The organism is Candidatus Ulvibacter alkanivorans, assembly GCF_003333325.1.
GTDB lineage: Bacteria > Bacteroidota > Bacteroidia > Flavobacteriales > Flavobacteriaceae > Ulvibacter_A > Ulvibacter_A alkanivorans.
In genome coordinates, this window is record NZ_QOLC01000039.1 from 1 (window position 1) to 47,750 (window position 47,750).

At 42.1% G+C, this 47,750-nt stretch carries 43 protein-coding genes; 26 read left to right on the forward strand and 17 right to left on the reverse strand.

What is annotated here, in order from left to right; translation table 11 throughout:
- Window positions 1–2 precede the first annotated feature (2 nt).
- The 5 genes from DWA30_RS02360 (at window position 3) to pyk (ending at window position 4,253) form a co-directional block, all read left to right on the forward strand.
- Entirely contained in the window at window positions 3–203 is a 201-nt protein-coding gene (locus DWA30_RS02360) for an acyl carrier protein (RefSeq protein WP_245933843.1), read from the forward strand.
- A 12-nt stretch (window positions 204–215) separates the two neighbouring features.
- The gene (fabF, locus tag DWA30_RS02365) at window positions 216–1,469 is read left to right on the forward strand and encodes a beta-ketoacyl-ACP synthase II (RefSeq protein WP_114490926.1); all 1,254 of its coding nucleotides are present in this window, start codon (window positions 216–218) and stop codon (window positions 1,467–1,469) included.
- 9 nt (window positions 1,470–1,478) lie between these two features.
- On the forward strand, window positions 1,479–2,222 hold the full coding sequence (gene rnc / locus DWA30_RS02370) for a ribonuclease III (RefSeq protein ID WP_114490927.1): 744 nt from the start codon (window positions 1,479–1,481) through the stop codon (window positions 2,220–2,222).
- 109 nt (window positions 2,223–2,331) lie between these two features.
- Complete coding sequence (locus DWA30_RS02375) at window positions 2,332–2,823, forward strand: IPExxxVDY family protein (protein WP_114490928.1); 492 nt, start codon at window positions 2,332–2,334, stop codon at window positions 2,821–2,823.
- Window positions 2,823–4,253, forward strand: coding sequence for a pyruvate kinase (gene pyk / locus DWA30_RS02380; RefSeq protein ID WP_114490929.1), 1,431 nt, complete (start codon window positions 2,823–2,825; stop codon window positions 4,251–4,253). Before DWA30_RS02375 ends, pyk begins: the two co-directional genes overlap by 1 nt.
- A gap of 6 nt (window positions 4,254–4,259) precedes the next feature.
- Here pyk and DWA30_RS02385 read toward each other — a convergent pair whose 3' ends face one another.
- Together DWA30_RS02385 and dinB are read right to left on the reverse strand one after the other, a co-directional pair.
- Window positions 4,260–5,027 (reverse strand): SH3 domain-containing protein, encoded by a 768-nt coding sequence (locus DWA30_RS02385; RefSeq protein ID WP_114490930.1) that lies wholly within the window; start codon window positions 5,025–5,027, stop codon window positions 4,260–4,262.
- Between the two features lie 54 nt (window positions 5,028–5,081).
- Entirely contained in the window at window positions 5,082–6,188 is a 1,107-nt protein-coding gene (dinB, locus tag DWA30_RS02390; RefSeq protein ID WP_114490931.1) for a DNA polymerase IV, read from the reverse strand.
- A gap of 78 nt (window positions 6,189–6,266) precedes the next feature.
- Here dinB and DWA30_RS02395 point away from each other — a divergent pair, with 78 nt between their 5' ends.
- The 3 genes from DWA30_RS02395 to DWA30_RS02405 are packed head-to-tail and all read left to right on the forward strand — an operon-like array spanning window position 6,267 to window position 7,912.
- On the forward strand, window positions 6,267–6,923 hold the full coding sequence (locus DWA30_RS02395) for an NAD(P)H-binding protein (protein WP_114490932.1): 657 nt from the start codon (window positions 6,267–6,269) through the stop codon (window positions 6,921–6,923).
- The gene (locus DWA30_RS02400; RefSeq protein WP_114490933.1) at window positions 6,910–7,389 is read left to right on the forward strand and encodes a CYTH domain-containing protein; all 480 of its coding nucleotides are present in this window, start codon (window positions 6,910–6,912) and stop codon (window positions 7,387–7,389) included. Before DWA30_RS02395 ends, DWA30_RS02400 begins: the two co-directional genes overlap by 14 nt.
- Window positions 7,379–7,912, forward strand: a complete 534-nt coding sequence (locus DWA30_RS02405) for a YciI family protein (RefSeq protein ID WP_114490934.1) — start codon at window positions 7,379–7,381, stop codon at window positions 7,910–7,912. The genes DWA30_RS02400 and DWA30_RS02405 overlap by 11 nt, the downstream gene beginning before the upstream one ends.
- Before the next feature lie 3 nt (window positions 7,913–7,915).
- On the opposite strand, the gene DWA30_RS02410 is transcribed toward DWA30_RS02405, so the two are convergent.
- The 7 genes from DWA30_RS02410 to DWA30_RS02440 form a co-directional block, all read right to left on the reverse strand.
- Complete coding sequence (locus DWA30_RS02410) at window positions 7,916–8,641, reverse strand: copper homeostasis protein CutC (RefSeq protein ID WP_114490935.1); 726 nt, start codon at window positions 8,639–8,641, stop codon at window positions 7,916–7,918.
- Window positions 8,638–10,944, reverse strand: a complete 2,307-nt coding sequence (locus DWA30_RS02415; protein WP_114490936.1) for a beta-N-acetylhexosaminidase — start codon at window positions 10,942–10,944, stop codon at window positions 8,638–8,640. Before DWA30_RS02415 ends, DWA30_RS02410 begins: the two co-directional genes overlap by 4 nt.
- Entirely contained in the window at window positions 10,925–13,420 is a 2,496-nt protein-coding gene (locus DWA30_RS02420) for a beta-mannosidase (RefSeq protein WP_114490937.1), read from the reverse strand. The genes DWA30_RS02415 and DWA30_RS02420 overlap by 20 nt, the downstream gene beginning before the upstream one ends.
- Window positions 13,421–13,441: 21 nt before the next feature.
- Window positions 13,442–15,811: a penicillin-binding protein 1C gene (pbpC, locus tag DWA30_RS02425; protein WP_114490938.1), complete on the reverse strand. Its 2,370-nt coding sequence runs from the start codon at window positions 15,809–15,811 to the stop codon at window positions 13,442–13,444.
- A complete protein-coding gene (locus tag DWA30_RS02430) occupies window positions 15,811–21,402 on the reverse strand; it encodes an alpha-2-macroglobulin family protein (protein ID WP_114490939.1) in 5,592 nt (1,863 codons plus the stop codon). The genes pbpC and DWA30_RS02430 overlap by 1 nt, the downstream gene beginning before the upstream one ends.
- 235 nt (window positions 21,403–21,637) lie before the next feature.
- Window positions 21,638–21,937 carry an antibiotic biosynthesis monooxygenase family protein gene (locus tag DWA30_RS02435; RefSeq protein WP_114490940.1) on the reverse strand — a complete coding sequence of 100 codons (300 nt, stop codon included), beginning with the start codon at window positions 21,935–21,937 and terminating at the stop codon, window positions 21,638–21,640.
- Entirely contained in the window at window positions 21,934–23,052 is a 1,119-nt protein-coding gene (locus tag DWA30_RS02440; RefSeq protein ID WP_245933844.1) for an isoaspartyl peptidase/L-asparaginase family protein, read from the reverse strand. The genes DWA30_RS02435 and DWA30_RS02440 overlap by 4 nt, the downstream gene beginning before the upstream one ends.
- A gap of 152 nt (window positions 23,053–23,204) precedes the next feature.
- Between DWA30_RS02440 and DWA30_RS02445 the strand changes: the two genes are divergently transcribed.
- From DWA30_RS02445 to amaB, 3 genes are all read left to right on the forward strand, one after another.
- Window positions 23,205–23,708, forward strand: a complete 504-nt coding sequence (locus DWA30_RS02445; RefSeq protein ID WP_114490941.1) for a CAP domain-containing protein — start codon at window positions 23,205–23,207, stop codon at window positions 23,706–23,708.
- Window positions 23,709–23,777: 69 nt separating this feature from the next.
- Window positions 23,778–24,317, forward strand: coding sequence for a 3-hydroxyanthranilate 3,4-dioxygenase (locus DWA30_RS02450; protein WP_114490942.1), 540 nt, complete (start codon window positions 23,778–23,780; stop codon window positions 24,315–24,317).
- 206 nt (window positions 24,318–24,523) lie between these two features.
- Window positions 24,524–26,077, forward strand: a complete 1,554-nt coding sequence (amaB, locus tag DWA30_RS02455) for an L-piperidine-6-carboxylate dehydrogenase (protein ID WP_114490943.1) — start codon at window positions 24,524–24,526, stop codon at window positions 26,075–26,077.
- Between the two features lie 48 nt (window positions 26,078–26,125).
- On the opposite strand, the gene DWA30_RS02460 is transcribed toward amaB, so the two are convergent.
- The 6 genes from DWA30_RS02460 to DWA30_RS02485 form a co-directional block, all read right to left on the reverse strand.
- On the reverse strand, window positions 26,126–26,854 hold the full coding sequence (locus DWA30_RS02460) for a metallophosphoesterase (RefSeq protein WP_114490944.1): 729 nt from the start codon (window positions 26,852–26,854) through the stop codon (window positions 26,126–26,128).
- The gene (locus DWA30_RS02465) at window positions 26,851–27,960 is read right to left on the reverse strand and encodes a TFIIB-type zinc ribbon-containing protein (protein ID WP_114490945.1); all 1,110 of its coding nucleotides are present in this window, start codon (window positions 27,958–27,960) and stop codon (window positions 26,851–26,853) included. The genes DWA30_RS02460 and DWA30_RS02465 overlap by 4 nt, the downstream gene beginning before the upstream one ends.
- Before the next feature lie 118 nt (window positions 27,961–28,078).
- Window positions 28,079–29,215, reverse strand: a complete 1,137-nt coding sequence (locus tag DWA30_RS02470) for an SPFH domain-containing protein (protein WP_114490946.1) — start codon at window positions 29,213–29,215, stop codon at window positions 28,079–28,081.
- A gap of 74 nt (window positions 29,216–29,289) precedes the next feature.
- Window positions 29,290–30,426 (reverse strand): ATP-binding protein, encoded by a 1,137-nt coding sequence (locus tag DWA30_RS02475; RefSeq protein WP_114490947.1) that lies wholly within the window; start codon window positions 30,424–30,426, stop codon window positions 29,290–29,292.
- Between the two features lie 51 nt (window positions 30,427–30,477).
- Window positions 30,478–30,867, reverse strand: a complete 390-nt coding sequence (locus DWA30_RS02480) for a four helix bundle protein (protein ID WP_114490948.1) — start codon at window positions 30,865–30,867, stop codon at window positions 30,478–30,480.
- 139 nt (window positions 30,868–31,006) lie between these two features.
- Window positions 31,007–31,762, reverse strand: coding sequence for an SDR family NAD(P)-dependent oxidoreductase (locus tag DWA30_RS02485; protein WP_114490965.1), 756 nt, complete (start codon window positions 31,760–31,762; stop codon window positions 31,007–31,009).
- 138 nt (window positions 31,763–31,900) lie between these two features.
- Between DWA30_RS02485 and DWA30_RS02490 the strand changes: the two genes are divergently transcribed.
- From DWA30_RS02490 to DWA30_RS02545, 12 genes are all read left to right on the forward strand, one after another.
- A complete protein-coding gene (locus DWA30_RS02490; protein ID WP_114490949.1) occupies window positions 31,901–32,335 on the forward strand; it encodes a hypothetical protein in 435 nt (144 codons plus the stop codon).
- A gap of 147 nt (window positions 32,336–32,482) precedes the next feature.
- The gene (locus DWA30_RS02495) at window positions 32,483–33,487 is read left to right on the forward strand and encodes an AAA family ATPase (protein ID WP_114490950.1); all 1,005 of its coding nucleotides are present in this window, start codon (window positions 32,483–32,485) and stop codon (window positions 33,485–33,487) included.
- A 97-nt stretch (window positions 33,488–33,584) separates the two neighbouring features.
- Entirely contained in the window at window positions 33,585–34,451 is an 867-nt protein-coding gene (locus tag DWA30_RS02500; RefSeq protein ID WP_114490951.1) for a DUF58 domain-containing protein, read from the forward strand.
- Window positions 34,452–34,516: 65 nt separating this feature from the next.
- Complete coding sequence (locus DWA30_RS02505) at window positions 34,517–36,106, forward strand: DUF4381 family protein (RefSeq protein WP_168421722.1); 1,590 nt, start codon at window positions 34,517–34,519, stop codon at window positions 36,104–36,106.
- Window positions 36,106–37,110, forward strand: coding sequence for a vWA domain-containing protein (locus DWA30_RS02510; RefSeq protein ID WP_114490953.1), 1,005 nt, complete (start codon window positions 36,106–36,108; stop codon window positions 37,108–37,110). The genes DWA30_RS02505 and DWA30_RS02510 overlap by 1 nt, the downstream gene beginning before the upstream one ends.
- 1 nt (window position 37,111) lies before the next feature.
- Window positions 37,112–38,152 (forward strand): vWA domain-containing protein, encoded by a 1,041-nt coding sequence (locus DWA30_RS02515; RefSeq protein ID WP_114490954.1) that lies wholly within the window; start codon window positions 37,112–37,114, stop codon window positions 38,150–38,152.
- Complete coding sequence (locus tag DWA30_RS02520; protein WP_245933845.1) at window positions 38,136–39,029, forward strand: tetratricopeptide repeat protein; 894 nt, start codon at window positions 38,136–38,138, stop codon at window positions 39,027–39,029. Before DWA30_RS02515 ends, DWA30_RS02520 begins: the two co-directional genes overlap by 17 nt.
- Before the next feature lie 4 nt (window positions 39,030–39,033).
- Complete coding sequence (locus DWA30_RS02525; RefSeq protein WP_114490955.1) at window positions 39,034–40,812, forward strand: BatD family protein; 1,779 nt, start codon at window positions 39,034–39,036, stop codon at window positions 40,810–40,812.
- A 15-nt stretch (window positions 40,813–40,827) separates the two neighbouring features.
- Window positions 40,828–41,577: a tetratricopeptide repeat protein gene (locus DWA30_RS02530; RefSeq protein WP_114490956.1), complete on the forward strand. Its 750-nt coding sequence runs from the start codon at window positions 40,828–40,830 to the stop codon at window positions 41,575–41,577.
- A gap of 107 nt (window positions 41,578–41,684) precedes the next feature.
- On the forward strand, window positions 41,685–41,954 hold the full coding sequence (locus tag DWA30_RS02535) for a hypothetical protein (protein WP_136073137.1): 270 nt from the start codon (window positions 41,685–41,687) through the stop codon (window positions 41,952–41,954).
- A 46-nt stretch (window positions 41,955–42,000) separates the two neighbouring features.
- Window positions 42,001–42,675, forward strand: coding sequence for a carbonic anhydrase family protein (locus DWA30_RS02540; protein WP_114490958.1), 675 nt, complete (start codon window positions 42,001–42,003; stop codon window positions 42,673–42,675).
- A gap of 11 nt (window positions 42,676–42,686) precedes the next feature.
- Window positions 42,687–44,537, forward strand: coding sequence for a SulP family inorganic anion transporter (locus DWA30_RS02545; RefSeq protein WP_114490959.1), 1,851 nt, complete (start codon window positions 42,687–42,689; stop codon window positions 44,535–44,537).
- 35 nt (window positions 44,538–44,572) lie between these two features.
- Here DWA30_RS02545 and DWA30_RS02550 read toward each other — a convergent pair whose 3' ends face one another.
- On the reverse strand, window positions 44,573–45,139 hold the full coding sequence (locus DWA30_RS02550; RefSeq protein ID WP_114490960.1) for a CvpA family protein: 567 nt from the start codon (window positions 45,137–45,139) through the stop codon (window positions 44,573–44,575).
- A gap of 95 nt (window positions 45,140–45,234) precedes the next feature.
- Between DWA30_RS02550 and DWA30_RS02555 the strand changes: the two genes are divergently transcribed.
- From DWA30_RS02555 to DWA30_RS02565, 3 genes are read left to right on the forward strand one after another with little or no spacing between them, the layout of a single operon-like run.
- A complete protein-coding gene (locus DWA30_RS02555; RefSeq protein WP_114490961.1) occupies window positions 45,235–45,591 on the forward strand; it encodes a hypothetical protein in 357 nt (118 codons plus the stop codon).
- A 43-nt stretch (window positions 45,592–45,634) separates the two neighbouring features.
- Window positions 45,635–46,654, forward strand: coding sequence for a phenylalanine--tRNA ligase subunit alpha (pheS, locus tag DWA30_RS02560; protein ID WP_114490962.1), 1,020 nt, complete (start codon window positions 45,635–45,637; stop codon window positions 46,652–46,654).
- Between the two features lie 13 nt (window positions 46,655–46,667).
- On the forward strand, window positions 46,668–47,063 hold the full coding sequence (locus DWA30_RS02565) for a hypothetical protein (protein ID WP_114490963.1): 396 nt from the start codon (window positions 46,668–46,670) through the stop codon (window positions 47,061–47,063).
- Between the two features lie 79 nt (window positions 47,064–47,142).
- Here DWA30_RS02565 and DWA30_RS02570 read toward each other — a convergent pair.
- Window positions 47,143–47,750: T9SS type A sorting domain-containing protein (locus DWA30_RS02570; protein ID WP_114490967.1), on the reverse strand; the 608-nt coding region annotated here is incomplete at its 5' end.

Below are 47,750 nucleotides of genomic sequence, written 5' to 3' on the forward strand. Positions count from 1 at the left end.
TTATCGTAGACAAATTAGGTGTAGACGAGAACGAAGTTGTAACCGAAGCGAGCTTCACAAACGACTTAGGAGCAGACTCCTTGGATACGGTTGAGCTAATTATGGAATTTGAAAAAGAATTTGATATCCAAATTCCAGACGATCAAGCTGAAAATATTGCTACAGTTGGTCAAGCAATCTCATATATAGAAGAAGCTAAATAAGAGTACTTCTTTATGGAATTAAAGCGAGTTGTAGTAACAGGTCTTGGCGCACTAACACCCATCGGTAACAATATTCAAGAATATTGGGACGGTCTAAAAGATGGAAAAAGTGGATGTGCCCCTATCACCTATTTCGATACTGAAAAGTTTAAAACAAAATTCGCTTGTGAAATTAAAGATTACGCTCCTGAAGATCATTTCGATAGAAAAGAAGCCCGAAAATTAGACCGATTCGCCCAATACGCCTTAGTGTCTTCAGACGAAGCCATTAAAGACGCCGCTATCAACCTCGATGAGATCGATAAGTTTCGTGTAGGTGTTATATGGGGAGCGGGAATTGGCGGACTTAAGACCTTTCAGGATGAAGTAATAAACTTTGCAGAAGGGGATGGAACACCGCGTTTCAACCCCTTCTTCATTCCTAAGATGATAGCCGATATTGCCCCAGGTAATATCTCTATCAAACACGGATTCATGGGGCCGAACTACACTACCGTTTCAGCCTGTGCATCGTCTGCCAATGCAATGATCGATGCGCTTAATTACATTCGTTTAGGGCATTGTGATATTATCGTAACCGGTGGTAGTGAAGCTGCCGTGACCCCTGCAGGAATGGGAGGGTTTAATGCAATGCACGCCCTGTCTACCCGCAACGATAGCCCCGAAACAGCCTCAAGACCTTTTGACGCAACTCGAGACGGATTTGTACTGGGAGAAGGAGCCGGCGCCTTGATACTCGAAGAGTATGAACATGCCAAAAAACGCGGAGCTAAAATTTATGCCGAAGTATTAGGCGGTGGAATGTCTAGTGATGCCTATCACATGACCGCTCCACATCCCGATGGAATCGGAGTAGAACGTGTAATGCAGAACTGTTTGCGCGATGCAGGCATGAGCCCGAATCAAGTAGATACGATCAATACACACGGTACCTCAACACCACTTGGAGACGTAGCCGAACTTAAGGCCATCTCAAATGTGTTTGGAGAACATGCTAAGAATATTAATATTAATTCTACCAAGTCTATGACCGGTCACTTATTGGGTGCGGCAGGCGCTATAGAAGCTATTGCATCCATTTTGGCCATGGAACACAGTTTGGTGCCTCCAACTATTAACCACACTACCGTGGATGAAAATATTGATGCTTCGTTAAATCTTACCTTGAACAAAGCACAAGAACGCGAGATAAAAGTAGCCATGAGCAATACCTTCGGATTTGGAGGACATAACGCTTGTGTGCTGTTTAAGAAATGGGACGCGTAAATTATGTAGATGGCATCTATTAAAAACATATTCAATTCCCGTGCTGCAAGTGACGGGGATTTTTTTTTAGCGATAAAAAAGATCCTTGGTTTTAAACCCAAGGATATCACTATTTATTTGGAAGCCTTTACCCACCGTTCTATGAATACCACCAACGATAAAGGTCATTCTCAAAATTACGAACGCTTAGAGTTTTTGGGCGACGCTATGCTAAGTGCGGTCATCGCTTCACACCTATTCAAAAAAGTTCCCGGAGGCAATGAAGGCTACCTCACCAAGATGCGGTCTAAAGTGGTAAGTAGAGAGCATTTAAATGAATTGGGTAGAGACCTAAATCTTATTCGATTGGTACGAACTACCATTCCAACCGAACAGTTTGGAGGCAATATTCATGGTAATGTGTTCGAGGCTCTGGTTGGAGCAATTTATCTGGACCGCGGCTATAAGTATTGTGAAAAATTCATCTATAAAAGAGTGATCAAGCCTTATGTAGATATTGAAAAGCTGGAAGGAAAGATCATAAGCTATAAAAGCTTGTTTATCGAATGGTGCCAAAAGAACAAGAAGAAATTTAAATTCTCGGTCTACGAAGACACCGGAAAGGATGCCTTAAAACATTTTGCCGTAAAATTATCGCTGGAAGATGAGACGGTAGGGAAAGGTCGTGCAACCTCTAAAAAAAAGGCCGAAGAACGCGCTGCCAAAAGAGCTTTTTATAAACTACAGCCAGCCATTGAACGGGATCTCGACTAAAAAATCTATTAGCACCCTGTAGAAGTTCGCTATTTTTTACACAGATTTAAAGATTCATTCTGTCACTTTCGTAAAACAATGAGTATTTTTAAGCATTGAAACTAGGGGCATGGCAAACTATAAGCTATTAATGGATGACGATCTTAATGAAGATTTTTCATTACTGGCTATTCATTGTAGTGAAGAATCCTTTAAAATGGCGTATCTTCTCAATAAATATGCTGGGTTACGCCTCAAGCGAAGACGAGTAGATCTCGATTTTTCAGCCAATGGATTGGATGTGACATTTCCTTGCTTCGAGTTTGAGGATTTGTTACAGTATACCAATTATACCCTAGTGGGCAATAAATGCAAATCGGTTACAGCTCATACCCACAGTAGCGGCGGACTTTTTGGTGCCGATGCTTCTGAATCGACTGTTATCACCTATCTGTTACCGGAGTATAAGAATGTAGATTTTTTTCTGAAGATAGATTCAGATTTTGCATCTGTTCCACTTCGGAAGCTTTCCGCTTCCATAAACGAAATAAAACAAGTGATCTCAGCTTATACCTTAGAAGCGAGTGATATAAAATCTAAGAACAATTTAATTTTTGATTAATGCCGAATAGAAAAAGAACTAAAATAGTAGCAACCCTAGGGCCTGCTTCTTCAAATAAAGCCATCCTTAAAAAAATGATCCTGGCGGGGGTCGACGTGTTCCGAGTTAATTTTTCACACGCCGACTATTCCGAAGTAAAAAAAACAATAGCGACCATTCGAAAACTAGGAGACGAAATGGATACAAGTACGGCCATACTTGCCGACCTGCAAGGACCTAAACTGCGTGTAGGTCTCATGAAAGAAGAAGTTGTGGTTAAACCGGGAGACACGCTTCATTTTTGCACCGGTGAAGAGTTTGAAGGCACTAGGAAACGCGTATATATGAACTACGATAATTTCCCGCAAGATGTAAATTCTGGCGAACGAGTGCTGCTAGACGATGGTAAATTGATCTTCGAAGTACTGGAAACCAATAATAAAGACGCCGTGAAGGTAAAGGTGATCCAAGGAGGCCCGTTGCGCTCTAAAAAAGGAGTAAACCTTCCTAATACGTCTATCTCATTACCGGCACTTACCGCAAAAGATAAAGAAGATGCCATCTTTGCTATTAGTCAGCAAGTAGACTGGATCGCACTTTCTTTTGTTCGATATGCCGAAGACCTGAAAGAACTGCAAGCACTTATAGAAGCACATAGCGAATATAAGATCCCGATCATTGCTAAGATCGAAAAACCGGAGGCTGTAGAAAATATTGATAAGATCGTGGCGTATTGCGACGGACTTATGGTAGCTCGTGGCGATCTGGGTGTCGAAGTACCCGCCGCTGAGGTGCCATTGATCCAAAAAGAACTCGTGCTTACTGCGAAACGTGCGCGAATACCGGTAATAATCGCGACACAAATGATGGAAACCATGATCACCTCACTAACACCTACACGAGCCGAAGTGAACGATGTAGCAAATTCGGTCATGGATGGTGCCGATGCTGTGATGTTAAGCGGGGAGACCTCGATAGGGAAGTACCCGGTAGAAGTGATTAACACCATGGCGAATATTTGTTTGAATGTTGAAAATTCATCGCTAATTAACGTACCTCATGAACCACCACATGTACGTACCAATCGATATATCACAAAATCGATTTGCTATCACGCCGCACAAATGGCGAACGAAATTGAAGCACGGGCCATATGTACTTTAACCAATAGTGGTTATACGGCTTTTCAGATCTCTGCATGGCGACCCGATGCCAACATTTTAGTGTACACTTCGAACAAAAGAATTCTATCTCGACTCAACCTGTTGTGGGGTGTCAAATCCTTTTATTACGACAAATTCGTGAGTACCGATGAAACCGTAGACGATGTAAACAATATCGCCTCCAAAAGCGGCTATGTTTCTAAAGGCGATTATATTGTTAATTTGGCGGCAATGCCAATTGTCGATAAAGGCATGGTAAATACGTTGCGAGTATCTCAGGCTAAATAGGCGGCTTTAATCGGCTACCGATTTGTTCTCTATCTTCATCTTATCACCTTCTTCAATTATGGTTACCTCGTAACCATAGCCTTCGGTACGGTACAAATAGGTGATCTTTTCGAGGGTGTCATTATTGCGTGCAACGCTTAATTCGCTGGTCCATGTGCCGCTCTTAGGCTTTGTTTCTTTAACGATTTCTTCGTTGCTGCCTTTTGGGTTTGGAAAGGCAAATTCGGTAGGAATGTTGAAAAGTTGCTTGGCAATATAAAAGGCTTCATGCCATTCATTAGTGGGTAAGAGCAACGTTTCCGTATTCGTTGGATTGCTTGCAGAGCCCCCTGAGGTAGCCGTAAATGAAACCTCCGGAAATGCAGCTTTTAGTTCTTCTGCATACACAACAGCTTTCATATCTTCTTCGGGAGGAAAGAATTTGGAAAGATAACCGTTAAAGGCATATCCGGTCTTATGGTTAAATTCTACTTCGTGCATCCCGCCTTTGATTCCTCCAACATTCATGGTGGCATTGGATTCGGGAGTGACCACTTTTACTTTAGTGCCATACGGCATCACCGCCACTTTCTCACTTTGTAAATTGGCAAACTCACGTAAGGTCAATCCGCTGGAAGCAGTAACATACAAATAATCGGGAGTGGTTTCCGAAGTGGTATCGGCAACAGCGAGGTCATCCGTTTCTTGAGGGGTTTCAGATTTGGTTTCGTCTTTACAAGCAACAAAGAATGTTGCAAAAATGAACGCTAAAAGGATAGGTGCTACTTTTTTCATAACAATATGGGTTTTAGTTAATAATATAGAAAAAAGTAGTGGTCTTACATATAATCAAAAGTCGAGTTTAAGTTGTACGTCTATAGATTTCTCTTCGGAAGCGTTTGTATCCTTCGAATCTTCGGTATTCAAATTTGATAAAGAAATTCCCAACAAACGTACCGAATCTTTCATTTTTTCTTGAAATAACAAATCTTTAACAGTGTTCATGATCAACGACTTACTTGAAACAAATAAGGGCAAGGTCTTGCTCCTGGTTTGTAACGTAAAATCACTGTATTTGATCTTTAAGGTTATGGTCTTACCGGCTACCTTACTTTTTTGAAGTCGACGCTCTACCTCCTGCGCAATTTCCTCCAGACGATCGATCATAAATAATTCCGAAGAGATATTTTCACTAAACGTCCGCTCTGCTGCCAACGATTTTCGCGTACGTGAAGGTTTTACTTTGCTGTGCTGTATGCCGCGCACAATATCGTAGTAATAGGCACCACTCTTTCCAAAGTTAGTTTCCAAATACGCCAGCGATTTCAGTTTTAAATCCCGACCTGTATAGATCCCATGCCGATACATTTTCTCTTTCATCACCTTGCCAACACCATAGAATTTTTTAATATCAAGCTGTTCCAAGAAGGCCAGTACTTCTTCCGGTGGTACGGTTTTTTGCCCATTTGGCTTATTGATGTCACTGGCTACCTTGGCGATGAACTTATTTATCGAAATACCTGCCGAAGCATTTAAACCTGTCTTTTCCTTGATCCTTGCTCTTATTTCTTGGGCGATCAAAGTGGCACTCGGATTACCAACCTTGTTTTGGGTTACGTCTAAATAGGCTTCATCTAGGGACAAAGGCTCAACCATGTCTGTAAACGATAGAAAAATCGACCGAATTCGATTCGAAATTTCTTTATAGCGCTCAAAATCGGTTTTTACAAAAATAAGATCCGGGCACAGTTTTCTGGCCAGCATCCCGCTCATGGCACTTCGCACACCGTACTTTCGCGCTTCATAGCTTGCTGCACTTACTACGCCTCTTTTGGAACTTCCACCCACGGCAATCGGTTTCCCCACCAAACTTGGATCATCCAATTGTGCCACCGATGCATAAAACGCATCCATGTCTACATGAATAATCTTTCGAATGGGAAAAGGGGCCTCCATGATGTAAATTTAATATCTTTATTGGCAATTAGTAGTTGGGGAAAGGCGAAATTCTTCTCAAGATACTTCATAAAAAACATGGCAAAAACCGCGATAATTTTAGGGGCGACAGGTCTTACCGGAGGCATTCTGTTAGAGCTACTTTTAAAGGATGCTCGGTATACCACCATCAAGTTATTTTCGCGAAACTCGGTAGAACGTACCCACGCCAAGATCGAAGAACATCTAATCGACTTGTTAGCGCTTGAGAAACACCAAGAATCGTTTACCGGCGATGTGGTTTTTTGTTGCATTGGTACCACCAAGTCGAAAACACCGAACAAAGAAAAATACCGTCAGATCGATTATGGTATACCGCTAACTGCAGCAAAACTCGCTAAGCAAAACGGAATAACCACCTTTTGTGTCATCTCGGCCATGGGCGCAGATGCTTCCAGCTCGATCTTCTATAATAAGATAAAAGGTGAGATGGAAGATGCGGTACTCGAACAGCAAATTGAAAACATTTATCTGCTTCAGCCGTCCCTAATTGGAGGCGCACGTGAAGAAAAACGCTTGGGTGAACGTATGGCACAATTAGTTATGAAGACCTTCAGTTTTCTTATTCCGAAGAAATACAAGATCATATCACCAACCACTATTGCGGAAGCTATGATCATTCTTGCTTCGGAAAAATTTTCAGAAAAAAGGATCCCATCTCATCGAATAAAAGAAATTGCAAATGATCGAAATTGAGCGAAAGTTTTTAGTAACCTCTGAAGCCTACAAATCGGATGCTTTTAAGACGACCCATATAAAACAGGCTTTTTTAAATCGAGCCCCGGAACGAACAGTGCGTGTTCGCATTAGGGGGAACGAAGGTTTTATTACTGTTAAAGGAAAAGGGAACGAAAGTGGTACCAGCAGATTCGAGTGGGAAAAAATGATCACGGTAAAAGAAGCTGAAGCACTTTTTGAGATATGTGAACCCGGAATCATCGAAAAGATGCGCTACGAGGTCAAGGCCGAAAACCATATTTTTGAAGTAGATGAATTTTTGGGTGAGAACGAGGGATTGACCATCGCAGAAGTAGAGCTCTCGAATGAGGATGAGCTGTACGCTAAACCTTCATGGCTCGGTGATGAGGTCACCGGTCAAAAGAAATATTACAATTCACAAATAAGCAAACAACCATATAATACTTGGAAGCATGAAAAATAGATCAATACTGCCGCTGCTACTGATGCTAGGACTCTTGATAAGCTGTAACGAAAAAAAGAATTCAGATGCCCACGATCATGATGAAATGGGGACGTCTCACCTCGAAGCCCATAGCGAAGCATTAGAGGAAAGAACATCGGTGGCAGAATTAAAGAAGGAGCTCACCGACGACGGATTTGAAATTTTCGATTATGTCGATGCAAAAACAGGAGACACCATCCTGATGCAAAAATACTTTATGGCTTTTTTAAAATCTGGGCCTAATCGTTCGCAAAACCAAAAAGAAACCGATAGCTTGCAGCAGTTACATTTGGCCCATCTGGGTCGGATGTATGAGCAAGGCTATGCCGATATTTCAGGTCCGTTTGAAGATGCCGGAGAGTTGCGCGGCGTGACTATTTACAATGTCCCAACCGAGCAAATGGCCGATAGTCTTGCGAATTTGGACCCCATGGTGAAAGCAGGCAGACTCGTTATAGAGATCCATCCCTGGTGGGCAGGAAAAGGATTTCCCTTGCGTTAAACATTAACGCAGCAGTGCAATTACCTTTGCGATCTCGGCTTGTTGTGTGGTTGCGATAACGCCTTCTTTAAACAGGTCTGGGCTGTGCATCGATACCTTTGGTGGTGTACCTAATACTTGCTCTTTTACAGTGGCAGAAAAATGTACCATCTCGAATCCGGCTCGCTTAAAATCTAGAATGTTTGAATGAGAAACCCCACTTCCGGGCATGATCTGTATCTTCCCTTCGGAAAGGCTTAGAAGTTGCTTTAATAATTCAATACCATCGATCGCTTTGGGATGTTGTCCCGAGCTCAGTATACGATCTACCCCTAATTCCTTCAGTGACTGCAAGGCCACTAAGGGGTCGACACACCAATCGAAGGCACGATGAAAGGTAAATTCCTTGCCTTTGGAAGCTTCTATCAATACGTTAGTAGCAACGGCATCTACAGTATTTTCCGAAGTAAGCATTCCGCTAACGATTCCGGCAACTCCTACTTTTTTACAAAACGAAATGTCGCGTAACATCACATCTAATTCTGCATCGGTATAGATAAAATTCCCACTGCGAGGGCGTATAAGTACATGGACAGGAATACTAAGTTCGTCGCAAACTTTTTGAAGTAGTCCGTGCGAGGGGGTAAGGCCACCCACAGCCAATTCGGAGCAAAGTTCAATGCGATCGGCCCCGGCTAATTGTGCTGCTTTGGCACTTTCAAAAGAATTGGCACAAATTTCTATGATCATCGTACTATAATTTCATCAATAAAGATCCATGAGGCATTTCCGGCTCCTTGTTTTCCTTGCGGGATTAAACCATAGGAAGGAATTTCTATTTGTAGTTGACGTACCTTGGCAGGAGCTTTTTCAACATTAATCGTAACAGGGACCAAGGTGTTTTCAGGTGCAACATCCAAGCGTGTCGACACCGTTTGCATACTACCGTTTTCAAGAGTCAGACGCACGGTGATGTAAGGTGGCGCATAGATCCATTGTCCGTTGGCGTTGTAAAACCTCGTTTTTAATGACCGTATATTGGTGGGTCGTTCCAGATCGATCGTGATTCGTACGTCCTCCCCCCAGAAACCTAACCATTCTTTATCTCCGTAACGGCTATCACTACCCGAGATCCCGTTTATCAATGCGTTCTTACCACCGGCGCCATATGCATCGTGAGGTGTTGTATTTAGAGAAATTGACGCGGTAACTCCTTTGTGATAGGTGATAGTTTCGGTAAGGGTCCTTCCTATCTGCTTGCCGTCTTTTTCAAGATATGCTTCTATACTTGCATCTTTTTCTATGGCAATGGGACCCTCATAAATTTGGGCACTTGAATTATTAAGCTTGTACTTGATTGTCTTACCTGAAGTAGTCGTAGTAAGCGTATAATGTAATTGTCCATCCCTTTTTTCGATTTCGCCTTCTACCGTATACAAATGATTGGCGTAGTTAATATCTAGAGCTTCCAGTCGCGTTAAAAAGGGTTCAACACGGGCAATGAACTCGAGGTAATCTTCCTCTTTGTTTTTTGACGGGCCGGTCCAAACAACTTCACTCATTGCAAGCATTCTTGGAAATGCCATGTATTCTACTTGATCTGTGGTTTTTATATATTCGGTCCAAATATTTCCTTGAGCTCCTAAAACGTGCTTAGCTTCTGTTTCTGAAAGCTCATCGGGCACCGGATTAAATCCGTATACTTTTTGTAAAGGGAGATAGCCACCAATGGCTAGAGGTTCATCGGGGTGATCATCTTGATAATAGTCGAAATACGCATGCGAGGTTGGTGTAAGGATGACATCATGCCCTTGCTTGGCTGCTGTAACGGCCCCTTCGGTTCCCCGCCATGACATTACCGTGGCATTTGGCGCCAGACCGCCTTCTAAGATCTCATCCCAGCCTATTATTTGCTTTCCGTTCTTATTTACAAACGCTTCGATCTCTTTTATAAACCAACTTTGTAAACCGTGCTCATCACCAAGCTTGTGGGTTTTTATAAGTTGTTGGCAATGTGAGCAGTTTTCCCACTGTATTTTGGGTGCTTCATCACCGCCAATATGTATGTATTCTCCGGGGAACAATGCTATGACTTCAGTGAGAACGCTCTTTAGAAAATCGAACGTTTCTTTATTGGGGCATAAGATATGTTCCGAAACACCCCATTTGGTGAGCACCGGGATCGTTTCATTAGTGCATCCTAACTCCGGGTAGGCACTAATGGCTGCTTGCGAATGCCCCGGCATCTCGATCTCCGGGATGATGGTTACATTGTGCGCTTTTGCAAAGGCAACAATTTCTTTAATATCCTCTTGACTGTAAAATCCGCCGTACCGCTTACCGTCGTACTGCTGTGGCGAATCATTATAATGTCCCAGCAGCGTCTCATTTCTGAATGCAGCGTGAGTCGTAAGCTTGGGATATGCCTTAATTTCGATACGCCAACCTTGATCGTCGGTGAGATGCCAATGAAAACGGTTCATTTTTAGCATGGCAAGATGAGCGATGTATTGTTTAATGAATTCCTTCGGAAAGAAATGGCGGGACACGTCCAAATGCATGCCTCGGTAGGGAAAAGTAGGACTATCTTTTATGTGTAGCTGTGGCAGGCGAATAGCTGAAGCTGTGGATGAATTAGGTTGTTCCCAGTTAGCCGGAAGCAATTGGCGTAAGGTCTGAACCCCATAGAATGCTCCGGCATTAGTGGCTGCTGTGATCACAATTTGCTTACCATCTATTTGTAGTTCATACTCCTCTTCGGCTAACGAATCAGATTTTTGAAGTACGATAGTAGCCGCGTTTCGAGTGGTGTTTTCTAAAGTGATATTCGCCCCTTGCTGAAAATACTTCCGAAGAAAGCCGGAAGCGGTGTCAAATTCAGGAGTTGCAAACAACGTGGCTTCATTCGATAAAAGGAACATACCATCATGTATTACCAACTCTTGTGGTTTGGGAATAAGCACAACGGATTTGTTTTCTGTTTCCGAAGTACTTTCACAACTTATTGCAAGAAAAGTAAGTCCTATTAAAATACTACAAAGCGTTGCTCGCATGATCTACAAAAGAATTTAAGGTTTTATACGTAATGGTAGGGGATGTCGCATTAGTTGTGTAAAAGGTTAACACTTTGGTCGTATTTGGGGGGAGATCGAAGAAATTGTCGCTCCATGTACCGGCTTCCGAAGCCATTAAAAAAACATCCTTTTGCATGCTAGTAGCGCTAACCGATACCTCATAACCGCCTTCTATCGTCTTGGTTTCAATTTTTAAAGGAATGTCCTCTAGTTTTAGATCTTTTGGTCTTCCGAAGAAATAAAGTTGCTGCATGTCTGCAAACGATATATCCACATAACTTTGGCTCTTATCGAAGGAGTAGGTGTCTAAAGATAGTGAGAAAGCCATTTCCTTAGTGCTTCCACTGGTGATGTTGGGTTCTTGAAAAGAAGCTATTTCTTTACCGTCGAAATTCATGATACGAATGCGTAGCGAATCGGTGATTGGTGTGAACGTATCGTCTGCCACCACGATCTTTAGTGTGTTCGCTTCAACCCAGGGAATGATACGCCGATTCGCATATGCTTTTTTTACCTTATAATGAAGCGCCTTCCAATGGCCCAATGCATCAATACTTGACCACGAAACAGCCGGCCAGCAATCGTTCAATTGCCAATATAGAGTGCCCATATTATAAGGTTTGTATCGGCGATGTGCCAGAATTCCTTTAGTGATGCCGTAGGCCTGTAGCAACTGACTCATATACACATAATCTTCATCATTAACAGGCACGGGAAAATCACGCTGCATATAGGTGTCTATGGTTTCGTACCCACGAGCATGTTTTTGGTGAGTTTTAAAAGCTGGTTGTGAGCGATCAATGATATCTTTTTGCGTAAAATAACGAATGGTTGCATACGACGGAAATGCTTGAAACCCGAACTCACTCATAAATCTAGGAACTGCAGTTTCGAAATGTTCAAAGGGGTATCCGTCGTGCCACACCCACCAATCGTGTGCATCACCCTCGAACTGATAGCGTTCATCACCTCGACCATATTTAGGAGAACTTTCCCAATAGGAAACAGCCGAGTGTAGGCTATCCACCAAACTTGGTAATAGTTCGTTAAAGAGCGCTTTGTAGTTGCTCCAAATCTCCGTTTTTTGTGCCTCGGTCTTACCATTTTGCCAGCCCCATCGATGCCAACCTTCGCTATTTTCATTATTTCCACACCATAAAGCAATACTTGGGTGTTGTCGCAGTCGTTTTATATTATCGATCGCTTCCTGTTTCACATTTTCCATAAAGCGGGAATCTCCCGGATACATGGCGCAGGCAAACATAAAATCCTGCCAAAGCAGAATTCCTTTTTCGTCACAGCGCTCATAAAAATCATTGTCCTCATAAACGCCTCCGCCCCATATGCGAAGCATGTTCATATTCGCATCCACAACCGATTTTAACAGCGCTTCCCGTTGTTTCGTATTAACCCTTGGCAAGAATACGTCTTGTGGAATGTAATTAGCGCCTTTCATATAAAGGGGTTTGCCGTTTACTTTAAAATAGAATGTTTCGCCAATCGAGTCTTTTTCTGTTATTAATTCTACGGTTCTAAGACCTATTTTTTTTGAAATGCTATCGATCACCGTATTTCTATGCTCGATTTGTAGGGCGAAATCGTATAAGAAAGGGTCACCATGCGTATGGGGCCACCACAGCTTTGGGTGTTTTATTTGTATAGGAACTGTGTATTCGGAAACAGTTGGATCAACCTGAAGAAGAGAAGAACTTATTTGGGCCGTCGTTTTATTATTGATATGAATGCTAACTTCCGATTTTTCCGAAGCATCTAACTCTAGCCGTAGTGTTAAGGTTGCCAAAGAATCGGTGATATGTTCAGTTTGAAAATAGGCATCGGCAATTCGCAATTTATCGTAAGAGACTAGCGAAACATCACGCCAGATTCCCATGGTCTTTATTTTTGGCCCCCAATCCCAACCATATTGAAATTGCGGTTTTCGGGTAAAAACACGAGGTGCTTCCGGTAATTGATACGCTAGAGAATTAGAAGCTTCTGTTTCAAAATGGGTCGTAGGCTCAAATCTAATGCGTAGCTCGTTTTGTTCTTTCAGCAAGGAAGCGACTTCGACTTCCCAAGTTCTAAACGCATTGTTAGCGGTGAGAATAAGACTGTCGTTTAGACGAACCGTTGCATAAGTGTCTAAACCTTCAAATCGCAATAAATGATGCTCTTTCTTTAGTATGGCTTCGGAAAGATCGAATGATTTTTTGTACGCCCAAGTTTTAGTAGAGACCCATTGAATACTGTCTTCGTTCGTTCCTATAAACGGGTCGGGAATCTTTCCGAGGGAAAGTAGATCGGTTTGGATCGTTCCTGGTACAGTAGCCGGATGATAACTGTTTTTTCCTGCTTCGGAAAACTGCCAATCATCGTTTAATAGTAGTTGCTCATTTGGAGATTGTGAGCAACCGCAAATAAGGAATAGTAAAAAAAGGGTCGCTGCAGATCTCATGCAACTAAAATAGGCAATAGTTTATTGAGACGCCATAGAAATCTCAATTTGCTGCTGAATCTCATTACCGGCGGCATCGGTTGCTGTAAGTATATAACTACCGGGTCTTGGAGCAACCGCCAACTCATGAAAGGTGTTGGTGCTTCCAATATAGTGGTCGTCCAAATACCAGTATACCGTTGTTTCAGGACTGCGATGTGCCAGTTTAAAGATCACTTCGTTTACTTCTTCATTAAAATCTTTTGGCAATAGTACGGCCTCCCGTTGTTTCGGAAAAATAAAATCCATTTGCTGCTCTCCGTCTTGTAAGCATTCGCTTTGGAAGGGCGGTAAGACTTGATATTCGGGGTGAAGCGGTGCGTAATAGTATTCGAGCACAGGGGGTAGTGCAAACCATTGCTGCTGCTGCATGGAGGCGAGTGGATAACACGAAGAGTTTACCCGATACGTCTGGGAAGCGTCCAGAAAAATATTTTGATGGTACGGGCATGGAGCTGTCTTTACGCCATTTTTTGGGATGAACGTCCTTGTGGATTCCGTACAATATACACCGGCTAAATGACCACTTCTATCACAAATTTGTGTTTCAACCAATTCATCATAAGGTGTGGCAAACCATTGGCTGGTTGGGAGTTCCTCTAAAACCTCGAACATGATAGGAGCTGCAGTCTGTAGCCCGGTAAGACCCGGTCGTCCTTCACCATCGGCGTTTCCTACCCATACGCCAATGGCATAGGCCGGTGTAACTCCCACGGCCCATGCATCTTTGAACCCAAAACTGGTTCCTGTCTTCCACGCAATGGGTTGTGCATCGTCGAAAAAACTCCAATTTTCATCACCACTAGGGCGATTTACTTCTCGCATGGCTTCAAATGCATGGTAAATAGCACCGGCATTAAAAAGGGCAGGATCTATTTGTTTTTTTCCGAAGGAAGCCTTTTCCGAAGCAATAAAAATTGGCGACACAAATTCGTTTGGACGGTATTCGCTAGAGCTCTTATTAAAAAAAGTAAGAGTTGAAGCCAAGCCTGCATAGGCGGCAGTTACATCCCACACCGAACTTTCGGCACCTCCAAGAATGAGAGAAAGTCCGTAGTGATCGGCAGGTTTGCTCACGGACGGCTGATTCATTTTTTGAAGTGAATTGTAAAAGCGTTGTAATCCATATTCCCGCAACATGCGTACTGCTGGAACATTGAGAGAACGTGATAGCGCTATGCTCGCGGGAACCGCTCCGTGAAATTGATGATCGAAATTCTCGGGACTATACCCATTAACGGTTGTTGGTATATCGGCCACCAAGGTGTGTGGCAACAACGTACCGGCATCTAATACGGCGGTATACAAAAAAGGCTTTAAGACGCTTCCAGTACTTCTTGCTTTATCCATTATATCCACATAATTATGATGTTTCGCAGTGGTTGGGGAATTGCCTATATACGCAATTACTTCTCTTGTTTCAACATCCATAACAAGCACTGCCAAATTATGGATCTCATTTTGTGCTAATTGCGCATGATGCACTTTTGTGATCTGGTTTATTTTTTTCTGAAGGCTATAATCGATCGTTGTTTTAATGCGTTCTCCGGAGCGATACTTTTTGATCTTTTCGGTAAGATGTGGTGCCAATTCGGGCAATGGTAAAGGTTTACCGGGAAGGGTTTCTAACAAGGCAAGTTCGTAAGTGGTCTTGTCGATTACTTCATTATTAAAAAGTTTTTGCAACAGTCGATCTCTTTTTTTCTTTAAAACGGATTCATTTCTTCCGGGAAAGATGAGTGCCGGGGCATTTGGCAGTACAGCTAATGAAGTAGCTTGTCCCCAACTCAGTTCGCTAGCCGGAATCCCAAAATAACGCCATGCGGCCGTTTCAAGTCCCACCACATTACCGCCAAAGGGAGCATGAGATGCATAGAGGGTTAGGATCTCCTTTTTTGAAAACCCCGCTTCCAGTCGGGTGGCTTGCAATAATTCGATTGCCTTTTCAAAATAGGTTCGCTTTTTATTCTTTCGCGATAACCGGATCACTTGTTGGGTGATCGTACTTCCGCCGCGTCGTTGTTCTGAGGTCAAATTTTGCCAAAGGGCCTTACTTATAGACACCGGATTAAATCCCGGGTGCTTATAGAAGTATTCATCTTCAAAATAAAGGATGCTCTGTTCAAACCGATAAGGCACCGAGTCCATTGTTGGGAAGCGCCATTGTCCGTCGGTTGCAATACGCGCTCCTAGCATACGGCCGTCCTTGCTTTCTGCAATGGTAGCAGTAGGCACTTCAAATAAAGTGGATGGCAGGCAGAAGAGCCAATAAATGAAACATACCGAGAAGAACAGGACTTTCCATCGGTGTCTCTTAAGAAATCGGTTGTTATGGAATAAAAAAGGTCGCATTATTGTTCTATGGTTACCCAAATTCCTTTGTTTCTGGCGAAATAATTCGCATCATACATTGCTTCCACCTGTGTGCCCGGTAAATAGTACGTTCCTAAATAAGAGGCGTTTAATTTTACACTAAAGGTTTTCGATTGCTTCGCTTTAAGATCAAAGTAAAAATGTACCCTGTCATCTCGAATGTCGGTATACCGTGCATTCCCTGAAGTACCTCCCGCTAATTCCGTAAAACTGGTATTGACGATCTCCCAGCCGCCCGGAAAGATCTTCGTGAGCGCAATATTGTCGACATAATCGTTGGAAGTATTGGTAACTAAAACCTTGGCAATGATCTCGGTTCCCTGTCTTAGATTTGTTACATCTAACGGGTTGCCGGCTCCATCTAGGTAGGAAGCTTTTATGGCAAGCTGATTTTTTTCTGCAATTTCATCTCCCAAGGGCATTTTTCCTTGTTGTATCAATGTCACATATACCGTATTGGCTTTGTTATTAGAAATCGAGACCGAGTTGCTTCCCATAGAAATGTCTAGCTCACGAATTGACAAAGCTTTTTCAGTACTAACAGCCACGGTCTTGCCATTATTTATATAATTTAAGTTCATAGCCTTTCCACCATTCTTATGGATCATTTTTGCCAAGGATAATAAACTATAAGCAGTTTCCTGAGTACTGTACCAGCGTTGTGAAGCGAGTTCTTTTGCAACCGAAATAGCCATTTCTCGTTGCTTTTCATCATCTAGTAGCACTAGTGTTTCTAGTGCCATCGCTTTATTTCGGAAGGATGAACCATAGGTGTAATGATCATAAGCCTTAGGTTCAAAATTGATATTTGCAGTTCGGGTGATTTCTCGAGCGACTGACTCCTTTCCGGCTAGGGCGTAGGCTGCTGCAAGTCGCCACTTGGCATCATTACTTAAACGGCTCGATTCCCGCAAACGGTTCATAGCGGCCAATTCAGGCTGTCCTGCCAAAGCAAGCGTGTACAATCGATACGCCTGTATCAAACTGGAATTATAAGAAGTGTCGGTATTGCGCCATTCCCGTGCTTCTTTCTTCTGAAATTGCAACCAATTGCTTAAGAAAGTAATGGGCAAAGCATATCCTTTTTGCTTTGCTTCCAACATAAAATGTCCTGCGTAATTCGTACTCCAATAGTCTGGAGCTCGTTCTCCGGGCCAATAAGACAATCCGCCGGAAGCCACTTGAAAATTAGCCAATCGTTGAATGGCTGTGGTCACATTCTGTTCTATGGTCTTTTTTCGTTCAAAAGTAAGATCGAAGATATCGGCTAGATATAACTGCGGAAAGGCTCCCGAAGTTGTTTGTTCGATACAACCATGTGGGTATTGGATCAAATACGACAAGCGCTTATTGAAGTCCATGGGTGGTGCCGTAGAAAATTCTAAAGTAGCACCGTTGGTCCCGGCTACGCCGTAGGTTTCAAAGTTGATGGTTTCCGAAGCATTTTCAGAAAGAGTATAGGTAGTGGTTTTCTGAAAGATTGGATTCGGGTTTTCCACATCTATCGCTACTTTATAACTCGCTCTTTCACCACCTCCCGAAGCGACCACTTCGATGGTTTGAAAATGGTTTGCAGGCAATACTTCAAACGTAAAATTGACGATCTTTTCTCCAGTTTCAGAAAATGAAATATTCTTGGTCGTACTTTCTAAGGGTTTTAATGCTTCTCCTGTGTTGATCGAAATTTGTACATTTTTCACTTTACGCTCCATGGCAAAGACGGTTACCGGTAAGGTGACTTTCTCTCCCGGGGATAATTTTCGCGGCAGCGATGCTAACACCATCAATGGTTTACGTACGGGTGTGGTCACATCGGTCTTACCGTAGGCGCTTTTATCATTATTTCCGGCAATGAGCATGGTGCGAACCGAACCTACGTAATTAGGCATCGTAATTTGATGGTGGGTCTTTTCTCCTGCCTTTAGTTCGAACGGCCCTAGATACTTGACTACCGGTTTAAATCGATCGGCCTTTCTGTTTTTAGCTCCGGCTGCCACATCGCCACCACCAATTGCATAAATATTGTCCACATTCCCTGAAAAAGCACCAATCACATCATCAAAAATATCGAAGGTACGTACCCCTAATGCTTCACGAGTATAAAATGCGTTGTGAATCGTGGGTGTTTTAAATCGGGTGAGGTCTAGTAATCCTTCATCGACCATGGCGATGGTATACGTCATGGGTTGATTGTTTGCTTCGGAAACAGAGACGGTAAAGGTTTCTTCCGGTTTCAATACTTTAGGCATCTCCAATTTTGGCTTCAGAATGGTTTTGGGGTTTTCTACTAAGATTGGAATCACTCCATACAGTCGAATAGGAAGATCATTTTTTGTTTGTGCATGCGGCTGAAGCAACGAAATATTCACATAAATGTTAGGAGCCATGATATCTGTTAATCGAATAGCAGCCTTTGTTTCACTCTTTTTGGTCTCGATCCAATGGGTAGCTAACACCTCGGTGCCATTTTCAACACTAATGAGTGCTCGACCTTCGCTACCGGAAGGAAAAGTGATAATAGCTTCTTCACCTACTTTGTACGATTCTTTATCGGATGAGAAGACTAACATTTTAGAACTTTCAGCATCACCACCAGATGGGCGTTGCGACCAGTTACGATAAAAATAGGTGATTCGTCCTGTGGCATGACCCGAAGCTTTGTCGATGACCCTAATAAGGTACCGGCCTCCTTGTTCTTCAGGAATATTTAGGGTAAAAGATGCTTGTCCATTATTATTTGTAGTCACTTTAAAATCTTTTACTGGTCGATGAACGGTGGCATTTTCATAGCGCGACAAATTGTCTTCCCCTCGGTTCCACCACCATCGCCATTCGATTCTAAACACTTTTACTTCTAATTCACGGTTGCCACTTGCCACGCCATTTTCGTCTACTGTCGCAACATCGAACACCGTATTTTCATCTGTATAATAGGAGCCGTAGCGGTGTGTCTCCGGAGAACGCAGGCCTACAAAGTGGGTGTATGGGGCTAAATTCTTGCTAAAAACATCGATGGAAAAATCGCCGCCCCCTTCAAACACCTTGGTCAAGAATGTGGCTTTAAGCATTCCAGGAGCTTTGTTGCTTAAAGTGATGTCCTTGGAAAAATCACGAGTGCCTTCCGAAGAAAGCGTCGTCTTAAGAATAGGCAGCTCTACTTCGTTGAACTTTCGAATTGGATCGGTAAAATCGTAACCAGCAAAGTTTTTAAACACAGTTGTGGTGCTTCGTAAGGTTGCATCCATTTCAACCGTTAGATTTCTACCGGGAGCTCCGTGAAGCCAATTGGCTTTAACAGTGCCTCTAATGGGTTCGCGAGTGGAGAGTACCTCTTTAGTGAGATCCAGATTAATTTTCAACCGATTTGGTTTAACGGTCGCAACCTTTAGCGATTTCGAGAATCGAACGCTGCCCACTGAGATCGTAGCATTCCAGTTGCCGGTGGGAGCTGCGGCATCGGTTGCAATTGGGAAATAGTAAAATCCGTTGAGTGCCTGAGTCGACCCCACCTTTTGTTCTGATTCGTTTAGCACCGTTTGTTGAACCAGTTGTCCACGTGCATCGGTGACTTCAAGCTTTACCGGATGCCCTTTGGGCAACCGATTCGCTTCATCGTTAAGCACAAAGGTAAGGTGAATACTATCACCAGGGCGGTGTACGCCGCGTTCGGTATATAGAAACCCTTTAAGTCCTTTTTGTAATTGTTTTCCGGAAACATCGAATTTGCTAAGCGAGAGTGCGTTCCCGTCCTGTAATTTTATATAGCTAATATTGTTTCCTTTTTGTGCGACCGCAAAAGCGACCGTTCGCTCGCTGTCATAAATACCAAGACCATCCCCATCGGTCTTGATCGTTTCAATTAGGCGCTGTTGGAAATTATATAGTTTTATGCGCACACCAGCTTCGGGCTTGGCAGTAAGCAAATTGGTGACCGCAAAATGATAGGAATTGTTGTTTCCTTTTTTAACGATCATCCCGATATCACTTCCCAACACATTCGTGCTTGCAAAACGATCGGTACTGTAGTATGCATCGTGGCACGGATTATCCCGTTGCTCCCAATTGTACCGATAGTTGCGCCAATTGTAGATCTCGTTGTCCCAATAGCGTTCTTCTCGAGCATCTTCGTCTTCAAGAGAATCGAAGCTTTCGTTGTAGTAATAATCATCTTCATAGAAATCTTCTCCTGTATCGTTTATCGCGAGATCATTGGTGTCTGCATCACAATCGTAGGTACTGTATTCTTTTTTAAAACTGAGCTCTACTCGGTACATGGCTCCGGGATCGGCAGCAAATAATTCCGACAGATTGACCGCATATGCTTTCCACAATCCAGATTGACCTAGACTATTTTCGTTGAGTATGATGGTTTTTTTGGCAATGCGTCGCCCCACCCTACGAATCTCGTAAGAAGTAGCGTCGTTAAGATTGGAGGTTTGAAGAAATTGCAGCATATTCTGTTCGTAGATCTTTACCACACGCACATCGACAGCCGATAGATTTACCGCTTCAAAATAGAGTGGGGTCGAAGCGGCATTAGGCAGAATGACTCCTTGCGATACGAGCCGGACTCCCGGTTTTATAGGGTCAAAAGAGATTAATTCACTAACTTCATTCTGCAGTGAGAATCCATCAGAATTTTTGATGCCATTAAACAAATCAAGACGCACTTCTCCCACAATCGAATTTGATGGATACACATAAAGTAGATTACCGTCTACTTCAAAACGTAATTCCGGCGCATTTTCTAAGACGACCAAACCGTTAAAATCTTGATCGGCCATTAACGGATCGGAAAAATTAATAGCAACCGATGCCTGCGGAGCCATAGTGGTTTCTAGATCGATTACTTTAAAGGCATTCTGCCCTGGAATATCAAAAGTGTTACTTCCTTTGTTCTCTGAATCGATGGGTGAACCATCCCAAGAAACGGTGATCTTTGAATCATTAACAGTACGTTGTATGCTGTCGACGGTAAAATTAAAATAAGTTGCTTCCTTCGTTTCCGAAGGCCATTTAATGTTTAGGTTCTTGTTCGATTGCGACACCGAGAGTATTTGCTGTGCTTCAGAAAGGGAGATAAGATCGGAGGTTTGTAAACTTCCAGTTACATATTGCCATTGTTTGCTATACGATTGAAGTGCGTCAAGATCGATCTTAAAATGTGGTGCTAAGGTCTTAAAACTGAAGGTGAATTTTCTATAATCGGGCGCAATATCCTCATAAAGCTTTACCAGTTGAACGGTGACGGTGTATTCGGTATCCCGTTTTAATTGTTCGGAAGGCTGAAAGACCAAGGATCGTCCGTTCTCAATGTATAATGATCCGGCAATTTTTGGTCGTATGGTAACATATTCTTGGGGTAGTTCTTGAGAAAGCTCATAGTTTTCGAGTGGTTGGGCGAGTTCTATTCGTATAGGGTTTGCTACCGATTGGTTTCCGTGGGTATGAAATGAAATATACTCTTTAAAGGCAAAAAGGTTGTCGGTTTCTGAAGTCGTATCTTTCTTTCCACAGGAAAACAGTAAGAAGACAAAAGTGACAGCGAAAGAGAATTGCAGTTTTTTCATGAGCGATGGTTACTAACGATAATTAAAATTACATTAAATTCTAAGGTATTCCAATGGCAAAGCTGGTACAACGAATCGTTTGTGAGTCGTCATATTGAGAACTTTATAGCTTTTAGGTGGGGTGGTTACAGTTACAACGACACAAGAAATAGGGTTCGTATACGAAATTTTAACATTTGTGAAGAGTTTAACATCCTTACAGCATTCGTTTTTAAGTAGATAGCTGCTTCGTATCTTATCTTGAAAAGGAGTATTCTCGTTCTACTTTACAGATACGAATAGTATAGCGGTCATACCATTTCGACTTACCCAATGCTTGTGCTTTGAGATGGTCTAGTTGTTGCTTCCAGTCGAGAATCGCTTGTTCGCTTTCCCAATAACTTACAGATATACCCAATTCGTTTCTCGCACTTTCAAAACTTAGGAATCCGGGTTGTTTTTCTGCAAGCGTTTCCATGGCAACAGCCATAGTTTCATACCCTTTCTTTTGTTCGGTGAGCACCGATGTGAATATTACGGCATAGTAGGGTTTCATTCGCTATAAATACCAATGACCAGTTCGCCCTCGGCATTCATATGGGCGCGATACATCCCCGCAGTGTTGAACTCCATCGCAACATTTCCATCTTTATCTATGGAAACAATACCGCCGTCACCTCCCAATTCGGGTACTTTTTTCTGAATGACTTCCTTAGCAGCAGCTTCAAGCGACAATCCTTTGTACTCCATTAAAGCCGAAATGTCATGGGCTACCATGGCTCTAATAAAGTACTCCCCCCATCCTGTAGAAGACACTGCACAAGTTGCATTATTCGCATAGGTTCCGGCTCCTATAATAGGAGCATCTCCAATACGATTCCATCGTTTGTTGGTCATACCACCGGTTGAGGTACCTGCAGCTAGATTCCCATTTTTATCAAGCGCAGCACAACCTACTGTACCAAACTTTGCGTCTTTAATAAACGGATCTGTAAATACCATTTTCTCTGCATCGGCCTTTTGTGCCTCTCTTTCTTTTACACGTTGCAGCGACTGAAATCGATTTTCAGTATAGAAATAAGAAGGGTCTACGAGCTCAAAGCCTTGTTCTTGGGCAAAGGTCTCCGCACCTTTCCCGCTTAGCATGACATGAGGCGAATCGTTCATTACCGATAGGGCGAGATCGATCGGATTTTTAATTTGTGTAACTCCGGTAACTGCTCCTGCATTAAGCGTAGCGCCGTCCATTACCGATGCGTCCAACTCGTTGGTTTCTTCATGCGTAAAGACGGATCCTTTCCCTGCATTGAACAGCGGTGAATCTTCCATAATGTTTATGGTCTTGGTAACTGCTTCCATGGCAGAGCCGCCATTCTTTAGAATTTCATGGCCTGTTCTAATGGCTTCCTCCAACTTCGCTTTATATGCGGCTTCTAATGAGTCGCTCATATTTTCCTTAAGGATGGTTCCAGCGCCTCCATGGATGACAATTCCGAATGTAGGTGCTTTGGTTTCATTTTTTTCTTCGGAAACAGATGCTTCGGAAGAAGCTGTATGTTCATTTTTACATCCAAAAGCGATGAAAATGAGTAAAATAAATGTTAAAATTCTATGTTTTTGCATGATCTTAAAACTTTTTCCGAAGATAGAATAAAATCCGCTGTTTTCCATAGCTAACAGCATTTTTTGATGTCGGAAAATTATACAGATTATATAAATATTATCGATGAAATGCACAAAAAATCAGATAAAGTGTAGTTTTTTTAAATAATTTATATATATTTGAATCAGCATCATGCCCCAAATTTGATGCCCCCCGACTTATGAACCTACTAAGAACTGGCCTACTGGCTATGGCATTAATGTGCCTCGTTACATCTTGTCAAAAAGACGAAGATGTGGTTTCCGAAGAAACCAACTACACTATCGATCTTAACCTTGCAATGGAAACCGACTGGAGAATGGCAGACGAGATTCTCGTGTTGGTAAATGAGCACAGAGCTACTAAGAACCTGGCGCCCATTGAAAGAGACAGACAGCACGCTTCTGCCTTTGCTGTTGATCATACCTTTTATATGATCGATAAAAAACAAATTAACCACGACAATTTTGGAATTCGCTCTGCAGCACTAAAAGACAGAGGAGCCGAAGTGGTTGGAGAAAATGTGGCCTTTGGATACGATACAGCCGAAGGTGTTGTGAACGCTTGGCTAAACAGTGATAGTCACCGAAGCATCATCGAAGGTAGTTATACGCACTCCGGATTTGGAGTACTTACCGATGAAAATGGGCGTTACTATTTTACCCAACTTTTTTATAGAAGATAAAACTATACTTCGTTTTTACATCTAAAGCTTTTGCCGTATTTTTACGTACCAACTCCAAAAAATACGGCTATGGCTATTTCTAAACCATTTAATCTCACCACTTGGATTGAGAACAATCGGGAATTATTAAAACCACCGGTTGGCAACAAGAACCTGTACAAAGATGCAGACGATTATATCGTGATGATCGTAGCCGGCCCCAACGCTCGAAAGGACTATCATTACAACGAAACCGAAGAATTGTTCTACCAATTAGAAGGGAATATCAAAGTGGTGATTCAGGAGGACGGAGCGCGTAAGGAAATGGAATTAGGCCCCGGCGATATGTACCTACATCCTGCAAAAACACCACACTCTCCGGTGCGAGGAGAAGGTTCTATAGGCTTGGTAGTAGAACGAAAACGAGCGGGAAAAGGATACACCGACGGACTACTATGGTTTTGCGATAACTGCAACAATAAACTACACGAAGTCTATTTTGAACTCAACGATATTGAAAAAGATTTCTTACCCCACTTTAATACTTTCTACAACTCGAAAGAACTGCGAACCTGCAATAATTGTGGGAAGGTAATGGAAGCAGACGAACGCTTTACAACCGACTCCTGAACATAGCTAGACATAATAAGATCCAGTGAGGACAATTGCTGTCCATATGTTGCTGCATCTTTATTTTCAAGTTTTATCCTTAGCGTACTACCGTTTAGAATATTCGATCTCTTTTCTTCGGAAAGTCCTCGGGTTCAGTTTCAATTTCTTACTAGGATTCTGTACCTTCGCATCCACTTAGACACAATTTAAAAACAAAGAGCAAAATGGCAACAGTAGCAACTTCCTTCGGAATCGAAGAAGCATTACAACAATTAGGCATAGAAGAGGTAAATCAAGGAACTTCCACAGGGTCCAACTGGTTTTCTAATGGCGAAGAAATCGCTTCGCATTCACCGGTAGATGGCGCTTTAATAGGAAAGGTAACCACGACCTCTAAAGAAGATTATGAAAAAGTAATGGAAAGCGCTACCGCTGCGTTTAAAGAGTGGCGTATACTTCCGGCTCCACAACGAGGAGAGGTTGTGCGTCAATTTGGCGAAGAACTAAGACGATTAAAAGAACCGCTTGGTAAATTGGTTTCTTACGAAATGGGTAAAAGTTACCAAGAAGGATTGGGAGAAGTTCAAGAGATGATCGATATCTGCGATTTCGCAGTAGGGCTCTCACGTCAATTGCACGGTTTTACCATGCATTCCGAACGTCCTGGACACCGAATGTACGAACAATATCATCCACTGGGAGTAGTAGGAATTATTTCTGCTTTTAACTTTCCCGTTGCCGTTTGGGCATGGAACACCGCCTTAGCATGGATCTGTGGTGATGTATGTGTATGGAAACCTTCAGAAAAAGCACCCTTGTGTGGCGTGGCTTGTCAAAAAATTGCGGCCAAGGTATTTGCCAATAACGATCTGCCGGAAGGAATCTCTTGCTTGATAAATGGAGACTACAAAGTTGGGGAATATATGACGACCGATACAAGGATCCCACTTATTTCCGCAACCGGTTCAACACGTATGGGTAAGATCGTTGCAAAAACAGTTGGAGAACGTTTGGGTAAATCCTTACTTGAACTTGGCGGAAATAACGCTATTATCGTTACTCCCGATGCCGATATTAAAATGACCGTGATCGGCGCTGTATTTGGCGCAGTTGGTACTTGCGGACAGCGATGTACATCCACACGTCGTTTAATAATTCACGAAAGCATTTACGATAAAGTAAAAAACGCCGTCGTCGATGCGTATAAGCAACTTCGAATTGGAAACCCGTTAGACGAGAACAACCATGTTGGACCTTTGATCGACACCGATGCGGTAGCCATGTATAACAAGGCACTGGAACAAGTGGTTGAAGAAGGAGGGAACATCATTGTAGAAGGTGGCGTTCTTAGTGGTGAAGGCTACGAAAGTGGCTGCTATGTAAAACCGGCCATCGCCGAAGCAGAACCACATTATAAGATCGTACAACACGAAACATTTGCTCCTGTCTTGTACTTGTTGAAATACAGTGGCGATGTAGAAAATGCATTGGAAATTCAGAATGGAGTAAAGCAAGGATTGTCTTCGGCTATTATGACCAACAATTTGCGAGAAGCAGAACGTTTTCTGAGCCATGCCGGTAGTGACTGTGGTATTGCCAATGTAAATATTGGAACCAGTGGTGCAGAAATCGGTGGCGCTTTTGGTGGTGAAAAAGAAACTGGTGGCGGACGTGAAAGTGGAAGTGATGCATGGAAAGTTTACATGCGTCGCCAAACCAATACGATCAATTATACGACCGAGTTGCCGTTAGCGCAAGGAATTAAATTTGATCTGTAAATTTTCAAAATAGAAAAATAAAGGACCGCTTCGCATGAGGCGGTTTTTTTATGCATTTCGCCCATCCTCTTCAGGATATAGCGTATACACGGGATCGCTTTGCCATACTTTTTTGGTGTCGGCATCTATGATCGACAAAGGACCTTTAAAGGCCGCTCCTGTATCGGTATTCCAGACATTGGCGAAATTGGCGGGCTTGTCCTTGCCTATTCGGGTGGTTGGGGTATGTCCTATAAAGATTTCATGGAACAATGTAAACCGTTTTGGATAGGTAGGATCGTCTTTCGATATGTTGGGATCTAAGGCACAAGCGGTTTCCCACAAGGTTCGGTCCCAGTACACAGTGTTCGGGAAATACTCGTGCTCGGGGCCGTGAAGATTGGTAAAGCCGGCATGTACGTACAGTCGGTTGTCGCTGTCGACATAATAATTTCGAAGGTGTTCCAAGAAAGTAATATGCTTTTCTATTTCTGCTTCGGAAAGTTTGGCGTAACTTTTTTGGCTTGAGAGTCCGCCATGATTCAGCCACATAGGATTGTTATTCTTCTCTTTTAAATAGGTGTATAGAAGCTCGTCGTGATTACCGCGTATAAAAATACATTCATAGCTTTCAGAAAAATCCATTAAAAAAGCAATCGTCTCAGCATTTTCACTCCATCCATCTACGTAATCACCCACAAATATAAATCGGTCATTTGAACGCAATTCCATACGTTCTAACACTTGTTGTAAGGCTCGAAGCCCACCGTGTATGTCTCCAACTACTAAAGTTCTCATTGTGCTAATGCTAATAAAATAACGATAATTGAAACGACAACCAAAATCGCCAAGACAAAGAAAAATATCTTCCAAAATGAATAAGGCCGTTGTCCTGAAATAGCGCCGCTTTGCCCATTAACAAAGAAATTATAGCGCTTGCCATTAAATTGATAGGCACTTACATAGACCGGCAACAAAATATGCTTAAAGGTTTCATCGCTTAGCTTCATGCTAATACTACTCACCCGTTGGGTATCGCCGCCAATATCACGCATGGCCCATCGTCTAGCAATTCGCTCAGCTTCTTTATTCGATTCTAAATGTCCTTCTTTTAAAGGGATGGTATATTTTTCGGTTACAAACCCCGCAAGAAAACCACTATCGAAAGGTTGCAATTCTTTGAGGTCCCAACGCGCAATTTTAGCAGGAATGACACCCGACTTTTGCTGCGATGCTTTAATGAGTGTGTCGTCTACGAACCCGCTTACGGTTCCTGAGGCCGGAGTCCATCGTGTTCTACGTTCCTGTCTTGTACGGGTAACCGTTTTCCCGTTAACGGTTGTTGTGTAAGGCACACTTACATAATAATAATCACCTCGCTGTCCGGTATAATTGGCAAATAAGTTGGCATCGAAAGTCCAATAGGGCGCATATAGCCCTTTGGTATACTGTGGATCGAGCGCAGCTTTCTTTAAATTATTAGGAGCAAACCACAATCCGTCAACCCATTTTTTGAAGATTTGGTGTGCTTTCTTTTGATCCATTTTAAACGGCAATACCGCACCGGGAAGTATCCAATCCTCCTTATAGGCATCTTCAATAATAAGAGGCATGCTGCAATACACGCAATGCAGGGATTTGTAATTCTCTTCTACATGTTGATTGGCCCCACAGTTCTTGCAGTGAAGCATAGTGATGGCTTCGCTGTGCGATTGGCTTCCCATTTCGTTGAGATAAGGCTTTAATTCAAGTTCTTTAAAACTTTTTTCTGAAGCCGGGATCTCTTGCGTATAACCGCAATATTCACATTTGAGTTCGGTCGTGCCCGGAGCATACCGAAGCTCTGCGCCACAATTGACGCAGGATTTTTTTAATTCAGATGTTTGGGTGGTAGGTTGTTGCATTGTTTTTTCTGAAAAACGGTTCTATGTCATTCCGAACCCAATTCGCAAAAGCAGCGGTGGGGAAGGAATCTGTTATTGTAAGATTCCTCGGTCATTCTTCCTTCGGAATGACACTAGACTATGCTCCCGGTAATGGTGGTGGCATGCTTCCGCCTAAAAAGGCCTTTAACTCTTCGATCTCTTGAAGCGGTTTCCAATCCTGCATGCCCTGTTTCCAAACGAGGGTGTCTTTGTTAACGGTTCTATTGGCGAAAAGTGCTTTTAATGCTTCAAACGGTACCGGACCTGCCTGTTGCCCATTAGTAGCATAATAATACTGAACAGCAGCAGGCATTGGAGGCGGTGTACCACTGCCGGCTTGAGCTGCCATGGGTTGTTGCCCGCCCATTTGCGGACTCATGGTATTGCCCATTTGTTGTGCGAGGACAAAGCCCATTCCCATGCCCATACCGGCACCCGCGGTTCCACCTTCGTTAGTGGCGGCAGCTTCAATGGCTTTAGCAGTCTTAAATTTTGTCAACTTGTCAAGATCGAGCTTGTCGATACGGCTATACTCAAAGATCTCCTTTTTAAGGTCTTCGGGCATGGACACATTTTCGATAAAGAATTTTTCAAGGGAGATCCCTACACTGTTGAATTCCGGTTGCATGACCTCGCGACAGGTTTCGGAAAGTTCGGTAGTGTTGGCAGCGTAAAGTTCTATAGGTAGGTTGGCCTCGCCCACCGTATCGGTAAAGCGGGTAGCGATCAAACTTTTTAAATGTTCATTGATCTCGAAATTGGTAAAGTTATTGTCGGTCCCAACAATATCGATGATAAATTTCCCCGCATCATTGATCTTAAAAGCATAGGTTCCAAAGGCACGGATCTCGACCAGACCAAAACGCTCATCGTTCAAGGTTATGGGGTTTTTGGTACCCCATTTCTCGTCGGTGAACAAGTGAGTATTTACAAAATAAACCTCGGCCTTGAACGGACTGTCAAATCCGTATTTCCAACCTTTAAGAGTGGTGAGTATGGGCAGGTTCTTAGTGTTGAGTGTATAGGTGCCGGGTGTAAATACATCGGCTAGCTGTCCTTCGTTTATAAAGACGGCCGTTTGTCCTTCACGAACAATGAGTTTGGCGTTGTTCTTAATTTCATTTTGATAGCGTTCAAAGCGATGTACTATGGTATCGTCGGTATAGTCGAGCCACTCGATGATGTCTATAAACTCATGACTCAGTTTTTCCTTTATTGTATCAAAAATTCCCATGTGGTATTGGTTTTAAAAAGTTGAATTCTAAAGATAAGTAAATTTTTAAACGCAAATGTTACGGCTAGCATAAGTTAATTATACTTCACCTTCCGCAAAATTCGCTGGGCGTCTTTAAAAGCTTGGTAGGCAATTTCGCTGTGTTGCTTTAAAAACGGCTTGGTCTCGAACAGTTTTGTTTTTGCTTCGGAAAAATCGTTCAAGTAACAAATGAGGTAGGTAGCAGGTAGATTCCGAAGGTCTTTTTCTTCCGAAGGAATTAAAGGAATGTTCTTCCGAAGTTTTTCTACCAAGGCATTATTGGCGTTGTAAATATGATGTAACGTCTTTTTGTTGAAACGCGGCGGCTCGAAGATCAATTTGGTGTCTATTTGGTGCGAACCGTTCTCTTTAAAAGTGATCACAGTCTCTTCTAAGGGATAATACCGATATTGGTTATTTAAGCCCAAGTGCACGAATTCGGTGATCTTGAATTCACTGTCGTTAAAGGCGATACTCACTTCGTCTAAGGCAGAATAGAACAGACGAACTTGTTCGTTAATCAATTCTATATCCACTCGCGAATAATAGGTGTTGCCTTTTAGGTGTTTGGTGATGCCCGCCCAACACACCACGAATAACTCTTTAAACACCTTGTAATGCGACTCAAGATCGGGGTGGCGGTGATTTATAAAGTCGATCACACCATCCAGGGTTAGCTCAATATTGTTCTTGGCCTTGTTCTCGATGGCCTGTACGATCTCCGAATTCACATCTTCGATCACAATATCGAAATCCTTTGGCATCGATATACTGCCATCGCGTAAAAAAATGGAGCCGCCCCAATACTTCCAAATGTTCTTACGCAGCGAGGTGATCTTTCCATTGGGTCGAATGGTGACCAGACCAACGACCTTATCGGTTGGCAGGTGCGGAAAGGCCACATTCTCATAAATAATGAGCGGGGCATTGGTCAAGTAAGCATTCACGAGGTTTTGGATCTTACTATCGTCGAAAAAATCCACCCCATTAATCTCATTGGTCTCATCCTCGACCCCTATTACGATATACGAGTTGTTCTTCGGGTTGCTATTACTAAGTGCACAGATGTGTTTTAGGAATTTCGCCTTCCCCTCTTTGGTACCTAGATCGATCTTTCGCTTTTTGTCATAGAAACTACTCTCGTCGTTATGAGCGAGCAGGTTCTTTATTAAAAGGCGTTTGTTGATCATGGGGAGGGATTATTATTTATTCTTATTGTTTATTTTCATTCTTAACTTTTATTAGTCGAATTTAAAACCCTTTTTTTTAGAAGTTTTTAGATAATTGATGAACTTGGAAATTTGGTCGATACAACCTTGAGTTTTCTCCGATAATTGATTGTGCTCATCTATTGAAATGTGCTTTCGATCGGCTGCTCGTTGCAATTGTGCTTCTGTTTCGCAGCAGGAACCTCTTGCGTACCCTAAAAAAACAATGAACTCCTTATTGCCACCTCTTCCGAATCCTTCGGCGATATTATCCATAATGGATCCCGAAGACCGATTAATTTGATGACTTAATTCACAATCTGATCCTAATGATGTTTCCTTGATCAAATTCCAAACATCGTTCGCTATTTCCCTTGCAAGAATATATATTTCCATTTGTTGGTATGAGGTATAATTAGCCATTTAAAAAATTAATATGAATAGATATAATTAATAGAAATATGAATAAAAATAACAATAGGCAATAAACAATAGACAATAGCAATAGACAATAATAATAACAATAAGCAATAATAATATGAATAAACAATACTAGTCCAGCTTACGTTTTATTTACAACCGTACTAGACGCTTGATCCAAACACATGACGGTTAGGTCGGCAATATTCACATGGGCAGGTCGTGTAACCGCGAACCAAATTATATCGGCTATATCTTGTGGTTGCAGTGGGGTATATCCTTGGTACACTTTTTCGGCTCTGTCGCTATCTCCTTTAAAGCGCACTTCACTAAACTCGGTTTCAACCAATCCCGGATTAATGGCACCCACTTTTACGCCAGTTCCGTTGAGGTCGAGTCGCATGCCCTCAGTGATCGCATCTACCGCATGTTTACTTGCACAGTACACATTTCCTTTTGGGTACACTTCTTTCCCGGCAGTCGATCCAATATTTATGATGTGGCCGCTACCGCGTTTCACCATTTGCGGCAAGACAGCGTTGCTTACATAGAGCAGTCCTTTTACGTTTATATCTAACATAGCATCCCAGTCTTCTATCGAGCCGTTTTGTATAAGGTCCAGACCATGTGCATTCCCGGCGTTGTTAATAAGGATGTCTATTTCTAAAAAATCGGAAGGAAGTTGCTGCAATAGTTCATTAATACGATGTTTATTCCTCACATCGAAGCGTAGGGTGTGTACTTTAGTTTTTGTTGAAAGCGCTTCGGAAAGTGTATCGAGACGTTCTTGTCTGCGTCCGCAGAGGATCAACCGAACGCCTTGATGTGCAAATAATTGAGCGGTAGCGCGACCAATTCCTGAAGTCGCACCCGTGATCAGAGCCGTTTTTTGTGCCATGGTTTTTGTTTTTAAATGTACTGTTTCTTTAACATTTTTTATAGTTAAGAGGCGGTTAAATGTGATGTTAATCATCGTTAATCCCACTTATTTTTTTCGCTTCCGAAGGTATCTTAGCACTACTAAAATATTTGAATTATGATCTGGAAAATCTCAATATACCTTTTATTCATAGCACTACCAACTTGGGTGGTGACCGAAACGTTTACTATGAATGAAACCGAAGAAACCGAAGAAGTAGTTACAGTAAACAATAATGAAGCACCTACCGACGGTGCCATTTTAGGAAGTGTAATTGCTCCCGATGCCGATATTATTATTCAGGGATCGAATGGAAACGACATTATTACCGGAGAGACCAATGAGTTGGGTGAATTCTTTATCAAAGGATTTGAAGAAGAAGGGTTTTATACCATTACGATCCAAGCCATTAAAGACACCAAAGTCGCTTCGCATACGTTTAAAGAAGTTGAAATTAGAATGGGTGAAGTAACGGCGCTTGGTACCGTAGACCTTTCCGAAGAAGAGAAACAAAAAGACATGATGGGCGAACCATTGCTCACCGTTCAGTAAGAAAATTAAGATTGATAAGAGAAAGCGGAACTTTGAGATAAGGTTCCGCTTTTTATTTTAACCAATTGTTAACAGCATTTTAGGCAATAAATCTACAATTTGCGTGGTTGTTAACACCCTAAGCCTTTAAAAGATAAAATTAGAAGTATGGAACAAACAAATACTGCCTTGGATATTGGCGCATTAAATGAAAAAATTGAAAAGGAAAGTGCTTTTGTAGAAATTCTATCATTAGAAATCAATAAAGTAATTGTAGGCCAAAAACACATGGTCGAACGACTGCTTATCGGACTCCTAGGGCAAGGGCATATATTATTGGAAGGAGTGCCCGGGTTGGCAAAGACCTTAGCTATTAACACCTTGTCTAAAGCAGTTCACGGCTCATTTAGCCGAATTCAATTTACACCCGACCTACTTCCTGCCGATGTTGTAGGAACGCTTATTTACAACATGAAATTGAACGATTTCAGTATTAAGAAAGGACCCATTTTTGCCAATTTCGTATTGGCCGATGAGATCAACCGTGCGCCGGCAAAAGTGCAGTCTGCTTTGCTGGAGGCCATGCAGGAAAAACAAGTAACTATTGGCGAAACGACCTTTACGCTAGAGCGACCGTTCTTAGTAATGGCTACCCAAAACCCTATAGAGCAAGAAGGAACGTATCCCTTGCCCGAAGCACAGGTCGACCGTTTTATGTTAAAAACGGTAATTAAATATCCCCAAATAGCCGAGGAACAATTGATCATGCGTCAAAATTTAAAAGACGGATTTGAAGAAGTGAATCCGGTGGTTACATTAGACCAAATAAAACGAGCGCAAGCGGCTGTTCGTGAGGTCTACATGGATGAAAAGATAGAAAAATACATACTCGATATTATTTTTGCCACACGTACACCCGAGAACTACAAACTGGCAGATCTAAAGCATTTGATCAGTTTTGGTGCTTCTCCACGAGGAAGTATCAACCTGGCGATGGCTGCTAAATGCTATGCGTTTATCAAACGTCGCGGCTATGTGATACCCGAAGATGTTCGTGCTGTTGTGCACGATGTATTGCGTCACCGTATTGGTATTACCTACGAGGCGGAGGCAGAGAACATTACTTCCGAAGACATCATTAACAAGATCGTTAATGTGATCGAAGTCCCTTAATCCGTTACCTCGCGATCAATTTCTTAGCGTGAAATACCATGCTATTTGTCAATTGCGCTGTATTGCTAACTGCCACTGCAAACTGTTTACACAAACAATGGATACCAAAGAACTTCTAAAAAAAGTACGAAAGATAGAGATCAAAACACGTCGTTTGAGCGATCACGTGTTTGGAGGTGAATACCATAGTACCTTTAAAGGGCGAGGCATGACCTTTAGTGAGGTTCGGCAATATCAATTTGGAGATGATGTAAGGAACATCGACTGGAATGTTACCGCACGATATAACGAACCCTTCGTAAAAGTGTTTGAAGAAGAGCGCGAATTGACCATGATGTTGATGGCCGATATAAGCGGTTCTGAGTTCTTCGGAACCGATTCCCAATTTAAGAATGAAATAGTAACCGAAATTGCAGCAACACTCGCGTTTTCGGCACTACAGAACAATGATAAAATAGGTCTCATCCTTTTCTCCGACGAGATCGAATTGTTCATCCCACCCAAAAAAGGAAAATCGCACGTATTGCGAATTATTCGTGAGTTGTTAGAATTTCAACCTTCCAGCAAAAAGACCGATGTAGGGCATGCCCTAAAGTACCTAACCAACGTCATGAAGAAAAAAGCGATCGTTTTTGTGCTTTCCGACTTTATAACCGATGGCTATAAGGATACTTTAAAGATCGTTGCCAATAAACATGATGTCACGGGAATTCGTGTCTACGACCGTCGAGAAGAAGAGATTCCGAATTTAGGGATGGTGCAGATGCAAGATGAGGAAACCGGCGAATTGCTGTTGGTGCATACGGGAGCAAAAGGCGTTCGAGATCAATACCACCGTTATTACAGAGAACGTGTCGATTATTTTGAAGATGCCTTTTTAAAAAGTGGTGCAGGGGCACTTAGTTGTCGAGTTGATGAGAGTTATGTAAAAAAACTATTAGGATATTTTAAACGAAGAGCGTAAAAATGCTAAACAGAAATCGTTGCCATAAAAATTTCGGTTTGCTCCAATTGGGGCTGAAGCATTGTATGGCTATTGTACTATGTCTTTTTGCGGCTTCAAGTGTAGCGCAGGTTAGTTCTTCGGTCGATTCTACTCAAATTAGAATTGGCGAGGAGATTAAATACGCTATAGAAGTACAGGCCGACACTACCGATCTGGTCATTTTTCCCGAAGGTCAAACTTTTTTACCGTTGGAAGTGATCGAGTCGTACAAGATCGACACCACCTACGAGCAAGCAACGTATCGACTCTCAAAAAAATACGGACTCACACAGTTCGATTCGGGAGCTTATACCATTCCGAAGCAAAAGATCTATATTAATGAGACCTTATTCGAAACCGATTCGATATTGGTAGAAGTTCGGGATGTGCCAGTAGACACCACCAAACAAAAAATGTTCGATATAAAACCCGCACTTCAAGTGAAGGAGCCACCTTTCGATTGGTTGCTATTGCTATACTGGCTTGTTCCGGCCGTATTGGTGTTGGGGATTTTGGTCTATATCTTCTTCCGAAGAAAGAAAAGAAAGGAAGCCGAAGAACAACAATTACCGCCTTATGAAGAGGCTATAACTGCACTACATGAATTAGACAATTCTACCTTGCTTAAAGAAAATCGATCTAAAGAGTATTATTCTCAATTGACCGAGATCGTAAAGCGTTATTTAGATCGAGAGATCGATGATACAGCGCAAGAAAGTACTACCGATGAGCTTATCGCAAGATTACAACTGCACAAAGATGCGGGACATTTCGATTTTGATAATGAGACCATTCGGCATCTCGAACAAATCCTAAAAAGAGCCGACCTTGTTAAGTTTGCCAAAATGCAGCAACAGGCGGGGCAGGCTTCGGCCGATCGCAATACCATAGAGGAGATCATAACCGATACGCATGAAGCCGTACCCGAACCTACCGAAGAAGAATTATTGCAAAATGAACGTTATTTGGAATCACTTCGGAAAAAACGCGAACGCGAAAAATGGATCTGGGGAGTAGGCGGCTTGTTCGTACTGGTTATAGCCGCAGCTCTTGTGTATGGAGGTGTTACAGGGTTCGATAATTTAAAGGATAAGCTCTTCGGAAATGAAATGAGAGAACTGGCTGAAGGCAGATGGATAAAAAGTGAATACGGCAACCCGGCAATAATCATAGAAACACCCGAAGTATTGGTTCGTCAAGAAAATCGAGATTCCTTGGGCAATGTAAAACCAACGATCGTACCTACCCAAATATTTGCAATAGGAGAGCGGTTCGACAAACTGTATGTGCGCATACACACCACCGGCTTGCTACAGAATCTAGGTCCTGATATCGATTTGAATATCGTATTGGAAGAGGTGTTGACCGAATTAGAGGCGAACGGTGCCCTGAACATGATCGTAAAACAAGAGCGTTTTGATACCGAAGCAGGTGTGGAAGGAATTAAAGGTTTCGGAACTTTTACCACCGAAGAAGACGACCGGAACTTTGAATATGAGGTGATCGTATTAAAACAACCAACGGCCTTGCATGTAATTACAATTAGTACCGAACAGGGAAATACCTACGGCTCTCAAATTAAGGAAAGAATAACCAACTCCATAGAAGTTGAAATTCCAAAAACACAAAACTGATGTTCGAAAATTTTGAATTTGTGGATCCGCAGTTTTTTTGGTTGTTTTTACTACTGCCATTGGCAATATTTTGGTATGTGTGGAAACGAAATAGGCAAACAGCAGCACTCAAAATTTCAAGCGTAAAGGGATTTAAAACCTCTAAAAACTGGTTGGCACGCCTACGCCCGGCCCTTTTTATTTTACGCTTGTTAGCGCTTTCAGCCTTGATTGTTGCGATGACTCGACCGCGCACGGTAGACGAATCTACTCGAATTAAAACCACTAAGGGAATCGATATCGTCATGGCGATCGACGTGTCTGCAAGTATGTTGGCACGTGACCTTAAACCCAATCGCTTAGAAGCGCTAAAAACAGTGGCAGCACGTTTTATTAACGAGCGTCCCAACGATCGTATCGGATTGGTAGAATACGCCGGAGAAAGTTTTACAAAAACACCGCTAACCAGTGACAAAAGCATTGTGTTATCGTCCTTAAAAGGAATACAGTACAATAATATTATAGAAGGAGGCACGGCCATTGGGATGGGATTGGCCACAGCGGTGAATCGATTAAAAGAAAGTAAAGCCAAAAGCAAGGTAATTATATTGCTTACCGATGGAGTAAATAACAGCGGATTTATAGACCCAAAGATCGCTAGCGAATTGGCGGTAGAATTTGGCATCAAGGTTTACACCATTGGTTTGGGGACCAATGGCATGGCCTTATCACCAATTGGTATTCGACCTGATGGTGGATTTCAATATGGCAATATGCAAGTAGAGATCGACGAAGAATTGTTAAAAGAGATCGCTCAAACAACGGGAGGAACCTATTTTAGGGCCACGAGTACCACACGATTGGTCGAGATCTACGAACAGATAAACGAATTAGAAAAAACAGATATTGAAGAATTTAAGTATACGAATTACGACGAACTATTTCGCCCATGGGTGCTATTTGCACTTGGACTATTAGGGTTGGAACTGTTGTTGCGATATACACTTTTTAGAAGTTTTATATAAAATGTATCAATTAGAAGAACCTATTTATTTTTATGTACTGTTCGCCATTCCGGTGATCGCGGTGCTGTTTCTATTGGTGCAAGTCTGGAAGAAACACACCCAGAAAAAATTTGCCGATGCTACCTTGCTCAAACGATTAAGTCCCAATCGTTCGGTATTCAAATCAGTGTTAAAAGTATTGGTACTGTGCCTTGCGATAGCATGTTTAAGCTTTGGTTTGGTAAACCCAAAAATTGGCACAAAACTGGAAACGGTAAAACGAGAAGGTGTAGATGTGGTCTTTGCCTTAGACGTATCTAAAAGTATGCTTGCCGAAGATATAGCGCCCAATCGATTAGAAAAAGCGCAGCAGTTGGTTACTCAGATCATCAATAATCTGGCGGGTGACCGTGTGGGGATCATTGGGTATGCAGGGAGTGCTTTTCCTCAAGTGCCTATCACTACCGACTTTTCTTCTGCCAAATTGTTCCTTACCAGTATGAATACCGATATGGTTTCATCGCAGGGTACGGCGATAAACGAGGCTATACAAATGGCAGAAACCTATTACGACGATGAGGAACAAGCCAATAGAGTATTGTTTATTGTATCAGATGGTGAGGACCATGAGGGCAATGCCATAGATATTGCTCAGCAAGCTTCAGAAAAAGGAATCCGAATTTACACCATTGGAGTAGGCACAGTACAAGGAGGGCCCATTCCTATTAAGCGAAACGGAATCCTTCAGTATTACAAGAGAGATGAGAACAATGAGCAAGTGATTACACGCTTAGGTGAAGAAACCTTGCGAGAGATCGCTTCCGAAGCAAACGGAGCATATATTGATGGCAGCAATACCGCAGAAGTGGTAGAAAACGTAAAAGCGATATTGGGAGGGATGAATAAAAAGGAATTTGAAGCAAAACAATTTACCGATTTTAAAGATCAATATCAGTGGTTTATTGCCGGGGCATTATTTTTGCTGTTATTAGATGTTTTTCTATTGGAGCGAAAAACGGCTTGGTTAGAAAAATTAAATTTGTTTAATGAGAAAAGAGGATGATATGAACGATATCTTATTATATTTTTCTTCGGAAAGATTTTCAAAAGCATTATTGTTGTTGTGCTCACTTGTAGCATTTACAGGCAACACAGCCTATGCTCAATTAAATGAGGAACAAACTGAAGCCATACAAGAAGCAAATGTGTATTTAAGTGAAGCGACCGCCGCACTCAATCAAGATAAATTCCCTTCGGCAGAGGCCGAATACAGAAAAGCGATCGCTTTGAACCCCGTGGACGAGACGGGGAAGTACAATTTAGGTACCGCGTACTACGGAAAAGAAAAGAATGCTGAAGCTATGAAACGGTTCTTACAAGCTGCCGAAGTAGCCGAAGCCAAACCGCAAAAACACAAGGCATTTCATAATTTAGGAAATACCTTTATGAACGAAAAAAAGTACCAGGAGGCGGTAGAAGCCTATAAAAATGCGCTACGTAATGATCCTACCGACGACGAAACCAGATATAATTTAGCGCTAGCTAAGAAGCTGTTAGAAGAAGAACAGAAGAACGGCGGTGGTGACGACGGTGATAAAGAACAGAATAAGGATAATAAGGACGATAAGCAAGATCAAGACGATCAAGGAAAGGATCAAGAGGGCGATAAAGGAGACGAAAAAGAGAACAAGGACCAAGGCGACCAAAAAGACGAGAATAAAGAAGGAGAAAACAAGAAGGATCAAGGAAAGCCAGAAGACCAAAAAGACGGTAAAGGCGAGGAGAAACCGCAACAACAACAGCCTGTACCTGGAAAATTGTCTCCACAACAGGTAAAGAGCTTGTTAGAAGCTATGAACAATGAAGAGAAAAAAGTTCAGGATAAGATCAATGCACAAAAAACTAAAGGAGCAAAAGTAAAGTCGAATAAAGATTGGTAATGCTATGAAACCGAAAAATTTCATATACATACTATTTTTTCTGCTGTGCTGCGGAAGCCTGCAAGCACAAGTTTCCTTTGTTGCGAAAGTGAGCAAAAAGAAACTTGGGATCAACGAGCGGGTCCGTGTCGATTTTGAGATGAATCAAGATGGCGACAATTTTAATCCGCCAAAATTTGACGGTTTTCGTGTTGTAGGAGGGCCCAACCAAGCCATTAGTAACTCGTATATTAATGGAAAACGGAGCTATTCTAAAACATTCTCTTATTTTTTATCGCCCTTATCTAAAGGGAAGTTAACCATTGGGCAAGCCACCATTGAAATAGAGGGGGATACCTACAAGACCGTCCCTTTAACGGTAGAAGTGACCGAGGCGGTACAAACGCCAACCGATGGTTACAACGCCGAATTCGTAGCCGATGACAATGTGCATTTGGTTGCCGAAGTATCCAATTCGAATCCGTACTTAAATGAAGCCATCACGGTGGTATATAAAATGTACGTTTCCCGTGATGTGAGTATTACCAGTAATTGGCGAGAATTGGAAACACCTAAATTTGCCGATTTCTGGAGTCAGAATATCGATAATCAAGGGAATTTTAAAGTGTATGACGGGACGTATAAAGGCGAAGACTATCGTTATGTCATTTTAAGAACGACCGTATTATATCCGCAAAAGACCGGCGAATTAGAGATCGAACCACTTACGTTAGATGTCCCTATCGATGTACCTACCAAGCGTCGTAATCTCTTCGGAAGGACCTTAATGACACGTGTTAATAAAACGATATCGGCTGGTAAAAGAACCATTACTGTTAAACCCTTGCCGGAAGCCAGCAAACCAATCGGATTCAATGGCGCTGTGGGATCATTTGAGTTTGACGTAGCGACGAATAAAACGACCTTGAATGCGAATGAAGCATTAGAACTACGAGTGAAAGTATCAGGTAATGGGAATCTAAAACTATTCGATCCGCCAAGTTTAAAGCTGCCAAGTTCACTTGAAGTGTACGAGCCCGAACGCACCGAAAACGTACGTACCAACAGATCTGGAATGACCGGTGAAATTTCTGAAGTATATACGGTGGTGCCACAATATAAAGGACAGTACCCTATTCGGCCCATAAGTTTTTCGTATTTCGATCCTGCCACCGAAAGTTACAAGACATTGACTTCCGAAGAGATCGTAATCGATGTAGAAAAGGGACCTTTGACCGCTCAAGCTACCAACGAGAACACCGGTGAAGCGTCCGGTTCGAAACCTGTAACACTTACGCAGGACCAATTCAAGTTTATAAAACTCGACGCTAATCTCGAGCCAATAGCAACTTCGCCATTCTTTAAATCAACCTTATTTTGGTCATTAATTGGCGGCCCATTGTTGCTCATTCCTCTATTTATTCTTGCGGGTAAAAAACGGAAAGAGCGATTGGCCGATGTAGAAGGCAACCGATTGCGAAAAGCCGATAAATTGGCACGCAGATACCTTTCGGAAGCGAAGCGAAATATGAACGATAAAGCGACCTTCTATGAAGCCTTAGAGCGCGCTTTGCACAATTATTTAAAGGCCAAGCTCAATATAGAAACCTCAGAAATGGCGAAAGATCGTATTGCACGATTATTAGAAGAACAAGGCGTTACATCAGTGACGGTAGGCGATTTTCTTTCAATTCTTAAAAGTTGCGAATACGCTCGTTATACGCCGGCTTCAAATGTAGAAATAAAACAAGACTATAATAAGGCCGCAAATGTAATATCGACTATCGATAAACAAATACGGTAAAATTCTTCCGAAGCAATGAAAAAGATTTGGTACATATTTGTTTTATTGTTTGCTGTTAGCAGTAGCGCACAGAACAACGATTTGTTCGAGCGCGGGGTACAGTTCTATAAAAGTGAAAAATATCAAGAAGCTATTACAGCTTGGAGCTCGGTACTCGAAAACGGCAAACACAGTGCTTCTCTTTATTTTAATTTGGGAAACGCGCACTACAAGCTAAATAATATTGGGCCCAGTGTTTTTTATTATGAAAAAGCACTTCAATTAGCCCCCAACGATAACGATATAAAGACCAATTTGGCCTTTGCCGAGAATGCGAGGATCGACGCTATTGAAGCCTTGCCTAAAACAGTATTTGCAAAATGGTATGAACGTGTTTCGGGCGTGTTCACATTTGACGGTTGGGCTGTCGCTGCAGTGGTGTGTGCGATTAGCTTTACACTTTTGTTCCTGCTGTATTACTTCTCGGTTTCAGAACGTAGAAAACGAATGCTGTTTGCCGGTTCTATGTTTTCGGTGATACTTTTTATCTTTGTGTTAGTGCTAGCCTTTAAAACCTATGGCGAACATGTGAACGACACTCCGGCGATAATTTTTGCTGAAAGTACCGAAGTTCGATCGGGGCCTAGTATGGGAGGGGATGTCGCTTTTGTACTGCATGAAGGTACCAAGGTACAAATTATTGATCGTGACGAAGACTGGGTGCGGATCGCATTGGTCGACGGAAAAGACGGTTGGATGCCGGCAGCTGACCTTAAGCAATTGTAGATTTTAATAATTAATTAACAGCATTTACGTAAATGTATGTTATTTTTGAAATTCGCTAAAAACAAGCTGTATTGAGGTTTAAAAGTACTTTTTTCTTATTAATTTTTGTGTCGTTTCTCGTAACACCGTCGGTAGTGTCTTTAATGGATTCTACTAACGATGTCGCTGTTTTTTTCTCGATGAACGAGGAAGAGAATTCAGACAACAATAAGATTGATATTGAAAAGAAAACGATCCACAATAACAAACAGTCCTTAGAGGGTATTTTAGCAAATCTCGCTTCAGAAAAAACCGTTCAGAAACAAGCTGTTGATTGGAATAGCGTGTATCTGGAAATGGTGTCTCCACCCCCTGAACAACGAGCTCTAAAGAGCTAATACAATACATCTAAAAAGTATTTATAACTTTAAGTTGACAGCGCCTATGGCCTTGTCGACGTCTTTATTTATATATAAAATTATCATTATGAAAGCACATACCAAAGAAACACAAGCAAGCATGACTCCGGCAACAGCCTTGCATGAGTTAAAAGAAGGAAACCAAAGATTTCAAAACAATAAGAAAGCCGATCGAGATTTACTCGATCAAGTAAAAGACACCAGTTCTGGTCAGTATCCTTTTGCAACCATACTTAGTTGTATCGATTCTCGTGTGTCTTCAGAATTGATCTTCGATCAAGGAATTGGAGATATTTTTAGTGCTCGTGTGGCAGGAAATTTCGTGAACGAGGATATCCTTGGTAGCATGGAATTTGCCTGTAAACTAGCAGGAACAAAATTAATTGTGGTCCTTGGTCACACTAGTTGTGGTGCAGTAAAAGGGGCTTGCGATGGTGCCGAAATGGGGAATTTAACAGCCTTGTTGTCTAAAATTAAGCCGGCAGTGAATGCAGTAAAAGAACCAAGCGATGCATCTAAACGTAACTCTGGTAATTTAGAGTTCGTAAATAATGTTGCAGAGAAAAATGTACATCTAACAATTGAAGATATACGCAACAGAAGCGAAATCTTAAAAGAAATGGAAGCCAATGGAGAGATCAAGATCATTGGAGGAATGTACGATATTAACGATGGTTCAGTACAGTTTTACGAATCTTAAATTTATAACACATGTTTAAAGGATTATTTACAAATTTAAGAGGAAATCTCTTTGGAGGAATTACTGCAGGTATTGTGGCTTTGCCACTAGCACTTGCGTTTGGAGTTCAGTCGGGTCTTGGACCTGATGCAGGACTCTACGGTGCAATCTTTATTGGATTCTTCGCAGCTTTATTTGGAGGAACCAATACACAGATCTCAGGGCCAACAGCACCTATGACCGCTGTTTCTATGGTGATTATTGCAGGAATTATTGCCGCTAACGATGGAAACGTCGAACAGGCACTGCCTTATATCTTATTAGTGTTCTTACTAGCCGGACTTATGCAGATCGTATTAGGTCTTGTGGGCGTTGGAAAATACATAAAGTATATTCCGTATCCCGTGGTATCCGGATTTATGACGGCGATTGGTGTAATTATCTTGATCACACAGATCTTACCAATGTTAGGATACTATACACAAGATGATCAAGAATTTATCGATCAATACACGCCAATGGCAGAAGAAGTACTGCTCGATAAGATATTAAAAGAAGAAGCAGGAGAAGGTATTTTGGTGCTGGAGGATTTTAGAGAAACAATAACTCGAGCGGAAAGAATAAATGACGAAGATATTCAGAACGAAGCTATAGTGTTGGCAAAATCGGCAAGTTCGGGAGTATTAGGCGCAATTAAAACGTTACCACGTGCCCTGCAGAATATCAATTGGCTCGAATTTATCTTGGCACTAGCAACCATATTTATTATTTATGGGTTTAAGCGAATCACTACCGCAATTCCAAGTACATTGGTAGCGTTAATTGTCGTGTCTGGAGTCGCTTATTTTGCCAATCTAGGATATCGACCTATAGAGCAAATACCGGAAGGGTTACCATTGCCAAATTTTGAAATGTTTACAAGTTTCAGTTTTGATGTGATTTCACCGTATGTGTTTACCGCATTAACCTTGGCGTTCTTAGGAGCGATCGACTCCTTACTTACTTCGGTGGTAGCCGATAACATGACCAAGACCAAGCATAAACCAAACAGAGAATTGGTAGGACAAGGAATTGGTAACAGTATCGCTGCATTTTTTGGTGGTATACCTGGTGCCGGAGCAACCATTCGTACCGTTGTAAACATTAACAGTGGTGGTACAACTCGTCTTTCGGGTATGATCGCCGCATTATTACTCTTAGTGGTCTTATTAGCCTTAGGTCCTGTCGCATCACAAATACCCGCAGCCGTATTGGCCGGTATTTTAATTACCGTAGGTATAGGAGTGATGGACTACAAAGGATTAAAAGCAATACCTAATATGCCGAAGAGTGAAATTGCCGTTATGATGGTAGTATTGCTACTAGCGGTGTTCTGGAATCTTGTATATGCTGTAGGTATCGGACTAGTAATGGCATCGTTGATCTTTATGAAGAAGATTGGAGATGTTACCGCAGCACGTGCTAAAGTGGTTCCACTTGGAGTTGCAGACGAACTGGGATTACCTTGGAATGACGAGAACAATCTTCCGGAGAGACTAAAAGAAGAAGTGTTCATTAAGCGTTTGGAAGGTCCTCTTTTCTTCGGAAACACATCCGATTTCCAAGAATTGGCTGGTGCGATTCCACCAACGGCAACGCATGTTATAATTAGATTGGGTAAAGTGCCATACATGGATCAATCTGGATTGTATGCAATGGAAGAGATCTTATTGCGATTAAGTCGTAAAAACATAAAGATCCTTTTTGTAAATCTGCAACAACAACCAAGAGTAATGATGGAGGGCATCGATATTGTCCCCGATCTGGTTCCTGAAGAACAAATCTTCGGCTCTTTTCCGGAGGTAATGAAATATATTAGAACTAACGTTAAAGACGTTGTTTAAATTAAAATCAAAGCCCGCAGCAATGCGGGCTTTTTTTATGCTTGCGTAGTATCACTTTCTCTAATTGGTACTTCTTCTTCTACTTCATTTTCTTCATCTTCACTTCGGAAAGTCTCTACTTCCTCAAGGATGAACGGAATCACCAATGGTGCTAAAGAAGCAATTGGAGCATATAATATAGAATTAGCTTTCTTTTCTTCGGAAATTACATACCCGCTAATAGATGTGGATGCATTCAGAAACATAAATAACACACTTATCATAAAGGCATATTTTACCAGATTGAATACACCACCCAACAGTTTATTAAAAATTCCTAATGCCGCAAAATCCAACATTTTTGTTAGTAATTTTCCTGCCAAGGACACTAATGAAACGATGGCGAAAAAAGTAACCGCGAAAGCCACCAAATTTGTGAGTTGTTCGCTCCAATCGAACCAACTGGATATATAATCGGCAGCAAAATCTGAAAAGTAGACGGCACCATACACACCTACTACGATACCCACTAAAGAGGCCAAGGCGACGAACAGTCCTTTTTTAAACCCTACATAGAAACCTAGTAAGAGGATAATTCCTAAAACGATATCGATTGCGTTCAATGGTGTCAATTTATCGTAAAGATACTATTTCCGTCGAAATGCCGGTCTCAGCACCTTATGATTGTCCTAAAACACCGTATCTTTGCACTTCAATTATGGCAAGAGATGAACTTTTAAAAGCGCGATGGGAAGCAGTAGTAGAACTACTCAGCAACCAATTTGCCGATGGCGAAACCCTAGATTTGGATGCGATCATCTATTTGGTGGGGCTCCAAGAATTAGGACAGTTGCATCGAAAATTTAAAAAAGACGAAAAGATCAACCTAATGCATATTGCTATCTGTAGGTTGTTGGAGCCTTTTGGATATTATGAATTCGATTATTTTGATGAACAAGGTTGGCCTCATTATAAGATCGTTGAACAACTACCACCGCTAAAAGCAGGAGAACAAAGTGTTTTAATGAAAGAGGCTATCGTTCAGTATTTTCTGGAAAAAGAGGTGATAGTGTAGCAAATAAAATACGTAATTTTGCAGCTTTGAAGAATTGTAAGCGATGATAGAGACGATTAAAAAACATATTGAAGAAGTAGAATCCTTTTCAGCAACTACCAAAGAAGAGGTAGAATCCTTCCGAATTAAATACTTAGGAAAGAAGGGTTTGCTAAATGAATTTTTTGCAGCTTTTAAGGAGGTGCCTAACGATCAGAAAAAGGAGTTTGGTCAAGCGGTTAATACGTTAAAGAACACAGCCCAAAATAAAGTTACGAGCTTAAAGAATACGCTGGAAGCTTCCGAAGAGATAAAGGGTAATTACGGCGATTTGTCGAGACCTGGCGAACCCATCGAACTCGGGTCGAGACATCCTATCTCCATTGTAAAAAATAGGATTATCGAAATATTTTCACGTATTGGATTTAATGTTTCTGAAGGTCCCGAGATCGAAGATGATTGGCATAATTTTACAGCACTTAACTTACCGGAATATCACCCGGCTCGAGACATGCAAGACACATTTTTTATCCAAACAGATCCTGATGTGTTATTGCGTACGCATACCTCTACAGTTCAAGTGCGATATATGGAAAACAACAAGCCACCAATTCGCACGATCTCTCCCGGACGCGTGTATCGTAACGAGGCGATATCTGCAAGGTCGCACTGTTTCTTTCATCAAGTAGAAGGGCTGTACGTGGACAAGGGCGTTAGTTTTGCCGACCTCAAACAAACACTTCAATATTTTACGACAGAGATGTTCGGCAAATCCAAAATCCGTCTTAGACCTTCTTATTTTCCTTTTACCGAGCCAAGTGCTGAGGTGGATGTATATTGGGGACTAGAAACAGAAACCGACTACAAGATGACAAAAGGAACGGGTTGGTTAGAAATTATGGGTACCGGAATGGTCGATCCCAATGTGTTGAAAAACTGTGGTATCGATCCTGAAGTATATTCTGGTTTTGCCTTCGGAATGGGAATTGACCGTATTGCTCTACTACTACATCAAATCCCGGACATAAGAATGTTTAGTGAAAACGATATTCGTTTTTTAGAACAATTTAAGGACGCCTACTAAATTCAATTCTTTTATGAAGAAGGATATTAATTTTCACATTGCTGAAAAGGTGCAGATCGTGGCCGTAAAGGAATGGGATAAGGAGTTTTCTGCGCAACAATGGAATGTATATCTTGTCAACAATCGAAACGAGCCTATCGAAATGGTGTTGGTGCTGTCACGAGGAACAACTGCCCACAAGAAAACTGCGACTTTACGTCATGGGCTAGGTGATATCGCAGCGCATTCAGCTGCAAAAGTCGAAATGATCATCGATGAAGTACTTAGTTTTACCAATGAATATTTGGTAACATTTTTTTCTGAAAACAAGCTGTATGAGAAAAGTTTTGTTTTTCCAGCCAACCGTATTAACGAATCGAATACCATCGAAGTAGAGGTCCTTCAATTGAATGGGGTATTGGCCGAATAATTCAAAGAGTTTCTAAAAATTAAAAAACCCCCTTGACACTGTCAAGGGGGTTTTCTTTTGGTTGGTTATTATTCGAGTTTTACTCGATGATCAAACGTTTTACAACGCTTGCGTCTTGACTGGTTATTTGAACCATGTACACTCCTGATGCCAATGCAGACACATCGATACTACGCTCTCCTTGCATGTTGCTAAGGTCGGTAGTACTAATGAGCTTACCATTTACATCATAGATCACAGCGCTGTCTAATAGCACATTCGAGCTGTTGGCGATCGTCACTTGGTTTGTAGCCGGATTCGGATACATCACAATGGCAGTGTTAAGTGCATTGTCTTCTACACCAAGGATACTCTCTACGGTAAGTTCGAACGTACAGGTAGCTAAGTTACCATACTCGTCTTCTGCTGTTAGGGTCACTGTATAAGTACCATCTCCTATCAAGTCTCCTGCAGCAGGATCTTGAGTAGTAAGTACCACAGGATCGGTACAGTTGTCTGTAGCCGTTGCTTCCCCTGTAGCGAAGTAATCTGGCACTTCATAGAACAAGTTTCCTTCTCCTGGATCAACTGTTTGGTCTGCCGGACAGGTAAGTACCGGAGCCAAGTTGTCTACCACAGTGATCATAGAAGTACAAGCTGCAATGTTTCCACTGGCATCACTTGCAAAGACCATGGCCGTGATAGGTG

Coding starts and splice junctions, on each gene's coding strand:
- DWA30_RS02545 (WP_114490959.1), top strand. CDS start 42,687: ATGTTTAAAGGATTATTTACAAATTTAAGAGGAAATCTCTTTGGAGGA.
- DWA30_RS02525 (WP_114490955.1), top strand. CDS start 39,034: ATGAAACCGAAAAATTTCATATACATACTATTTTTTCTGCTGTGCTGC.
- DWA30_RS02430 (WP_114490939.1), bottom strand. CDS start 21,402: ATGAAAAAACTGCAATTCTCTTTCGCTGTCACTTTTGTCTTCTTACTG.
- amaB (WP_114490943.1), top strand. CDS start 24,524: ATGGCAACAGTAGCAACTTCCTTCGGAATCGAAGAAGCATTACAACAA.
- DWA30_RS02480 (WP_114490948.1), bottom strand. CDS start 30,867: ATGGCTAATTATACCTCATACCAACAAATGGAAATATATATTCTTGCA.
- DWA30_RS02565 (WP_114490963.1), top strand. CDS start 46,668: ATGAAGAAGGATATTAATTTTCACATTGCTGAAAAGGTGCAGATCGTG.
- DWA30_RS02410 (WP_114490935.1), bottom strand. CDS start 8,641: ATGATCATAGAAATTTGTGCCAATTCTTTTGAAAGTGCCAAAGCAGCA.
- DWA30_RS02555 (WP_114490961.1), top strand. CDS start 45,235: ATGGCAAGAGATGAACTTTTAAAAGCGCGATGGGAAGCAGTAGTAGAA.
- DWA30_RS02530 (WP_114490956.1), top strand. CDS start 40,828: ATGAAAAAGATTTGGTACATATTTGTTTTATTGTTTGCTGTTAGCAGT.
- DWA30_RS02440 (WP_245933844.1), bottom strand. CDS start 23,052: ATGGAAAACAGCGGATTTTATTCTATCTTCGGAAAAAGTTTTAAGATC.
- dinB (WP_114490931.1), bottom strand. CDS start 6,188: ATGGAGGCCCCTTTTCCCATTCGAAAGATTATTCATGTAGACATGGAT.
- pbpC (WP_114490938.1), bottom strand. CDS start 15,811: ATGCGACCTTTTTTATTCCATAACAACCGATTTCTTAAGAGACACCGA.
- DWA30_RS02385 (WP_114490930.1), bottom strand. CDS start 5,027: ATGAAAAAAGTAGCACCTATCCTTTTAGCGTTCATTTTTGCAACATTC.
- rnc (WP_114490927.1), top strand. CDS start 1,479: ATGGCATCTATTAAAAACATATTCAATTCCCGTGCTGCAAGTGACGGG.
- DWA30_RS02520 (WP_245933845.1), top strand. CDS start 38,136: ATGAGAAAAGAGGATGATATGAACGATATCTTATTATATTTTTCTTCG.
- DWA30_RS02510 (WP_114490953.1), top strand. CDS start 36,106: ATGTTCGAAAATTTTGAATTTGTGGATCCGCAGTTTTTTTGGTTGTTT.
- DWA30_RS02445 (WP_114490941.1), top strand. CDS start 23,205: ATGAACCTACTAAGAACTGGCCTACTGGCTATGGCATTAATGTGCCTC.
- DWA30_RS02540 (WP_114490958.1), top strand. CDS start 42,001: ATGGCCTTGTCGACGTCTTTATTTATATATAAAATTATCATTATGAAA.
- DWA30_RS02395 (WP_114490932.1), top strand. CDS start 6,267: ATGGCAAAAACCGCGATAATTTTAGGGGCGACAGGTCTTACCGGAGGC.
- DWA30_RS02400 (WP_114490933.1), top strand. CDS start 6,910: ATGATCGAAATTGAGCGAAAGTTTTTAGTAACCTCTGAAGCCTACAAA.
- DWA30_RS02485 (WP_114490965.1), bottom strand. CDS start 31,762: ATGGCACAAAAAACGGCTCTGATCACGGGTGCGACTTCAGGAATTGGT.
- DWA30_RS02490 (WP_114490949.1), top strand. CDS start 31,901: ATGATCTGGAAAATCTCAATATACCTTTTATTCATAGCACTACCAACT.
- DWA30_RS02450 (WP_114490942.1), top strand. CDS start 23,778: ATGGCTATTTCTAAACCATTTAATCTCACCACTTGGATTGAGAACAAT.
- pyk (WP_114490929.1), top strand. CDS start 2,823: ATGCCGAATAGAAAAAGAACTAAAATAGTAGCAACCCTAGGGCCTGCT.
- DWA30_RS02495 (WP_114490950.1), top strand. CDS start 32,483: ATGGAACAAACAAATACTGCCTTGGATATTGGCGCATTAAATGAAAAA.
- DWA30_RS02460 (WP_114490944.1), bottom strand. CDS start 26,854: ATGAGAACTTTAGTAGTTGGAGACATACACGGTGGGCTTCGAGCCTTA.
- DWA30_RS02405 (WP_114490934.1), top strand. CDS start 7,379: ATGAAAAATAGATCAATACTGCCGCTGCTACTGATGCTAGGACTCTTG.
- fabF (WP_114490926.1), top strand. CDS start 216: ATGGAATTAAAGCGAGTTGTAGTAACAGGTCTTGGCGCACTAACACCC.
- DWA30_RS02500 (WP_114490951.1), top strand. CDS start 33,585: ATGGATACCAAAGAACTTCTAAAAAAAGTACGAAAGATAGAGATCAAA.
- DWA30_RS02465 (WP_114490945.1), bottom strand. CDS start 27,960: ATGCAACAACCTACCACCCAAACATCTGAATTAAAAAAATCCTGCGTC.
- DWA30_RS02420 (WP_114490937.1), bottom strand. CDS start 13,420: ATGAGATCTGCAGCGACCCTTTTTTTACTATTCCTTATTTGCGGTTGC.
- DWA30_RS02505 (WP_168421722.1), top strand. CDS start 34,517: ATGGCTATTGTACTATGTCTTTTTGCGGCTTCAAGTGTAGCGCAGGTT.
- DWA30_RS02435 (WP_114490940.1), bottom strand. CDS start 21,937: ATGAAACCCTACTATGCCGTAATATTCACATCGGTGCTCACCGAACAA.
- DWA30_RS02470 (WP_114490946.1), bottom strand. CDS start 29,215: ATGGGAATTTTTGATACAATAAAGGAAAAACTGAGTCATGAGTTTATA.
- DWA30_RS02415 (WP_114490936.1), bottom strand. CDS start 10,944: ATGCGAGCAACGCTTTGTAGTATTTTAATAGGACTTACTTTTCTTGCA.
- DWA30_RS02515 (WP_114490954.1), top strand. CDS start 37,112: ATGTATCAATTAGAAGAACCTATTTATTTTTATGTACTGTTCGCCATT.
- pheS (WP_114490962.1), top strand. CDS start 45,635: ATGATAGAGACGATTAAAAAACATATTGAAGAAGTAGAATCCTTTTCA.
- DWA30_RS02375 (WP_114490928.1), top strand. CDS start 2,332: ATGGCAAACTATAAGCTATTAATGGATGACGATCTTAATGAAGATTTT.
- DWA30_RS02475 (WP_114490947.1), bottom strand. CDS start 30,426: ATGATCAACAAACGCCTTTTAATAAAGAACCTGCTCGCTCATAACGAC.